This window comes from Plantibacter auratus (genome assembly GCF_050587365.1).
Lineage (GTDB): Bacteria > Actinomycetota > Actinomycetes > Actinomycetales > Microbacteriaceae > Plantibacter > Plantibacter auratus.
On sequence record NZ_JBOBFV010000006.1, the window covers coordinates 54,476 to 111,976 of the forward strand.

A 57,501-nucleotide genomic window follows, 5' to 3' on the forward strand; every position below is an offset into this window, starting at 1 on the left:
CGCGGGCGATGGCGATCAAGGCCCGGGCGATGGCACCCGACAGTTGGACCAGCGGGACCATCCACCCGTGCGCGCCGCCCCCGTCGTCGTGGCGTCCGAGCCAGCGGTCCGCTTCTACGATCTCGCCGCGCACCGCGTAGAGCAGGGCGAGCTTGCCGGAGGCGTCACCGCCGTTCCGGCCGTCCCACGACTCGTGTCGGAGCTCGTACGCCTCGCGGAGCACGAGGCTCGCCTCGTGGAGGTCACCTACGAGCAGTTTCGTGATCCCCACCTGCAACAGGGCGGTGGGGACGCGGGGCGCGAACTCGGTCGGGCGGTGCACGCGGGCCCGTCGCGCGAGCTCCTCGGTGATCCGCGCGTAGTGCAACGCGCGCTGGTGCCGACCGTGCACGCGGTAGGCGATCATGAACGCCGTCGATGCGCTCAGGCTGATGCGCGCGAGCTCGGTGCGAGCTCGGTCCCGGAGGTCGTCGGGATCGGTCGGGAGCTGGAACCGCCCCACCGACTGGTCGAGTGCGTCGGTCTCCCCACGGATGTTGAGCCGGATCTCCCGGACGGCGAAGACGATGGGGTGGTTCGAGAGCACGCGCGCCGGGAGCGCCTGCAGCGCACGGTCGAGCGTCGCGAGGTCGAGCGCCATGAGGATCCCCCACTCGTACTCGATCACCGAGACGACCGTGTCCCAGTCCTCCTCCTGGATGGCCGTGGTGAGGAGACGGGTGACCGGGGCGACGTCCGTGGGGTGGAGGAACCCCGCCCCGAGGGAGGGAAAGTACCTATTCCGACCGATGTGCACGGGTCAACCCTAGGTGACCCTCACCTGTCGGGGAACACCCGGGGCAGGATGCGGGGTGGTCTTTGGCCGATCCGCCCGGAACGCGTCGGGGTTGCCGCTCTACTGATCCTCGGCCCCTCAGCTGGGGCCAGGTTTTCGGCGGGCGCACCGCCGCTTCACGGGGAAGGCAACACACATGCAGCAGCACACGGGTCGAAGGAGTCACCGCGCACGGTGGCGGAACCGGTGGGGCGCACCGTCCGCCGCTCGCGCGACCATGGGGATCATCGGGGTGACCGTCCTGTCGGCGCTCTCGCTCGTCGGGGTCGGCTCGAGCGCGCAGGCGCTGCCCGGGACGCCGGGGACGCCGCAGTCGGGATCGATCGTCTACGCCGAGGACTTCGAGAACGGAGCGACGTCGCCGACGTACATCGAGGACTACGTCGGCGCCGACGGCACGCGCTACACCGCGGACGCCTCCTGGCGCGACCACGCCCAGTGCAACGGCAACGTGACGAGCTTCGCCTCGTCAGCGGAGCCGCAGTGTTTCGCGGAATCGGCGTCCGGTGAAGGACGCACGCGGCAGCTCGCCTGGGCCCTCGGCGCCGGCGACACGTCCAACCACTCCGTGAGCGCCTGGACGTCTCAGCAGAACCTCACCATGAACCCGCCGAACGCGGTCGAGTTCGCGACCGTCGACCCGATCGCGCTCACGAGCGCCGGCCGGTTCCTCACGACCTCGGTGGACCTCGCCGCGGTGTCCTGCAACGCGTCGCAGCAGCCCGTCCTCGAGTTCTTCCTCACCGACGACCAGGGCGATGCGCACTCCGTCGGTGCCGTCAACGGGTGCACCGCAGCCGGTTCCCGCTCCGTCACCGCGCCGGCGACCGGTGCGGCCGGGGCGGAGAACGTCCGCGTCGGCACCTACGTCTCGCCGGGAGCCGTCCTGCTCCCCGGGGCGACCGTCGGCATCGTCGCCCGCAACCTGACCGGCGGCGGCACGGCCGGCAACGACCACGCCTTCGACAACATCCAGGTGCTCGACGTCTCCCCGCAGCTGGACAAGTCGTTCAGCCCGGCGAGCGTCGTCGCCGGTGAGACGTCCACGCTGACCCTCACGATCACCAACACCGACGAGCTCGCGGCGAAGAACGGCTGGTCCTTCACGGACGCGCTGCCCGCCGGCCTGACGATCGCCGACGGCGACGCCTCGACCACCTGCCCGTCGGGTGTGGTCACCGCGCCCGAGGGCGGCTCGTCGATCGACGTCACCGGGAACCTCAGCCAGGGCATGACCTCCTGCGCCGTCACCGTCGAGGTCACGTCGCCCGTCGCCGGGACGTTCACGAACGGTCCCGACAACATCACGAGCGTGGGCCTCAACCCGCCGGCCGACGCCACGGTCGAGTTCGTGCCGCAGGCTCCCGCGATCACCGTCGTGAAGTCCGCGTCACCCGCTGCTGCGGAGTACGCCGTCGGCGACGAGATCACCTACTCCTTCCTCGTCACCAACACCGGCAACGTGCCGCTCACCGACGTCCAGGTCGACGAGGGCGCGTTCACCGGGACCGGTGACCTCTCCGACGTCGTCTGCCCGCCGGGAGCGGCGACGCTCGCCCCCGCGGCGGCCGTCACCTGCGAGGCCACCTACACGATGACGCAGGCCGACATCGATGCCGGCACCGTCTCGAACTCGGCCACCGCGACCGGGACACCGCCGCAGGGCCAGCCGCCGGTCTCACCGCCGTCCGAGGTCACCATCCCGGGCGTGGCCCAGGCCCCGGCCCTCACCGTCGCGAAGTCGGCGACGCCGACGACGGTCGCGAACGCCGGCGAGGACGTCACCTACTCGTTCCTCGTCACCAACACCGGCAACGTCACCCTCTCCGACGTCTCGATCATCGAGGGCGAGTTCACCGGCACCGGCGAGCTCTCCGACGTGGTGTGCCCGGCCGCAGCCGGCTCGCTCGCCCCGGCGGCGACCGTCACCTGCGAGGCGAGCTACACGGTCACGCAGGCCGATGTCGACGCCGGCTCGGTGACCAACTCGGCGACCGCGACCGGCACCCCGCCGGCAGGCGGCACTCCCCCGGTCTCACCGCCGTCGGAGACCACGGTCGAGTTCCCCGCAGCGCCCGCCATCACGGTGGCGAAGTCAGCGACGCCGACCACGGTCGCGAACGCCGGCGAGGACGTCACCTACTCGTTCCTCGTCACCAACACCGGCAACGTCACCCTCACCGACGTCCAGGTCGTCGAGGGCGACTTCACCGGCACCGGTGAGCTCTCCGACGTCGTCTGCCCGCCCGCGGCAGGTGCGCTCGCTCCCGCCGCGACCGTCACCTGCGAGGCCACCTACACGGTGACCCAGGCCGACGTCGACGCGGGATCCGTCACGAACACCGCGACCGCGACCGGCACCCCGCCGAACGGTGGCACTCCCCCGGTCTCGCCGCCGTCGGAGACCACCGTCGCGTTCCCGGCGACACCCGCCATCACGATCGTGAAGTCGGCCGATGCGGTGGCCCAGGACGGCCTCGCGGTCGGCCAGGTCGTCACCTACTCCTTCCTCCTCACCAACACCGGGAACGTCACGCTGACGAACCCGACGGTGGTGGAAGGGGAGTTCTCAGGCGCCGGCGAGCTGTCCGACGTCGTCTGCCCGGCCGAAGCCGCTTCGTTGGCACCGGGCGCGACGATCACCTGCGAGGCCACCTACACGGTCGTGCAGGCAGACGTCGACGCGGGGCTGATCACGAACTCCGCGACCGCGACGGCGACGCCGCCGAGCAGTGTGAACGGTGTGCCGCCGGTCTCGCCGCCATCGGAGGTCACGATCCCGTCGCCGCCCGTCCCCGGCCTCTCGGTGGTCAAGACGGCCGATGTCGAGCGGGCCACGACTGCGGGACAGGTCATCACCTACTCGTTCCAGGTGACGAACACCGGCAACGTCACCCTTCGTGACGTCGCGGTCCAGGAAGGTGACTTCACCGGCACGGGCACGCTGTCCGCGATCACCTGCCCGACGGGCACGGCGCTCCTCGCCCCCGGGCTCCAGGTCGTCTGCACCGCGACCTACACGGTCACCCAAGCGGACCTGAACGCGGGCTCGATCCGCAACACCGCGTTCGGGACCGGCACGACGCCGGGCGGCGAGTCGTTCACCTCCGACCCGTCCACGGCGACCGTGAGCACGCCGGGTCCGGTGCTCGCCTCGACCGGAACGACCGTCGCACCACTGGTGGTCGGGGCGGCGATCCTGCTGTTGCTCGGTACCGGGCTCGTCATCCGACGCCGCCTCGTCACCGGACGCTGACCCGGAACCGACCGATCGGGCGGGTCGAGCCTTCGGGCTCGGCCCGCCCGTCGTCCTTCCACCACCACTACCCTGTTGAGGCCATGAGAACCGCGACCACCACGACCCTGCTCCGCTGCGCGGCCTTCGGCGCCGTCGGTGCCGTCATCCTGTTCCTCGTCAGCCCGCTGACGTCGACCGCCGCGGTGCTCAACCCCGTGCTCTACGCCGCGATCGCCGCCGTCACGATGGTCATGCCGATGCTCGCCAGGCGTTGGACGGGCGTCCCCGGTGCGACGGTGCTCACCGCAGCCGTCACCGGGCTCCTCGCGCTGCCCGTCACGGCCCTCGGCCCGGCGATCATCGTCGCGCTCGTCGTCCCGGCAGCCGCGATCGACCTGGTGCTCGCCCGCCGACGGCACCCCGCCCGCACGACGACCTGGCTTGCGGCCGCGGCCGGTGGCGTCGCGATCTGGGCGCTGTCCTTCGCGGTGATCTCACCCGATCTCGTCTCACCGGTGCTCGTCATCGTGCTGCTCGCGGTCCGCGTCGTGAGCTACGTCCTCGCGATGGAGCTGGCCGGTCTCGTCGCCGGGCGCCTCCGCCGATCCGGCGTGCGATCAGGGCGTCGCCGGGACGTCCGCCGAGGATCCTCCGACGCCTGATCCGCGTCAGCCTGCAGCCGCAGCATTCCACCGGAGGCGGCCGGGGTCAGCGTCCCACTCCTCCAGCAGCGCTGCACCGGAGGCGACCGGGAAGGTCGTGATCAGGCGCTCGTCGATGCCGTACACGAGCGCGACGGCGTCGGTGTCCGTCGGTTCGCCGAGCCCCAGAACCATCCGACCGGACGGGCCGTCGGCCATCCGTACCGGTCGTGCGAGCAGGTCCTGCGCGGCCGCCGTCACCCGCGACAGCAGGGACGACGCACGGGCCCATGGGACGAACTCGTCGTCAGGGAGACCGAACGCGCGCGCGAGCGCTCCGTCCAGCCAGCGGTCGCGTTTCAACCCGTAGGGTGTCGGGACCGCCGAGAGCAGGTAGCCGTAGACGTGGAGGAGCCCGGCGTTCCCGACCGGCCAGACCACGGCGAGGCCGGCGCGCGCATGCAGCGCCTCGAACAGCGCACGTGGGATCACGGGCCCGCCCGTGTGCTCGTCGATGACGGTCGACGCACCCCACGAGGCGAACCGGCCTGCCACCGTGTCCTCGTCGATCGCCGCACCCAACCAGGAGTGCTCCTCGAGCACGGTCGAGGGTTCGGTCTCTGCTCGTCGCGCGAGCTCCGTCATCATCACAGCACCACAGCATAGGCGGCTCGTGCGTCGGTGAATTCACCCGCCGTTCACCCGCCATGGTGATTGCGTCCACACTCGCCGTCCATGATGGACGCAGCGTCCGCAGGAGCGGCCGTGTGAACGACACGCTCAGAAGGAGCGCCTGTGGCCCCCACCATCCTCTTCGATTTCGACGGCACCCTCGCCCTCGGCGACGGGCCGATCACGGCCTTCGCCCGCGCCATCGCCGAGCGCACCGGCGACACCGGATTCGCGATGCGCGCCGAGGCCGCCCTCGCCGCGTTCACGACCGGCGAGACCGACGCCCGCGACGGGTACGACGCCGTGACCCGGATCGCCCGCGAAGCCGGCGTCGGTGCCGACGTCATCGGCGCGTCCTACGACGACTCCCGCGCGCTGCTCGGCTCGAGCGAAGCGGCGGTCGACTCTCCCGAGAACCTGCCCGCGTTCCTCGAGACGCTGGGCACCCACGCCCGACTCGTCCTGGCGACGAACGCCCCCGGCGACGGCATCACGGCGCTCCTCCAGTCCTGGGGCGTCGCCGAGGCGTTCGACGCCGTGCACTTCACCGTCGGGAAGCCGGCAGGCCTCGTCCCGCTCATCCGTGACGCGCTCGCCGCCGGCCCCGTCCTCGCCGTCGGCGACATCGTCGAGAACGACCTCGCTCCCGCCGCCGAGCTGGGCGCCGACACCGCCCTCGTCGGCGCGACCTTCGAGCGCTCGACGGCCACCGCCACGATGCGTGGGCGCTCACTCGCCGACCTGTACGACCAGATCATCGCCTGGGCCGCAGCCGCATCGCGCCACACCGACGCCTCCCAGACCTCCACTCCCGCTCCGTCCGCCTCCTGATCACCCTCCACCCTCGAAAGGCATCCCGAACATGCGCAAGACCCTGCTCCTCACCGGCGTCGCGGCCGTCGCCGCCATCGCCCTCGCCGGCTGCAGCCCCGCCGCCTCCTCCCCGTCGGCCACGGGCACGGCGTCCTGGCCCGACTCCATCACCATCTCGCTCGTGCCGTCCGTGGAGGGCGAGGACCTCGCCGAAGCACTCGACCCACTCACCAGCTACCTGTCGGAGAACCTCGGCATCAAGGTCAACGGGGTCGTCGCGACCGACTACGCCGCGACCGTCGAGGCCCTCGGCAGCGACCAGGCACAGGTCATCATCACCGACGCCGGCTCGCTCTACAACGCGACCGAGCGCTACGACGCGAACCTCGTCCTGCGCGACGTCCGCTTCGGCGCGACCTCGTACGCGTCGGTCGCCTACACGAACAACCCCGACAAGTACTGCGCCGAAGCGCCGGTCATGGTCACCTACGCGGCGAGCGACACCCCGCTCTCGTACTGCAACGGCATCGAGCCCGGCGCAGACGCTGCGACCGGCGCAGGGCCGGCGGCGCTGAAGGCCCTCGACAAGATCTCGAAGGGCACTAAGGTCGCCCTGCAGGCCGCGACCTCGCCCGCCGGGTACCAGTACCCCGTGGTCGCGATGCGTGACGCCGGCATCGACACGGACGCCGACATCACCCAGGTCCCGGTGGAGGGCAACAACAACGCGGTCCTCTCCGTCTACAACGGCGACGCCGAGGTCTCGTTCGGCTACTGGGACGCGCGCACGACCGTCCTCAAGGAGGCGCCCGACGTCGCCGACAAGGTCGTCGCGTTCGCCTACACCGAGATGATCCCCAACGGCGGCGTCGCGGTCTCGAAGTCGCTCCCGGCCGACCTCACCAAGCAGCTCACCAAGCTCATGGCGGGCTATGCGGACTCCTCCGATGCGGCGAAGAAGGTCATGTTCGACCTCGTCGGCCTCTCCGGCTGGACCGACAAGACCGCACCGGACGAGATCACCCGCTACGGCGAGATCCTCGACCAGTTCTCGAACTGACCCGCTCCAACCGATCGACCCTCTCCAGGAATCCGGTGCATGAACACTGATCAGCATCGCGCGGAGGCCCGAGCCCAGCTCGCGGCCTCCGCGTCGTGGTCCATCCGTCTCGACGACGTCTCGGTCACCTACCCGAACGGCACGAAGGCGCTCCGCAACGTCTCCCTCGACATCGCCGCCGGGGAGATGGTCTCCGTCGTGGGGCTCTCCGGCTCCGGCAAGTCGACGCTCATCCGCACGATCAACGGCCTCGTGCCGGCGACGAGTGGGACCGTCGGCGTCGGGCCGCACACCGTCACCGGTCTGCGCGGCCGGCAGCTCCGTCGTCTGCGCGGGCACGTCGGCATGATCTTCCAGGGCTTCAACCTGGCCGACCGGACGAGCGTGTACCGCAACGTGCTCGTCGGCCGGTTCGCCAGCACCCCGACGTACCGGAACCTCCTCGGCCTGACCACCGCCGCCGACCGGGAGCTCGCCCTGCGTTCGCTCCAGTCGGTCGGCATGCTCGACAAGGTCTGGACCCGCGCGGCGCAGCTCTCCGGCGGACAGAAGCAGCGGGTCGCGATCGCCCGCGCCCTCACACAGCAGCCGAGCGTCATGCTCGCCGACGAACCCGTCGCGAGCCTCGACCCGCCGACCGCCCACACGGTGATGAACGACCTGCGCCGGGTGAACACCGAGACGGGTCTCACGGTGCTCGTGAACATCCACCTCATGGACCTCGCCCGCACCTACACGACCCGCATGATCGGGCTCCGCGACGGCGAACTCGTCTACGACGGCTCCGCATCCGACGCGACCGAGGCGGACTTCGAGCGGATCTACGGTCGCCCCATCCAGCCCGACGATCGGCTGGACCGATGACGGCGGCCAGGACCGACGCGAAGCCGCCGTCCGGGACCGACTGGCAGCTGCCGCCCAGGCCGAGCACCCGACTGCGGACCGCGCTCATCATCGGGGCCGTGGCCGCCTTCACGATCGCCACCTGCCTCCCGGCGATCGGCGGCGTGCAGCTCGACTTCGGCGCGCTCGTCTCCCACTGGGACAACGGTTCCGGTCTGCTCCTCCAGCTCTTCCAACCCGACTTCGCCTTCCTGCCGCGCACGGTGCAACCGATGCTCGAGACGCTGCAGATGGCGCTCGTGGGTGCGGTGGCGGCTGCGTTGCTGTCCGTTCCGCTGACGCTGTGGGCGGCGGCCCCGACGAACCCGAACGGCCTGTCGCGTCGCATCCTGCGCGCGATCGTCAACGTCATCCGAGCGGTGCCCGACCTCGTCTATGCGACCATCCTCGTCGCCATGGTCGGCGTCGGTGCGCTGCCCGGCCTCCTGACGCTCTTCCTCTTCGACCTCGGCATCATCGTCAAACTCGTCTCCGAGGCCATCGACTCCGCCGACCACCCGTACATCGAGGCCGGCAAGGCCGCCGGTGGGACGCAGACGCAGATCAACCGCGTCACCGTCCTCCCGCAGGTCTGGCCGCTGTTCGCGAACCAGTGGCTGTACACCCTGGAGCTCAACGTCCGTATCTCCGCGATCCTCGGCATCGTCGGCGCCGGCGGCATCGGTCGGTTGCTCGACGAACGGCGGGCGTTCTACGCCTACGACGACGTCTCGGTGATCGTCCTCGAGATCCTCGTCGTCGTCGTGCTCATCGAGGTCGCGTCCAACCTGCTGCGGAGGCGACTCGTATGACCGCGAACGATCCGAACACGTTGCTCCCCCGCCGTCCCTCGCGACTCGTCCCGACCCTCGCGGCCGTCGCCGTCGGGATCGTCGTCATCGCCGCGACCGCCGGCCTGCCGATCGACTGGCGCGACCTCGGCACCGTCCCGGCGCAGCTCGTGCACTTCGGCGGGCTCATGTTCGAGAGCCCGAACTGGGAGAAGCTGCCGCGGGCCCTCACCGAGATGTGGCGGTCGATCTCGATGGCCTGGATCGGCGCGATCCTCTGCGTCCTCGTGTCGATCCCGCTCGGCATGCTCGCCGCAGGGTCGGTCGGGCCGGTCTGGGTGCGGCTGCCGCTGCGCGGGGTGTTCGCCGTCATCCGCGCGGTCCCGGAGGTGATCATCGCGCTCATCCTGCTCACGATCACCGGGCTCACCCCGTTCACGGGCGCGCTGGCCCTCGGGATCGCCGGCATCGGCACCCAGGGGAAGTGGGTCTACGAGACGATCGAGTCCGTGCAGGAGGGTGCCTCGGAGGCCGTCCGCGCGGCCGGTGGCGGTACCGCCGAGGTGACGCGCTGGGCGCTCTGGCCCGCCGCCGCCCCTGCACTGCTGTCGCTCGCGCTCTACCGGTTCGAGATCAACATCCGCACCTCGGCGGTCCTCGGGCTCGTCGGCGCGGGCGGGATCGGCAGCATGCTGGCGAACTACACCAACTATCGCCAGTGGGATACAGTCGGGATGCTGCTGATCGTGGTGGTCGTCGTGACCATGACGATGGACGCGATCTCGGGTGCCATCCGACGCCGGATCACCCGGGGCCCCGGCATCGCCCGCACCACCCGTACCGCCCTTCCCGCCCGCACGACGAGGAGCCGCAATGTGGACAGGGTCCGCTGACGCCCCGCCGACGGCCAGGATCGCGATGCTCGCGCCGTCGCTCCAGCCGAGCGAACGCCGGGTGGCCGAGACGGTGGCCGAGGACATCGAGGCGAGCATCGAGCGCACCGCCCAAGAGGTCGCCGACCTCGCCGGCGTCGGCCGCGCCACCGTCATCCGCACCGCGCAATCGCTCGGGTACGAGGGCTACCCGCAGCTGCGGGTCGCCCTCACCCGCGAGGTCGCGCTCGGGACACCGACCGCCCGCGACGATGGCGACGACACGATGCTCGGCACCCTCCGCGGGGCCATCGACCACTTCGCCGGTCGCCTCGGCCAGACGACGTCGGCGATGACGGAGGAGACGCTCGAACAGTTCGTCCGCGTGCTCGACGAGGCACCGAGACTGCTCATCGCGGCGAACGGCCTGTCCTCACCGCTCGGATCCGATCTGGCGATGCGGCTCATCTCCGCAGGCCGGCCGGCCGAATACCTGCCCGACACCCTCGGGCAGCAGATCGCCGCCACGCACCTCGGTCCGGGCGCGGCGTGTCTGGTCCTCTCGGGTTCGGGTGCGAACCGGGCGTCCGTCGACGTGGCCGCGGCAGCTCGAGCGAGTGGCGCGACCGTCCTCGCGATCACCTCCTTCCCGCGCTCGGCCGTCGCCGAACTCGCCGATGTCGCGCTCGTGGTCGCTCCCATCGACGCGACCTTCCGGGACGAACTCGTGCACACCTCCCGGGCGGCCATCATGCTCGTGACGGAATCCGTGGTCGGTCTGCTTGTGGGCCGACGTGGCGATCGTGCGCAGCGCGCCCAGTCGGCGACGCTCGCGGTCATCAGCGGCTCGCTGTCGGACGACGCTTCGGACTGACCCGGCTCAGGCCGACCGGCTCAGACCGGTGCCGGGATCCGCGAGAATATTCTCCATGCCCCGTCACCGACTGCGTCGTCACCTGCTCAGCGCCGTGATCGCGGCCACCGGTTCCCTGCTCGTCCTCACCGGCTGCGCTGGCCCGGCGACGACGCCGACCGCGGACACCGACGCGACACTCCGCGTGGGCCTCGTCCTCGAGCCGTCGGACCTGGACATCCGGACGACCTCCGGCGTCGCACTCGAGCAGGTCCTCATCGACAACGTCTACCAGGGGCTGGTCTCGCGCACACCGGACAACGAGATCATCGACACCCTCGCCGAGCGCCATGAGGTCAGCGTCGACGGGCTCACCTACACCTTCGTCCTCCGCGACGGGGTGACCTTCCACGACGGCGCTCCGCTCACCGCGGCCGACGTGGTCGACTCGCTCACGCAGGTGCAGCAGAACGCGGCGTTCGTCGACCACCTCGACCTGGCGCAGCTCCAGACCGTCACGGCGGTCGACGACCGCACCGTCCGGTTGCAGCTCAGCTCCCCCGACTCCGACCTGCTGTGGGCGCTGACGGGTCGTGCGGGACTCGTCCTCCAGGCCGGGGCGGTCAACGACCTGTCGACGACGGCGAACGGCACCGGCCCGTTCACGCTCACGTCCTGGAAGCAGGGCGACAGCATCACCGTCGAGCGGAACGACGACTACTGGGGTGACGCGCCGAAGGTGAAGGAGGTCGTCTTCAGCTACATCCCCGATGCGTCCTCGGCCGTCAACGCGACCCTCGCGGGCGAGGTCGACGTGCAGATCGGTCTCGACGCGAACCTGCGGGACCAGGTCGAGCGTGTCGAGGGCCTGACGATCGTCGAGGGGAAGACGACCGACAAGTACACCCTCGCCTTCAACAACCAGCGCGCACCGCTCGACGACCCCCTCGTCCGGCAGGCGCTCCGCACGGCCATCGACCACGCTGCCATCGTCGAGGCGGTCGGCGGCGCCGCCGCCCTGCAGTACGGACCGATCCCGGAGCTCGACCCCGGCTACGAGGACCTCAGTGACGTCGTGAGCTACGACCCGGAAGCGGCGAAGGCGCTCCTCGCCCAGGCCGGCCAGGAAGACCTCGCACTCACGCTCACCGTCCCGAACCACTACGGCACCGCCGCCGCCAACGTCCTGGTGTCGCAGTTCAAGGCCATCGGCGTCACCCTCACGGTCGACAGCGTCGAGTTCCCCACGTGGTTGAACGACGTCTACACGAACCACGACTACGACCTCAGTCTCGTGAACCACGTCGAGGCACGCGACATCCAGCACTGGGCGGACCCGGACTACTACTTCGGCTACGACAACCCGACGGTGCAGTCGTTGGTCGCCGAGGCCAGGGCTGCGACCGACCCCGAGGTCGCGGACGAACGACTCCGCGAAGCCGCAGCGCTGGTCTCGAAGGACCACGCCGCAGACTGGCTCTACACCGGGATCTCCCTCACCGTCGTGCGCGACGGGGTCACCGGTTTCCCCACCGACTTCGTCAGCGAGCACCTCGACCTCCGGGACGTCGCCGTCACCGACTGATCGGCGGCGGGATGCTAGTCGCGCTCGGCGGCGCGCGTGGCGGAGGACACCAGGTCGTCCTTCGGCAGCGCCCTGCCGTCCGTGAGGGCCTGCGTCCAGGTGGCCGTCGTCGCGACCGCGGCGAAGTTCGAGTCGAGCAGCGCCATGAGGGTCGTGTGCACCGTCTTCGCGTCGACGGACCCGGCCGCGTTCTCGAGGTTGATCGCGCCGGTCGCGTCGGAGAGCACCTCGACGTCGATCCCGATCTCCTCGGCGCCCGCCGCGGACGCGATGACGCAGTTGTTCGTCATGTACCCGACAAGCGTCACGGTGTCCGCACCCTGATCGCGCAGCCACGCCTCGAGGTCCGTCCCGGCGAAGACCGAGCCGTACTCCTTCACGACCACCTTCCACGACGGCTGCGCGCGGCGGGCGACCTCGGGGTGGAGCTCGAACGCGCTCGTGTCCGGGTCGAAGACCGGAGCCCCGCTGCCCGATGAGTGCTGGACGACAGCGACCGGGATTCCTGCTGCCGTCGCCGCTTCGATGGCGGTCGCGATCCGCAGGATCGACTCCTCCCGCGGCGGGTACTGGATCGCGAGCGGACCGGCGAAGTACTCCTGCTGGACGTCGATCAGGATCAGGGCGCGACGGGTCGTGGTCACAGGGGAACTCCTCGGTTCGGTGATGGCATCGGCACGACGCCGGTTCCATCCTCCCTCGGAAGCGGACGACACGCGCCACCGATAGTCTCGGCGCATGGGGATCAGGGGTGCGGGGATGCGGTCGGTCGGGATCAGCGCGGGGCTCGCCGTGATGGTGGTGCTGTCAGCGTCGGCGTGCGGATCGTCCGCGACACCGAACGCGTCGCCGACCTCCGACGCACCGAGCACCCCGGCGTCGACCGACCTCCTCGCGTGCAGCGACCTCGCATCGCTCGACACCGTCGCCGGCGTCCTCGCCGCTGAACCGGCGGACGTCGTCGAGGCCGTGCAACCGTCCGATGCCGTGGATCTGGCCGTCCTGACGGCGGCCGGCGGGCTCGCCTGCTCCTGGCGGGTGGGCGCCGGACAGCAGATGATCGGCGACGGAGCGGGCGACTGGGCCTACCTCTCGATCGAGATCCTGCCGGGCGCTGCCGACGATTGGGCCCCGCCCTACGCCGGCGACACACCGTCCGAGGACACGAGGACGATCGCCGGTGTCGAGGCGACCACGTCGTCGGGCGAGACCGGGTGGCGCGTGTCGGCGCCCGTCGGCTCGGCCTGGGTCGAGCTGTCGATCACCGCCTCCGGACTGACCTCCACCGGCAGCCGGTTCGAAGGCACGCCGGCGGGCGAGGTCCTCGACAACCTCGCCACGGCGGCGGAGACCACCTTCACGACGGTGGAGCCCGCCTCCGAGGCGCAGCTCGCCTGGCCCGCGCTCGCGCCGCGCGAGGGCGACGCGACCTGCGACGGCGGGCTGGACGAGGCCGGGATCGTCTCCGCACTGCAATATGGCGAGGCCACCACCACCTACACCGTCATCGATCCGCGGGCACAGCCGATCGGCGATCTGGAGGATGCGGCGAGCGCCCGAGTCGGTGCGTTCAGCTGCGAACTCTTCGCCGAGGGCTTCGGGTACACCGACATCCTGGTCGTGCGCGACGGCGCGACGATCATCGACGAGCTGGCAGCCCAGCCCGACATGGCGGCGGCGCTCGAGCCGGTCACCCTCGAAGGCGCGGTCGACGGCGAGTCGGCACTCGTCGCGCGCCGCATGGACGGTCCGCGGTCGCCGCTCTACCTCACCGTCGGTGAGACGTTCTATGCCGTCAGCTCCGGCGACGGCGCGCAGACGGTCGCTGAGGCGATCATCGCCCAGACCCGGTAGCGGCGAGACCGACGCTCGCGATGAGCGGCGCGACCGTCACGACGAGGATGAACGCGCGTTCGGCCAAGCCGAAGGTGTGCGGACGAAGCGGCCGGACCAGGAGTGAGACCACGAGGGCGGCGAGCGCGACGGCGGCGATCGGATCGAGGACGCCCAGGACGGCGCCCGGCGCTCCACCGAGCAGGCGTCCGAGCGGGCTGATCGTCGAGTACCCGAGGGTGAACCAAGCGATGGCGAACAGGAGGTGCACCCTTCCGCCCGCTGTCGTCGAGGAACCCGTCCGATCGGTCGGCACGAACGGCATCGCCGCCAGCAGGCCCCCGAGCACGAGGAGCCAGCCGCCGACGCCGAGCCGACTGTCGCCGAGGGACACGTCGGTCAACACGCCTGCGCCCAGTGCCGCCCAGGCGGCAGCCGCACTCCAGGAGGACACGGTCGCGAGGGTCCGCGTGGTGCGCGAGTCGGCGACCGCGTAGTCGCTCACGGTGTCTCGGACGGGGTGGATCCCGCCGGGCACGACATGGAGGGCGATCAGCAGCAGCAGTCGACATCCGAACAGGACGGAGGCGAGGACGAAGATCGGTTGAGACATGATGACCCTTCAGGACGTTGTGGAACGGGCTTCCGTCCATGAGGCTAGAGATTCAAGTTACTTGAAGGTCAAGGAGGACTCCGATGAGGATCGGTGAGCTGGCGAGACGGACCGGTCTGGCGACGTCCGCGATCCGTTTCTACGAGCAGCGCGACATGTTCAGCCCAGGGCAGGTCGAACGGCGCGCGAACGGGTATCGCGACTACGGGCCGAGCGCCGTGCGGCGTCTGGAACTGATCCAGGCGGGTCGGGCGGCCGGCTTCTCGCTCGACGAGATGCGGGATCGCATGCGCGACTGGGACACCATGCCCGTCTCGCAGCGTGTGGACCTGTTGCGGGAGCAGCTCGAGGTCATCGAGGAGCGGATGCAGGAACTCTCTCGCGGGCGCGAGACGGTGCTGGCCGCGATCGCCGGGTTGTCCGAGTCGGATCGGAGCTCGGGGTGAGGGTCGCCGAGGCGATCGTCGCGCAGACGTGGTGACGGCCGCACCGTCGTCGGGCGGTGTCGTCCGTCGGGAGGAGGGCCGGCTCACTCGCCGGCGGTGTCGAATCCGCAGGTCTGGATGGTCCAGGCGATGAACGCCTGGTAGTCCGGGTCGGTCGCGGCGCTCTGCACGGCCTGCGACTCGGTGAACCTCGGGTCGAGCCCGACGTCGGAGACGAGGCTGTCGGCCGGGAACTCGGCGAGGATCGCGGCGGTCTCCTCAGCGGCGGTCGCGAAGACCTCGGCGCCGGCTGCGACCTCGGCGCTCACGCCGTCCAGCGGCAGGAGGTCGCGGATCGTCGTGACCTGCGCCTGCACGGCCTCGAGGTCCTCGCCGACGGTGCCCGACTTCGCGGTCGCCGCCGCGCGGTTGGCCGCGCAGAACGCCGTGTAGTCGGCGGGCCCGTCAGCAACGTCGGCGGTCGCCGTGGTTGTGGGCGTCGACGACGGTTCCATGGAGTCGCGGTCCCCGCTGGACGGTGCAGAGCATCCCGCGAGGAGGCCGGCGACGAGGAGGGCGGAGCCCCAGACGAGGGCGAGTCGGCTGGGGTGCGGTGCGGTCATGAACGAGGTCCCCTTCAACGGTCTGCGAGTCGGCGCCATCCATGTTGCCGCACCCGCGCGCGGTCCGGTAGGTCCGCGGCGCGGTCCGGAGCGTGATCTCGTATCGTTGATCGACGTGAGTACCTCCCTTCCCCCGACGTTCCCGCTGTCCACCGACCGACTCGTCCTCCGCCTGCACGAACCGTCGGACGTCTCCTGGTTGCTCACGGTCTACTCGCGCCCGGACGTCGCCACCTACCTCCTCGACGAACCGTGGACGGAGGAGGTCGCACGGACGAAGGGTGCCGAGCGGCTTCAGCGCACCGGCCTGGACAGCCCTGCGCGTGCGCTCGCACTCATCGTCGAGCACGAAGGTGCGCCGGTGGGCGAGGTCCTGCTCTGGTACACCGACCATGAGCGGGGCGTCGCCGAGATCGGCTGGGTCCTCGACCCGGCGCACGGCGGCAAGGGGTTCGCGAGCGAGGCCGTCGGTGCTGTACTCGACCTTGCGTTCAGCACCCCGGGGATGCACCGCGTCGCTGCACAGCTGGACGGACGGAACACGGCGTCGGCGCGACTCGCGGAGCGGGTCGGCATGCGGCACGAGGCCCACCTCCGGCAGAACTGGTGGAGCAAGGGCGAATGGACCGACACGGTCGTCTTCGGCCTGTTGGCGAGCGACCGCGGCTGAGGCGGTCGACTGGCTCACCCGATCGCGATCGCGGCCGGGCCCGTGAGCGTGCCGACCTGACGCCCCTCGCCACGCCTCAGCCGTCGGTCCTCGGTGCTCACGGCACACCGTGGCCTGGCCACCTCCGAACTGTTCACCCATCTCGACCAGGTACAGGTCGATGACACGTTCACCATCGAGGTCTTCGGTGAAGTCCTCACCTACCGGGTCGTCGACACCAGGGTCGTCGAGCCCACCGACACCGAGTCGCTGTTCCCGGTCGACGGGAAGGACCTCATCACCCTCGTGACCTGCACCCCCTCGGCGTCAACAGCCACCGCATCCTCGTGACCGGAGAGCGGGTCATCCCCACCCCGCAATCCGACCGGGACGCCGCAGGGGAACACCCGGATGGTCCGTCGTTCCCCTGGTGGTCGCTGATCGCCGGAGGGGTGCTCCTTGCCGCGACCACGTACGTGTGGCTGTCCGGACGACCGCCGAAGCGTCTTGCTGGCGTCGCGCAGATGGGCTGACCGATCGCCTTCCACCAGGAGCGATGACCGACGTCGCACTCGGCGGGCGATGGCGGAGCGTCACAGGCGGCGGCGACACCTGCCGAGCAGCGCAGTTGAGGCGCACCCTCGCAATGAGCGTGCGCCTCATAGGACCGCAAGGGAGGACGTTCACTGCGATCGTCGGAGGACCTCCGTCTCGTCCCGACCCGCTCGCCGAGTGCGGACGACGCCCACTGCCGCGCCTCCTGCAAGAAGCAAGAGCGCAAGCCCGAACGGGGCCGTGTCAGTGCCCGTGGTCGCCAGCGAACCGCCGCTCGCACCTCGGGGTGAAGGTGTCCCCAGCGAGGTCGACTGATCGATCGGTGCCAGCTCGACGGGAGCGGGCTCGTCCGGAACGCCCGGGTATTCGGGGCTGGGGTCGCCGGGGGCGATCGGAGCGACGGGCGTCACGACGTTGATGGCGAGGTCGATGTTGGCGCTCCGGAGTCCACCGGCCATTGCTGACGCGGAGAACGTGTGCAGACCATCGGGGATCGGGGTTGTGGGCTGGTAGGCCCACACACCATCCGGGGTGGTGATCGCTTCACCGAGGGTCTCGCTGTCGAGCTCGAGGACGACGACGGTGTCTGCCGGGGCAGTTCCAGTGACCACGGAATCCGGTGCCAAGATGCCGCCCTCAGGTGCGTCGATCGTGGGGGCGGAAGGGGTCAGCTCGAGGTTGAACGGAGTCGTCGAGACGACCCGGCCGGACTGGATGAACGCCATGGAGCCTCCGTCAAGCGTGCCGAACGGAGCGTTTGCATCGACGGCGAGATCCAAGGTCTGGGTGCCTTCCCAGATGCTGGTCTCGGAACCGCAGGTGGCGGTGGTCCCTGCTGTATCGATCGAACAGCCTTCCGCGCCGACTCCGAGAATCGTGGTCTGGTCCGGTGCCGTGTACTGCACAATGCCGGAGGTACCACCGTTGACGGGCACGCCGACAGTGACCGTCTCACCGGCGACGCCCTGAGCGACGTGGGGTGGGAGAACGTCCAAGGAAAGCGGAGTGGAGGACACGACCTGGCCGCCGACCTCGAAGGCGATCGAGCCACCTGCGATGGTTCCGATGGGGGCATCCGGATCGATGCGCATCGTGGCCATCAGATCGGATGTCCAGACCTTCGAGTCGGTGCCGCACCGAATCTGAGCTGCATACCGTGTGTCGCATCCGCTGGTGGTCACGAACCCAAGAGTGGCGTGGTCGGGTGCGGTGATCACGAGCGTGCCGGTCTCGCCGGTGGTGAATGAGACCACGAGACCTTCGCCGGCGCGGCCGTCGCCGAGGTACTTGACCACCGGTGCGGCGGTAGCGGCCTCTGGGATGCCGATAGCGAGCCCGGTCAGGACGGTCGTCGCGACGAGGGTCCAGGCGCCGCGACGCCGACGGCGTGCAGGGGAGGATGGGTGAGTAGTGGCGCGCACGATAGTGCTCCAATCTGGCGGTTCGGTCCGCCTGCGGTAGAGAAGCCGGGTTGATGATGCTCGGGTGGTGGAAAGCTGAGCGTGCTCCGATGTCCGACGGGTGGTGTCGACACCATTAATATATCACACGTTTGACTGATATCCCAGAGTGGGTGCATGAAAAGAAGCTGAGCTGTACGCCCAGGGCCTCCTCACTCCGGTTCGACCGCCCTTGCCCTCCGTCGCAGGATGAGGACGAAGCCGCCGAGTACCACGAGGACTCCCCCGCCAGCGAGGAGCAGTGTGATCCCGTTGATGCCGGTCGATGCGAGCTGCTCTGCGGAGATCGGGTTGAAAGTGCAGGTCTGCGGGTCGCCGTCTCTGGACGGCGATGTGCACTCGTCAGGGGCGGTGACGCCGATCTGGGTCAGCGTGTTGAGCAGTCGGTGGTCGCCTTGCTCCTCGAACGACTTCACGGTCACCGTGTATTGGACCGATGCCGTCGCTCCCGGTGCCAGGTCGCCGGTCACCTGGATGACTCCGTCGAGGATCGACGACTGCACCGACCCTGACGCATTGGGGCCATCGGTCACCGTGGCGTCGTCGAGGACGTCGGCCAGGTCGTCGCTGTAGGCGACGTCACCGGTGCCCGGCCCGGCGTTCTGGAAGGTGAGGGTGTAGCGGACCTGCTGGCCGGACTTCACGGTCGCTGCGTTGCTGACGTCGGCGGTCTTCTCTGCGGTGATGTCGGAGATGAGGGCCACCGTGTCAGCTGAGATGCGTTCCGCTTCGCCGGCATTGCCGACCGAGGCGGTGTTGTGGAGTGTCCGGTCGCCGGCTCCAGTGACCAGAACCGAGTAGGTGATGACGACGGATTCTCCGGCCGGTAGCGCGCCGGACCAGCGCAGCTCGGTGCCCTCGAGTCGCACGGCGGTGCCGTCCGACGAGGACGCGTCACCGATCCACGTCGCGTCATCGAGGACGTCGACCAGTTCGTCGAGCATCTCCGCCGGGGCCTCGGGTGTGAAGTCCGCGGTGCCGTCATTGGTGACCTCGACGGAGTAGGAGACGACGTCCCCTTCGGCGAGGTTCGCCGTCACGCTCGAGTTCTTCGTGACCGACGCGTGAGCGATCGTGTGTTCTGTGCACGATGCCTCGGTACCCTCAGCAGCTGGTTCACAACCCGCTCCAGGTTCGGAACTGTCCGCACCGTCGCTGAGGACATGGTTGACGATCCGGCTGTCGCCACGCTCCGCGAACGGGAGGACCCGCACCGAGTAGGTGACGACGACGGTTTCCCCGGGAGCGATGGCACCGGTGATGGCGAATCCCTCAGCGGTGATGGGGCTGAGGGCGAGCGAGTCAGCGGAGGTTGTCGGCTCGTCGATGATCTGTGCGTCGTCGAGCACGTCGCCGGTCGCGTCGCGTGCGTCGATGGCGCCTGGCGCTGCCCCGTCGTTGCGGAACTCGATCGCGTAGTTGATGACGTCGCCGGTGGACACCGAGCCGGACGTCGGATCTGCGGTCTTGTTGATGTGGATGTCCGAGAGCGGGGTGGTGACCGTGGCGACGATGGTCTCGTCACCGCGGTTGGGGGCGGAGGCGGTGTTCACGAGTGTGTGGTCGCCGCCGTTGTTCACCTCCACGGAGTAGGTGATCGTGGCCGAGGCTCCGGCTTCGAGTGGACCGCTCCACACGAGTTGCCCCTCGGTGATGGACACCACGCCTCGGGTGGCGGTGACGTCACCGCGGTAGCTGGCGTCGTCGATCACTCCGGTGAGGTCGTCGGTTGCGACAGCGGGGGTGTCGGCGGTGAACGGTGCTGCACCGTCATTGGTCACGGTCACGGTGTACTGCACGACGTCACCGGTCGTGGTCTCGCTTCCGGCGTCCGCAACCTTGGTCACGGACAGGTGTGACACCGGGTGGCTGGTGCAGGAACCGGATCCGGGCGCGCAGGTGCCGCTCTCGGGGACTGTTCCGACGAAGTTCGTCAGCTGGTGGTCTCCACCTTCGGCATAGGGCAGCACGCGCACGGTGTAGGTGATCGTGACGGTCTCCCCCTGCTCTACCGTGCCCGTGATCGGGTAGATACCGCCAACGCCGCTTCCGACGGTGACGCGCGGGTCGGATGAGACCGGTGCGGTGACGATCACTGCATCGTCGAGGACGCGACTGGCGTCGTCGACGGTGTCGAGGGAGCCGTCGGCCGTACCGAGGTTCTGGAAGGTCAGGGTGTACTCGATCTCATCACCGGCGGCGACGGTCGTCTCGGAAGCCGGATCGGCGGTCTTCCCGGCGACGATGAAGGCCGCGCCGACGGTGTTGGTGACGCAGGCGCTTCGGCCTGCGGTGACCTCGTCGCGCGGAACGCAGGCGATGTTCACGAGTTCATGATCACCGGAGCCCTGGTAGGTGACCGAGTACGTGATCGTGACCGAGCCACCGGCGGCGAGTTCGCCGGACCAGCGGAGCAGACCGTCGACGTAGCGAGGTGCCTCGCCGGTGGATGCGGACGCGTCGCCGTTGTAGGAGGCGTCGTCGAGGACGCCGGTGAGGTCATCGGTCATGGTCGCCGGTGCGTCCGTGCTGTAGTCGCTCAGCCCGTCGTTCGTCAGGGTGACCGTGTACGTCACGGAGTCTCCGATGGCGGGGACCGTCACGGGTTCGGCCGTCTTGGTGATCGACAGCTTCGGCAGCTCCGTTGTCACGGTCGCGCACGCGTTCTCTCCCGCTGCGGCTTGCAGCTCGGGGATGCAGGCCGTGTTGGTGACGTGCCCGTCGCCGTTCGCGATGACGGTGACGGAGTAGCGGATGGTGACGGAGTCGCCGGCTGCCAGGTCACCGGACCAGGTCAGCGTGGGTGTGTTGAACACCGGATCCGCTCCGGCGGACGCTGTCGCGTCATCGTTGAATGAGGCGTCGTCGAGTGCCCCGGACAGGTCGTCCGTCATGGTTGCTGGCGCGTCGGCCGAGTAGTCGGCGGTGCCGTCGTTCGTGACGACCACCGTGTAGGAGATCGTGTCGCCCACCCGCGGGTGGGCCGGAGCATCCGCGGTCTTGGTGAGGGTGAGGTGCGCGACGGTGTTCACGTCCGTGTCGGTTCCGGTGAGCTCGCTCGCAGCGTCTGAGGGATCCGGTGCTGCGATGTCGGCGGTGTTCCTGATGGTGTCGGCGTTGTTCCTGAGCACTCGCACGGTGACGGAGACTTCCGTTGTGGAGCCTTCGCCTCCGTCAGCCTGATCGCCGCCGGCGCTCGGGTCCCCGCTCGGGGCGAGTGATGCGAGGTTCCAGGTGACGACCTGACCCTCGGCAGTACCTCCAGCGGTCGCTGAGACGAACTCGACCTCCGCGGGGAGGACATCGGTGACGATGCCGCCGTCCACCGTTTCGCCCACGAGACCGTTGGCGACCGTGATCGTGTAGGTCAGGAGATCTCCGGCCTTGGCGCTGTCCACGCCGTCGGACTTGTCCAGGATCAGTCCGGTACCCGTCGGGGTGACCGTCGAGCAGGCCAGAGCGTCGTTGTTGGACAGCACCGGGTCGTTGAAGGGGCCCGACACGGACGCGCCGACGCACACCTGCGCTGTCACTCCGGACGGTCGTACAGCCAGATCGAGGGCAAGCGGGCTGTCGAGAGCGATCGTGGATGGCGCACCGTCCGCGTCGACAGGCTGGCACTCGAGCGTGACGGGACCGTCAACCGGGGCAGTACTCCCACCGGCAGCCGAGCAGGTCCAGCCTGCAGGGGTGAGGGACGTCACGGTGAGCCCCGCCGGTACGTCGAGTGTGACGGTGGCGGGAGCAGACTGTGAGCCGCCGAGGTTGCTAATGACGAACGGCACTGTGCCGTCGCGGCCGTCCTGCAACGGCAGGTGATCGGGCACCGAGACGGTGAGGTCGGCTTCCTTGGTGCTCGCGCAGACCGCGCGGGGCTCCGCGGGGAGCGTCTTGTCGGTGTCGACGGCGACGGAGTTGCAGGCGACCGCGTCGGCGGGCGAATCGCTCGCGACGTTCGCACGGTATTCGAAGCTGACGGTTTCGCCCGGTGCAAGCGTGCCGTCGACGCGTGCACGGATGGCCTGTTTGCCGACTGGTTCAGAGGACCAGTCGTCGATGGCGCCAGGAGCGTCTGGGTAGACCTCGTCTCGGACCGGGTTGGTCGAGGCGGAGAAGTCGAGGGTCATGTTGGGTGAGACGTTCTCGACAGAGCCGAGGGTTTCGGCGAAGGTCGACCCTCGCGGGCTGGTGGAGGCGCCCTGGCTGGTGCCGACGTCGTTCAGGTAGGGCAGCACGTCGTAGGCGACGATGTCGCCGATCCGGGTGTTGCCGGTGTTCTGCACGATGATGCGGTAGCGGATGTCGGTTGCGGTCGTGGAGACCGGCACCTCGACATCGGGGTCGGAGATCCAGTCACAACCATCGGCCGCGCTGGAGTCGACTCGGCAGATCTGCTTGGTGACGGTGACGCCGTCCGCCGCTGACACGAGGATGTTCTCGGTGGCGGTTGAGAACACCTGGTCGGTGTTGCCGTCGCCGGCGACGTCGTCAGTGTTGATGACGGGTGCGACGAATGATGCGTTGTCGGCGTTGTAGCGGTGACCGGACTCGCCGATCCAAGCGGAGGCGGTGCTGGTGGTGCCCGCGACAACCGCGTAGGTGGGCTGCGCGACGACGCTCATGACGGGGAGTGTGGTGTTGATACCGAAGGAGACAGTGTCGGACCATGACGCGACGACGACCTGGCGTTCCTCGCCGGCGATCGTGCGGGTGGCTTCGGTGAAGGTGACGCCGTCGGGTACTGAACCGGCCGGGAACGATGCCGAGCCCGGTGTGATCACCCAGCCGGTGGGTGCGATGAACACGTATTGAGGGGTGATGGCGGCGTCGGCGGGGAGGTTGGCCGTGGATCCGCTGACGGTGAAGGTGACGTTCCGGCCGGGGGTTGCGTTTCCGCCGCCTTCAACCGTCGCGCGCGTCGGGATCTGCGCGGTGAAACGGGGTTGGGGGACGATGACCGATGGGGCCTTGAAGATGATGGTCCGCGATGCTGGTGGCGTAACAATGGGGGCGAGTTCGGGGTTGTCCGGGTAGGAGACCGTGGTCGTTGCCGTGTTCGTCCGTGTCTCTCCGACGGGGGCGCCGCTCGCGATCGAGTAGCGGAAGTCCACCACCACGGAGGCGTTGCGGTTGTCGCTGGGGCGGACGTTCACGGGCTGGATGACGCCGGTTGTCACCGTCGCAGCAGTGATCCAGGTACCAGCGGGGGCCGCGAAGGGCGTGGCTGCCGTGCCGGTTTCACCGGTGTTCAAGGTGTAGTCGATGCTCCCGGCGCCGGCCGACAGTGTGACGCGGTCGACCTTGGTGTCGGCCTGGCCGAGCGAGGTGTCCTCGATGACGGCGACTGCTGGGACGTTGCCGCCGTTGGATGCGGTGACCCTCCAGGAGTACACGGTCGCGGGCTGTCCCTCGTCTGGAACGATCACGACGCGGCGTCCTGCATCCGTGCCGTTGTTGGTGGAGTCTTTCAGGGAGCTGGCTCGGGCGAATGGGTCGTAGCAGCTCACCAGGTGCGAGCTGGAGGCGCGGGTGGCTTGCTTTCGGGTTCGAGGTTCGTCGAGGTAGCCGACTTCGGCGTCGACGAAGTTTGTGACGGTCGCTTCGAAGTTGCAACCGTTCGCGTCCGCGCCGGCGAAGGCGGAGGCCGGGTACGTGACGGTAACGGATCGCGGGTGGTACGGGCCGCGGGGCGTCCAGTAGGCGCCGGTCTGTTTGCCGAATCCGCCAGCGGCGTTGTATGCCGGAGAATCTTCGGAGCCGAGCGCCCACGTGACGGTGTGGGCGTCGGCGTCGTAGATGCCTCCGTCGGAGCTTGATACGTATTCGGCTTCGGGCGCGAGGGTCTCGGTGACGATGTAGTCACCCGCTGCGCCGAACTGTGATGTCCCGGCGATGGATCCGGCATCCCGCTGGGTCATGGCTCCAGAGCTCATGTACACCTGGTAGCTGACAGGGGTGTCTGGCCGGACCGTTGCGGGAGTGCTGTGGCCGAGGCTCGGGGAAGGCAGCTCGCTGGTCCAGGTGACGGCGGCAGCCTCACGTGTGACCGTCTCTTGGGCGGTGGCAGCGTCGATGGTTGCGCTGTTGAGGATTTGGAACCCGGAGGGGTAGAACTGCATCGGTCGGATCGCGGTGTACCCGCCGGTCGGGGGCATCGAGTACACGACCAGGAAGCTTCCCGAGGTGCCGGCGGGCACGGTGCCCAGTCGGGCGATCTTCCCGGTGGCGTCGGTGCCTTCGATGGTGGCACCGGCGATCCCGGCCGGGGCGGTCCAGCTCTCGAAGGTGAGCAGCGACTTCTCAGCGACGTAGCTCGGCGCTTGGGCAGCCAGACCGTATGGGTCAGGCTGCGACGGCGACAGTTGCACGGTCAGGTCGACACAAGTCTCGACCGCGCACGAGAAACTCACCCGGTAGGCGAGCCGGTTGCCATGAGCTCCGAAGGATGCATCGAGCTGCGTGTCCCCGGTCGCGTAGTCCACCGGGGTGATCTCGGTGTCGACGACAGCGGAACCGCCCCCCGCCGCGACCGCCGCCTGAGGAGCAAGCAACCCCGCGACCACGGCAATGATCGCCGCGGCAACCGTTCCAGCTCGGAACCGTCGCCGCCGTGAGCGGACGGGGTGGGACGAGAGGGTCGAAATCACAATGGGCTGCTTTCGGGAGGAGGCTGCTCAGCATCAGCCGGGTGATGCAGGGCTGACTCAGTCAGAGGGTGGTGTCGATACGGGCAAGACTCAGGTACTCGCTGACCCGACTGAAGGACACGTGTTCAATATATCAGACGAACACATGTAGAGAAATACCGGGTGAATGAGGAGAGGGCGGGGTGAGCTTGTGCTCGACCCCGCCCTCGTTGTGTTCCGGTTAGGCGGCGAGTTGCCTGCGACGCATCAGCAGCACGAGGCCGCCGATGAGGGCGAGGCCGGCGCCGCCGAACAGGAGGATGCCGCCGTTGTCGAGGCCCGTGTGTGCCAGGTGCGGCGGGACGAGCTTGTCGATGTCGGTGGTGGTGCAGGGGCCGCCGATGCAGCCCTGGTCGGTCATGACGGTGGCGTTGTTCACCACGGTCCCGGGCACGGCCGCGTTCTGCTTGACCGTGACGGTGACCTGCACGGTCTTGCTGGTGTTCCCGGCGAGTTCGCCGAGGTTCCAGGTGACGGTGCGGGTGTCTGCGTCGTAGCGTCCGTTGTCGGACGCGGAGACGTAGTCGACGTTGCCGGGGAGTTCATCCGTGACGATGACGCCGGTGGTGGCCCAGTCGGAACGGTTGCTGACGGTGACGTCGTAAGTGAGTTCGTCACCGACGGCGACGAGCTCGCGGTGGTCGTCCTTCACGATCGTGATGTCGGGCGTGTGGTCGATGTCGACGGCTTCGCAGTCGGCGTCAACGCATCCCTGGTCGGTGTCGACCCGGGCGCCGTTCGTGATCGTGTCGCCCGCGGGCGTCGCCAGAGCAACGATCGCGGTGACCTGGACGGTCCGCTCAGCACCCATCGGCAGCTCGCCGAGGTCCCAGGTGACCGTGTGGCTGTTCTCGTCATAGATGCCGCCGTCGCTTGCCGAGTCGAACTCGAGCTGCTCGGGCAGGGTGTCCGTGACGATGACGCCGGTCGCGTCGTTCTTGTCGGACAGGTTCTTCACGAGGAGGTCATAGGTGAGGGCTTCACCGAGACCCACGACCGTCTTGTGGTCGTCCTTCTCGATCGTGACCTTCGGCGGCGTGTTGTCGACGTCGGTCGCTTCGCAGTCCTCATCGCAGGGCCCGGAGACCGTCGCGATGTTCACGATCTCGGTGTCGGCCGGGACGGTGTCCTTGATCTTCGCGGTGATGGTGACCGAGACACTTCCTCCGGGGGCGATGGTGCCAAGATCCCACGTGACCGTCTGAGCGTCCTTGTCGAACACCCCACCGTTGGATGCGGAAACGAACTCCAGCTCCTCCGGCAGCGCGTCGGTGACGATGACGTCCTGAGCCGCTGCGGAAGCGGACGAGTTGGTGACGGTGATCGTGTAGGTGGTCTCCTCGCCCGGAGTGACGATGGTCTTGCCGTCGTCCTTCGTGATCGTCACGCTGGCCTTGACGAGGCCGGCGTCGAGGTCGAGGTTGACGTTCGCGCCTGCGCCGCCTCGGATCGGATCGGTGATCGTCACCGTGTGGGTGGGGACACCCGGTGCGGTGGCGTCGGAGTCCGATGCGTCATCGTCGCCGACCTGGGGCGTCGTGAACTCGTACTCTGCGGGCAGGTCGACGAACGCGACACTCCACTCCCCCAGCGGAACGGTGAAGGAGTACTCGCCGTTCTCGTCGGTGGTGGTGCGGATCGGGTTGCCGTCCGCGTCGAGGACCGGGTTGCCGGCAGCGTCACGGAGTTCGACCGTGATGCCCTCGACACCGTCCTCGCCCTCGTTCTGGAGGCCGTCGCGGTTGCTGTCGAGCCAGACCCGGTCACCGACCGTGCCGGCGGCGCGGCGGACGCTGACCAGGGGTGCCTCTGCGGCGGGAAGGGACTCGGTGCCTCCGGCGGCGGTCGTGCGGTACGAGTGCCAGGCGACGTTGTTGTTCGCGACGTACTCCGGGTTCGTGACCGCGAGGTCCTTCGCGCCCGTGAGCTTGGGTGCCTGCATGCGGAACTCGATGAACACCGGCTCCACACTGGGTGCGACAACCGGCACGGTCACCTTGATAGCGGTGACGCTGGAAGCATCGGCCGGGACGGTCGCGCTCCAGTCGTCTTCGCAACCCGCAGGCAGGTCAGCACCGTTGGCGCCGTCGAAGAGTTCCGGGCGGCACGGGTTCTCGGCGGTCGAGTACTCCACCGATGCGCCGGCCGGCAGCGAGGTGATCGACGTGAAGGTCGGGTCCCACTGAGACCCTCGCTCCTCACCGGCCAGCTGTTCGCCGATCGCGGTGTCACCCGTCACCGGCAGTACGTCGTAGACGACGAGGTCGGTGAGGTTGGTGTTGTTCGGGTTCGTGATGCCGAGGCGGTAGTCGATCTGAGAGTCGCTGCCGTCGAAGGTGGCGTTGGTGAGGCCGTCCTTCGTCCAGTCCGCGTCAAGTGCGCCCTTGACCCACTTCTCGATGCTCGCACCGGCGGTCGGGATGACGGTCCAACCGTTGCTGTCCTGTGCGATTCGCTCGTCGGTGTTTCCGTCGCCGTCGAGGTCCCAGATGTCGGTCGCGTTGCCGATGTTGGGGTTGGTGGAGTTGACGTTGTCGTCGAGGAGCCCTGCAAGCTGTGCGTCCTCGCCGGTGTGGGCACCTTCGGTTGCCGCGATGGTGACGGTGGTGTTGAACCGCACGGTCGGGCGGGGGTCTCCGAAGCGGAGTTCGCTGCCGGCAGGCCACGTCCAGGTGAGCTTGGTGCGTTCCTTGCCACCGATCGTGACCGTGGTGATCTCGAGCGTCGGCTCGCGGAGGTCGCCGAGGTTCAACCAGCCGATCGAGGACTCATCGAGCTCCAGCCCGACGGGCAGGATGTCGACGAGCTTCGGGCGCATGGGGATGTTGCCGTTGGCGCCGTTGGTCAGCTGCAGCTGCCAGCGGGTGGTCTCACCCGGGGTGAGTGCGTTCTGGTTCCCGGTGATGTTGGTTTTCCGCAGCTGCGGGTCAGTCTGTTCCGGGAAGAACGTCGCGAGTGCGGCATGCTCGTACGTGGTGGGCGTTCCGGTGGGCAGCGGCTGGCCTGGTGCGTACTCGTCGACGCTGTAGTTGACGGTGAGTGTGTTCGTCATGTCGATGAGTCCGGTGGCAGCGAAGGCTGGAGTGCTGACGCCGCGGTAGCGGATGTACTCACCCATCCCGCCACCGGCAGGGAGGTCCTTGCCGACGATGCGGAAGTCAGTGACGATCTCACCGGCCGGGAGGTCGAGGCTCGCGTCGACGGCTGCGTTGTAGCCCGGCAGGCCGGCACGCGTGTAGAGGAAGCCGGCGAAATTGGTCGGAGGCGTCCAGGTGTAGCTGCGGGAGGTGGATCCGTCCCAAGTGACCAGGTCGATCTGGTCGAGGAAGGTCAGCAACCGTGCGGTGGTGTTGATGCGCTGCAGGTCGAATGCTGGGTTGGTGCACTGATCAGCGGGCACGCCAAGGCTGCCGGGGTAGGAGCCAAGGCTACTGTCGGCGGGCACCGTCGGTGAGACTGCTCTGCCATCGACGAGGCAGGAAAGCCGGTCGATGATCGACCACGTCCTCAGCCGGTTCGTGTCGGCGACACCACCGTTTGCGGTGTCCTGCCAGCCGACGAGCGTGTTCCACTGGTACGGGGTGGTCGTGTTCGAGGTGGCGACGGTCGGTCCGTCGAAGCCTTTTTGCGCGTAGGGGACGATGTTCGCGTTGCCCGACGTCAGCGGGGGGCCGATGAGGGCATGCTCTCGCTCGTCATGGGCGTTCAGCTGGGTGCCGTCGATGGCCGTTGCGGACGCATCGAGCTGGTTGACGAAGTTGTTCACCGCCTGCGGGTCGGCCGGGGCTGGCACGAAGGTTTCGGCGGGATACCGGACCGTGAGCTCGAAGAACTGCTCCGGCGCTGCGGCGTTGTTCCGCGCCGGCGCCGGCACAGACCAGGTGACGGTCTCCGCAGCGGCGTCGTAGACGCCGCCGCCGGTCGCGGAGACGAACTGCGTCCCTGCCGGCAGAGTGTCGACGAGGGTGAGGTTCGTGTAGTCGAGTGCGCCGAGCGAGCCGCCGCGGTTCGAGGCGTAGACCCGGTACGTCGTCTCAGCATCAGCAGTGACGTCCGCCGAGGTCGTCGGGGTCACCATCTGCTTGACGGCGGTCAGGTTGCTTTCCGCCGTGGTGCTGATCGGAATCGGGGTCAGCGCCGAACCACCGTTAGTGGGTGCACCGGTGGAAGGGTCCGTGAACGTGAGGTCGGCCGTCGCGGGGAACGTGGTGCCCGGCAGGGTGGTGAAGTTCGGGACCGTCCAGGCGATCGAGAACTCACCGGTCGTGCCCGGGGCGAGGTCCTTGAGGAGGACCGACACCGGCGCACCGGCCGCGGAAACGAGGTCGACGTTGCCGTTCACCGTCGGTTCGGTGGTGATGGGCACGGAGCTTCCGTCTGGCGCGGTGCCGACGGGGGCAGGGATCGAGAAGGTCGGCGCCACGCAGTTGTCGAGCGTGATGTTCGAGCACTGATAGGCGACCCGGTAGACGAGGTTGCCGCCTGACTGGACGGTGTCGGTGACTGGGGTGATGTCGACGGACATCTTGGGCTGGGCCGCGACGGCCGCCCCGGAAAGGCCGCCGACCATGAGCGCCGCAAGCGCAACGGTCGAGGTGGCAGCCAGCCCCCAAGCACGTCGAGAGCGTGCTGGTGAGTGAATGAGCATGAGGGGATTCTCCTAATTGGCGGCGCGTGAGCCGAGAACACTTCAAAACACCGCGCGTTTGATATATCTCATGGTAACACAATCAATTCCTGTTTAGATGAGCAGCACCCGCGGAGGGCGGGGTGAGCTCGTGCTCGACCCCGCCCTCGTTGTGTGCCGGTGAGGCGGTGAGTTGAGGCGGGCGACTCAGACACGGCCGAATGGGACAAGAGCGAGGCCGCTGACCTGGGTGTGCCAGGGCAACGGCCGGTGATGCTGGTGGAGCCGCCCAAGGTGTCTGGTTTCAGGACATAGGGAACACCTGTCTCAAGACATAGGAAACCCTCGACGATGTTCGGAGGGTGTTGAAAGCGCGCCTGATCATCACCGCCATCACCATCGAGCACTGCACTCAAGCAGAGGCAGCACGACGCTACGGCGTCTCGCCCGGCTGGGTCTCGAAACTCATGGCCCGATATGTCGCCGAGGGTGAATCCGCTCTCGAGCCACGCTCACGCGCTCCGAAACACAGCCCCACCCGCATCAGCGCGACCACGATCGCCCTGATCGTGCAGCTGCGCACCCAGCTCCTCGAACGAGGCCTCGATGCCGGCGCCCACACCATCGCCTGGCACCTGACCCACCACCACAACATCACCGTCGCGCCCGCCACGATCTGGTGACATCTCCGCACCGCAGGACTCATCGAACCCCAACCGCAGAAACGTCCCCGCTCCTCCTATATCCGCTTCGAAGCGGCCCTCCCCAACGAAACCTGGCAAGCCGACTTCACCCACTGGCACCTCTCCAACGGCACCGACACCGAGATCCTCAGCTTCATCGACGACCACTACCGATACGCACTCAGCGTCACCGCACACCACCGCGTCACCGGCCCAATCGTCCGCACCGCCTTCGCGCAAACCACCGCAGAACACGGGATCCCAGCCTCAATACTCACCGACAACGGCATGGTCTTCACGACCCGGCCCTCCGGCGGACGCGGCCAGAACGGCTTTGAACACGACCTCGCCCGCCTCGGGATCCAGCAGAAGAACGGCCACCCCTTCCACCCACAAACCCAAGGCAAAGTCGAACGCTTCCGACAAACAATGAAGAAGTGGTCCACCCACCGCCCACGCCCCCACGACCTCCTCGAACTGCAACTCCTCCTCGACGAATACAACCACCGCAGACCCCACCGCGCGCTCGAACGCACCACCCCAGCGGCGGCCTACACAGCCCGCCTCAAAGCCACACCCAACCGCTCAGAATCTGAGCAACGCGCACGCCTCCGAACCGACACCATCGACAACCACGGCCGCATCACCCTCCGCCATGCCGGACGACTCCACCACATCGGCCTCGGCCGAACCCTCGCCCGAACCCGCGTCATCGTCCTCATCGACGGCCTCGAGATCCGCGTCGTCCACCACAGCACCGGGGAACTCATCCGAGAGCTCACCCTCGACACCACCCGCGACTACCAACCACAACAACCAAAAACCCCCGGACCTGAGGGTCCGGGGGTTTCTCATGTCTTGCGACAAGACAGTAGAGCCGCCCAAGGGAATCGAACCCTTGACCTTCTCATTACGAGTGAGATGCTCTGCCGACTGAGCTAGGGCGGCGCGTGCGCTGGTCGCCCGGCGCACGAGTATCCATGTTAGCGCAGCTTTTGGACCGTCGTGTACAGCTCGGCGAAAGAACGGCGGATCCGCTCGGCGAGCGACCCGGGGGTCGGCGCATCGGCCCAGCAGCGCCAAGCATGACGCAGGCCGGCGAAGCCCACCATCGTCACCATCCAGCAGCGGTCGAACAGTGCCTCGGCGTCCTCCGCGAGCGTGGGATCGTCGTTCAGCACCCGACGCTCGACGACCTTGTAGAGGCCCTCCTCGAAACCACGCATGCTCGCGATCCGCGCTCCCAGCAGGTGCGGGTGGTCGCGCAGGACGTCCTTGCGGAGATGGTGGATCTCGACGTCCTCGTCGGCGTCACCGACGGTGCGGGCCAGGAGCTCCCCCAGATCGGTGAGTACGTCGGTGGCGGGCCCCGCGGTGAGGAAGGCGTGCAGGGCGTCGCCGTCGGGGATCAGCGGGATGTCGCCGATCAGCGCCTCCTCCTTCGTCCCGAAGTAGTTGAAGAAGGTCCGCGGCGAGACCTCCGCCCGACGGCTCACCTCCTCGACCGTCACGTTCTCGAGCCCCTGCTCACTCGCGAGCGTCAACACCGCGTGCTGGATCGCCCGACGCGTCGCGAGCCGCTTCCGCTCGCGGAGCCCGAGTTCAGCCGGCGCCGTCATGGTCATCAGGATCCCGCCGTCAACTGCACATCGGGTCCTTCGACGGCACCGTGCCGTCGATGAGGTACTGGTCGACCGCCTGGTTCACGCAGTCGCTGCCCTTGTTGTAGCCCGTGTGGCCCTCACCCTTGTAGGTGATCAGCTGACCCTTGTCGAGCTGCTCCGCGAGGTTCTGCGCCCAGACGTACGGGGTGGCCGGGTCGTTCGTCGTCCCGACGACGAGGATCGGCGCAGCACCCTTTGCGTGGATCTCCCCACGCTCGGTCCGCGTCTGGTACGGCCAGTTGGCGCAGAACGTGTCGCCGTAGGCCATGTACTCGCCGATCACGGGAGCCGCCTCCTCCAGCTGCTTCGCCTCGTCGGCCATCTTCGTCTTGTCGTCGTCGTAGCTGTAGTCGAGGCAGTTGATCGCGTTGAAGGCCTCGGTCTGGTTGTCGGCGTACTTGCCGGACTCGTTGCGACCGTTGTAACCGTCGGCGAACTGGAACGCGATGTCGGTCCCACCCTGCATGACCTCGGCGAACATCTTGCTGAGGTACGGCCACGCATCGGCCTGGTACAGCGGGTAGATGATCGCCGTCAGCAGGGTGTTGCCGCCCAGCTCACGTCCGTCGTCGCCGGGGATCGGGTTCGCGTCGACCTCGTCGAGGAGCGTCTTGATCTCGGTCATCGCGCTGTCGACGGAACCCTTGAACGGGCAGTCCTTGCCCGTCATGCAGTCCTCGAGGTAGGCACGCAGAGCACTTTCGAAGCCCTTGGCCTGCTCCTTGACGACCTCGAAGTTCGACGTCGACGGGTCGATCGCGCCGTCGAGCACGAGGCGCCCGACGTTCTTCGGGAAGAGCTCCGCGTACGTCGCGCCGAGGAAGGTGCCGTACGAGTACCCGAGGTAGTAGAGCTGCTTGTCGCCGACGGCGGCGCGCAGCATGTCGAGGTCCTTCGCGGCGCTCTGCGTGTCGACGAACTCGAGCATCTTGCCCGTCTCCTCCGCACACGCGTCGCCGAAGTCCTTCGCGGCCTTCTCGTTCGCGGCGATCCACTCGTCGGAGCCGCGCTTGCCCGGCGTCACGTCGTACAGGTACGCGTCCATCTCCGAGTCGGTCAGGCAGGTCACCGGCGTCGACTTGCCGACACCGCGGGGGTCGAAGCCGACGACGTCGAAGTTCTCCTGGAGGTCCTTGTCGACGGCGAAGTCGAGGCTGTCGGCGACGAGGCTGTAACCGGAACCACCCGGACCGCCGGGGTTCATGAAGAGCGAGCCGATCGGCTTGCCGTTCGTCGCCTGGTGCCGCACGAGCGCCAAGGAGAGTTCGCCGTCCGCGGGGTTGTCCCAGTCGATGGGCGCCTTCGCCGTGGCGCACTCGAAGCCGTCGGCACAGCCGCTGGTCTTCCAGTCGAGCTTCTGCTCGTAGAAGGGCTTCAGCTCGGCGTCGACGTCGCTTGTCGCCGGCGAGGAGGACGACGTCGTCGGCTCAGCGGCCTTCGGCGGCAGGAAGGCCGTCACGCACCCGCTCAGGGTGAGCGCCGCGACCGCGAGACCGGCCACCAGGGCGACCCGCGCCGTACGGCGCGCACCGGGACCCCTGCGACGGGGTGCACCGGTCGATCCCGTCGAGTCCGACGGCTGCTGCCTGGGCGAAGTCACAGAGGCTCCCTACCGGACCGCCGACACGAGCATGGCCTCCAAGGCCAGCGCCGGGGCGACGTTCCCTTCGATTCGTGTGCGGGCGACGGAGATCGCCTCCAAGGTTTCGATCGTAACCGCAGGCGTCGTCCGGCGAGCGGCTTCCTCGAGTTCCGGACGCAATTCACGGTTGATGATCGTGGCGTCGTGCCCCAGTTGCAGGAGCACGATGTCGCGGTACAGCGAGAGCAGGTCGACCATGATCCGGTCGAGCCCGTCGCGCAGGCTTCGGGTGGCGCGCCGCTTCTGGTCCTCCTCCATCGCCCGGACCTGCGAGCGGAGGGCCGGCGGGACCGACTGACCGGGCTCGACGCCGAGTGAGCGCAGCGTGCTCTCCCGCTCGGCCTCGTCGCGCAACGAGGTGTACGCCTTCGCGTCGTCACCCGCGAGCTCGAGGAGCCGACCCGCGGTGACGACCGCCTGCCCGGCACTCCGGATGTCGAGCACGGCACGGAGCGTGGACTCACGGCGCTGCCGCGCGCCGGGGTCCGTCGCGAGGCGGTGGGCCATGCCGACGTGGCTCTGCGCCTCGCGGGCGGCGCGTTCAGCGAGTTCAGGTGCAACACCGTCGCGCCGTTCCAGCAGCTCGGCGACGTCGTCGATGGTGGGGACGCCGAGGCGGACCGAGCGGACGCGCGACCGGATGGTGGGCAACAGGTCGGCCTCGCTCGGCGCGCACAGCACCCAGATCGTGCTGCTCGGCGGTTCCTCGAGCGACTTCAGCAGCAGGTTGGACGTGCGCTCGGTCATGCGGTCGGCGTCCTCGACGACCATGACGCGGAAGCGACCGACAGACGGCGCGCGGTAGGCGTTCCGGACGAGGTCGCGGACCTCGTCGATCGTGATGATGACGCGGTCGGTGCTCAAGGCGGAGAGGTCGGGGTGGGTGCGCGCCTCCACCTGACGACGGGTGATGTCGTCGCCCCCGGGCTCGCGGCTGAGGAGCGCGGCGGCGAACGCATAGGCGAGGGTCGACCGGCCGGAACCGGGCGGCCCGGTGATGAGCCAGGCGTGGGTGAGGCCCTTGGGCGTGACCAGGTCCGACGCCGACTGGAGGAGCTCGATCGCGTCGCGTTGACCCGTCAAGTCGGTCCAGGAAGCCATGCGTCCAGGATACCGGGCGGCACCGACCTGAGCCGGCGGGGCCGGGACGGTGTGCACTCAGGGGTCGGAACGGTGTGCGCTCAGGGACCGGGAGGATGTGCCCTTCGACAGGCTCAGGGACCGGAAGGGTGTGGGCTCAGGGAACGGGAGAGTGTGCGCTCAGAGGAGCGGCGCGATGCGGGCCCGGATGTCGGCGGCCAGTTGCTCGGGTGGGAGCGCGGCGTCGACGACGAGGAACCGCTCGGGTTCCGCGGCCGCGAGGGCGAGGAACGACTCCCGCACCCGGATGTGGAAGTCCTGCGCCTCCGCCTCGAGCCGGTCGAAGCGTTTGTTGGCGTTGTCGAGACGACCGCGGGCGACCGCGACGTCCAGGTCGAGGAGCACGGTCACGTCGGGCAGGAGGTCCTCGGCGGCCCAGAGGGAGATGCCGCGGATCTGCTCGGCGTCGAGTACGCGTCCGCTGCCCTGATAGGCGACCGACGAGTCGAGGTACCGGTCCTGTAGGACGACCTCGCCCCTCGCGAGAGCCGGGCGCACCACGGTGGCGATGTGATGTGCGCGGTCCGCCGCGTAGAGCAAGGCCTCGGCACGCGGGCTGATGTCGCCTCGGTGATGCAACACGATCTCGCGGATCTCGACACCGAGCTCACTGCCGCCCGGCTCACGGGTCCGGACGACCGTCCGCCCCTGCTGCTCGAACCAGTCGCTCAGGAGTCGCGCCTGCGTCGACTTCCCGACACCGTCGCCACCCTCGAGGGTGATGAACAGGCCCCGGGGGCGTCCTCCCTCGCTCACGTGACGGCGTCGGCCTTCGCCGCAGCCGCCTTGTTCGCAGCACGGGTCGCGGCAGCCTTCTTCGCCGCTTCCGAACGGGCGGTCGACGTGGCCGAAGCGGACTTCGTGGCCGCCGTCTTGGCGGTCCCCGTCTTCGCCGCGGCGGTCTTCTTGGCCGGAGCCTTCTTCGCAGGTGCCTTCTTCGCGGGAGCCTTGCGACCGGCCTTCGGCTTCGCCGGGCCCTTCGCGCGCTTGTCCGCGAGGAGCTGGACCGCTCGCTCGAAGTCGACGTCGTCGACCTCCTCGCCACGAGGGATCGTCGCGTTGGTCACGCCGTCGGTCACGTAGGCGCCGAAGCGTCCGTCCTTGATCTTGATCGGCTTCCCGCTCTCTGGGTCGGCCTCGAACTCCTTGAGGGCGCTCGACGCCTTCCGGGCTCCGTACTTGGGCTGGGCGAACAGCTCGACGGCACCGGCGAGGTCGACCGCGAAGATGTCGTCCTCGGAGGTGAGCGACCGGGTGTCGGTGCCCTTCTTCAGGTACGGACCGTAGCGACCGTTCTGCGCGAGGATCTCCTCGCCGGACTCAGGATCGGCACCGACGACGCGAGGCAGGTCGAGGAGCTTGAGCGCGGTCTCGAGGTCGATGGTCGCGAGGTCCATCGATTTGAAGAGCGATGCGGTGCGCGGCTTCTCGGCCGCCGCCTTCTTCTTGGCGGGGGCCTTCTTCTTGGCACCCGCTGCCGGCTCGGTCACCTCGCCGGTCGCCGTGTCGACGGAGAGCTCCGCCTCGGGCTCTGGGTCGACCTCGGTGATGTACGGGCCGAAGCGTCCGTCCTTCGCGACGATCTCCTTGCCGGTCGTCGGGTTCACGCCGATGACGCGATCGCCGACGACGGGTGCGTCGATGAGCTCGTGCGCCTTCGCGGGCGTCAGCTCGTCGGGCGCGAGGTCCTCGGGGAGGTTGACCCGACGCGGCGTCGGGGCTTCCTCTCCTTCGGCCGGCGGCGGACCGTCGGGCGTGACCTCGAGGTACGGGCCGTACTTGCCGATGCGGAGCGTGACCCCGTCGTCGATGACGATCGAGTTGATGCGGCGGGCGTCGATGTCGCCGAGGTTGTCGATGACCTGACGCAGGCCGCGACCCGAATCGTCGCCGAAGTAGAAGCCCTTGAGCCAGTCGACGCGGTCGACCGAGCCACCGGCGATCCGGTCGAGGTCGTTCTCCATCTCAGCGGTGAAGTCGTACTCGACGAGCTCCTCGAAGTACTCCTCCAGGAGACGGACGACACTGAACGCCACCCAGCTGGGGATGAGCGCCTGGCCGCGCTGCGTCACATAGCCACGATCGATGATCGTGGAGATGATCGATGCGAACGTGGACGGTCGGCCGATGCCGAGCTCCTCGAGCCGCTTCACGAGGCTAGCTTCGGTGTAGCGCGGGGGCGGCGAGGTCTCGTGCCCCTTCGCCTCCGGGTCCTCGATGCCGAGCTGCTGGCCTTCGGTGAGGGGCGGCAACTTCGCCTCGGACGCGTCGTCCTGGGAGTTGCGGTCCTCGTCCTGGCCCTCTTCGTAGGCGGCGAGGAAGCCACGGAAGGTGATGACGGTGCCGGACGCGGTGAACTCGGCGCGGCCGACGTCGGTCTTCGACTCGAGCGTGATCGTCGCCGTGGAGCCCTTCGCGTCGGCCATCTGGCTTGCGACGGTGCGCTTCCAGATCAGGTCGTACAGCTTGAAGTCGTTGCCGCGGAGCGTGGAGGAGAGCGAGGACGGCGTGCGGAAGGTGTCGCCCGAGGGACGGATCGCCTCGTGCGCCTCCTGCGCGTTCTTGCTCTTGCCGCTGTACAGGCGCGGCTTGTCGGGCACCGTCTCGGCACCGTAGAGGGCAGCAGCCTGCTTCCGCGCCGCGTCGATCGCCTGCTTGCTCAGCGACGGCGAGTCGGTACGCATGTACGTGATGTAACCGTTCTCGTACAGCGACTGCGCGACACTCATCGTCTGGCGAGCGGAGAAGCGGAGCTTGCGACCGGCCTCCTGCTGGAGCGTGGAGGTCGTGAAGGGAGCCGCCGGCCGGCGGGAGTACGGCTTGGACTCGACGGAGAGGACGGTCGCCTTCGACTGCTCGAGTGCTGCGGCGAGCGCCGTGGCCCGCTGCTCGTCGAGCGGGACGGCACTGCCCTTGAGCTGTCCGAGGTCGTCGAAGTCGCGGCCGGTGGCGACGCGGTCGCCGTCGAGCCGGACGAGACGTGCGGTGAAGGGCGCTCCGGTGGCGTCGGCTTCGGTGAGGAAGCGGGCGATGACGTCCCAGTAGGAGGCGGCGCGGAAGGCGAGGCGCTCCCGCTCCCGGTCGACGACGAGTCGGGTGGCGGCGGACTGCACGCGTCCGGCGCTCAGCCCGGGGCCGACCTTGCGCCAAAGCACGGGCGAGATCTCGTACCCGTAGAGACGGTCGAGGATGCGGCGGGTCTCCTGGGCGTCGACAAGGTCGGTGTCGAGGGGCCGCGTCTTGTCCTTCGCGGCGAGGATGGCGTCCTTGGTGATCTCGTGGAAGACCATGCGGCTGACGGGGACCTTGGGCTGCAGGACCTGCAGGAGGTGCCACGCGATGGCTTCGCCTTCGCGGTCCTCATCAGTCGCGAGGAGGAGTTCGTCGGCGTTCTTGAGTGCGCGCTTGAGGTCCGCGACGGTCTTCTTCTTCGCGTCGGAGACGACGTAGTACGGCTCGAAGCCGTTGTCGACGTCGACCGAGAACTTGCCGAGCGAGCCCTTCTTGAGCTCGGCGGGAAGGTTCTTCGGCTCGATGAGGTCGCGGATGTGACCGACCGAGGACAGCACCTCGTAGTCGTCACCGAGATATCCGGCGATCGACTTCATCTTGGTCGGTGACTCTACGATCACGAGTTTCTTGCCTGCCACGAGGCTCCTTCCATCAGGCACACCATACACACGTGCACAGCACGCTTGTCCAATCGTGGGGCGGCCACGCGCGTGTCCATCCCCTTGCGTTCTGCGGCGTTCGGAGCAGAATGTCTGCCATGAGTACCCAGACGAGTTACACCGTGAAGTTGACAGACGGTCCACTGGAGGGCAAGACGATCAGCGCCCGACTCAGCGACCACGGATCACCGACGCCCACCGTCGACGTGCCGAGCGGCACCGCCGGCAAGGTCTACCGGTACGCCCGGACCACCGGCGAGGAGTACGACGACTCCGGCGCCCCGAGCGCCGTCGACTACCGCTTCCTGGAGGCGGTCTTCACGACCGACTCCGGTCAGGGCTGACCGATCGCACCGCTACCTCTTAATAGGTGGCGGTCGCGGGCACCCCGATGACGGCGCCGGACGCCTCCGGAGGAGGTCCGGCTCTCGCGGCGACCGTGATGGCGCCGAAGGCCGTGTCGACAGTGGCGTCGACGAGGACGGTGACGCCCTCCACACTGCAGGTGCCGAGCGACGCCGCATTGCGCGCCGCGACCATGCGAGCAGTTTCGCAGGGGAAGCCTGGGAGACGACCGGACGCGGTGTCGGCTGCCGCCAACGCGGCTGCGTCAGCCGCGTTGGCCGCTCGCTGATGAGCGGCGAACAACGTCACGACGGGCAGCGTCGCCAGGAGGACGGCGACCAGCGCCCCGAGGATGCCTGCCGCCAGAACCGACCCTGCTCCGGTCTCGTCGCGCAGGTCTCGCGCCGCGCGGAGGACCAGGCGGCGCCACCTCACGCTCATCGGCCGCCGCCCATGGCGCATGAGGATGCCGACACCGGGACGACGCCGGCCAGGCCGGACCCGCCGACGGCGTCGACGCGCACGCAGACGAGGTCGCCCTCCACGCCACTCGTCATGGTGGCCCCCGGCAGGACGCGCGCGACCCGACCCGCCGCGGTCCCGGCGTCGTCGCCTCGCCCCAGGCTCCGGGCGGCGTCGGCCGCTGCGTCGGTCGCACGGAGCTGGGTCAGCCCCACCTGCACCGCGGAGAGTCCCATGGCCAGCACGAGGACGACGGCCGGGACGACGACAGCGAACTCCGTCGTCACCGCGCCTTCCTCCGAACGGCACGTCGGTACCTTCAGCCGCACGGCTCAACCGTTCGCCGTCAGGGCTCGTCGGATGAGGTCGGTGAGGATGCCCCGCACCTCGTCTCCGCGGAGGATGGCGACGAGGAGCCCGGCGAACCCGACGGCCGCCATCGTGGCCACCGCGTACTCCGCCGTGGCGGACCCCCGTTCGTCCCGCAGGACGCGCCGCACCTCGCGCGTGACACGCTGCTCGACTCGACGACCGATCGTGATCATGATGTTCCTTCCCCGCACCGAAGTGCTGCGCTCGTGGCACGAACACCTCCATGTTCGGCGACCGCGTCCAACGACGCGCGAGCGGGGTCGACGTCGGCGACGGGCCGCGTCGACCGGCCGGTTGTGGAGCGAACTCGCCTTGCACCCAGTAGCTATTCATGCTTGAGTAATAGTCATGGATGAACAGTTGCCGGCGCGCGACTCGCAACTCCTCCGAGGCGTGTTGCCGATGCTCATCCTGTCCACCGTGCACCGCGGCGAGACCTACGGATACGAGCTCGTCGAGCGGCTCCGAGCTCTCGGCCTGGCCGATCTGGCGACCGGCGTCGTGTACCCGGTCCTCAGCCGGTTCGAACGCGACGGACTGGTGACCGCGCGTCGGGTCGCCTCCTCGGGCGGCCCAGCACGGAAGTACTACGCGATCACCGAACGAGGAGACACGGCGAGGCTCGACGCCATCGCCCGCTGGAGGGCGATGACCGACATCGCCGAACGAGGAATCGACCCTGAAGGAGCATCAGCATGATCGACCAGAAGCGCCCCACAGCGGACGACCTGCTCGCCGAGCGCGCTGCACGCGGACTGAGCGTCGCGGACCGCTGGCGACGAGACTCGTACCTGCAGCGCCTCGACTGGCACCTCGAAGCCGTGGTCACGGGCCGGGAACGCCGTTCGATCATCCGTTCACTCCGGGACGAGCTCTCGGTCGATCAGCGACCGATGACGATCGCCGTGGCCGACCTCGGCTCACCACGCGCTCTGGCCGCCCGCTACGCCGACGACCCGGCCCGCTTACGACCGACCTGGTCGATCGGGGTCATCTGGGGCGGCGTCGCGATCCTCGCCTACTGGTTCTCGTTCGCCCTGTTCACCCTCGGGATGCTCGCCGTGGTCGAGCAGTCGACGCTCGATGAAGCGCACGCACGGTTCTTCTTCGTCGACGTGCTCGCCTTCGCCAACGAGGATGGCATCGGCGTCGGCTGGTCCGGTGACGTCGCGTGGATCCTCGTGCCGATCGTGATCATCGCCGTCGCCGTGCTCATCGGTGCACGCTGCTGGCGCGCACTCCCACGCTCCCGCGGCTGAAGCAGTCTCGCGATCGGAGCAAGGCAGGTCCGCGTCGACCGGATCGTCAGAACCCGAGCGTCGTCGACGTGACCACGCTGAGGAGGAGCGGAGCCACACCGACGAGGAGGAAGGCCGGCAGGATGCAGACCCCGAGCGGGATCATGAGGCGGGTCGCGAGGATGGCTGCAGCCCGCTCGCCGTCGGACCGCGCCTGATCACGCTGCTGCTCCGCCTCGCTGCGGAGCAGCTCACCGGCGGGGATCCCGGCCCTGGCAGAGAGCGCGAGGACGCTCGTGATCGTGGCACCGTCGTAGGGGACGGTGAACCGCTCGCACGCCTCCTCGACCATCGACCGGGCCGCCGGCGCCGCTCCCCCACCCGCCATCGCCACCGCGACGAGGTCGAGCGACAACCCCGGTGCGGGGTCGCGCCTCGCCGCCCGTGCGCTGAGCGCCGAACTCCAGCGCGCACCGACGATGAGGAACGCCACACCGGCCGCGAGACAACAGAGCCCAGGAGGCGTCGCGAAGAGCGTCCGCAGTGTGTCGAAGCCGAGGGCCATCCCGAGGAGGACGGCGACGAGCGGCAACCAGAGCACCAGCCTCGCCGTCGCGGACGGTCCGGCGAGCGCCGTGCCGACGTCCCGACCGATGCGGTCCAACTCGCGCAGCGACCCGGCGAGGTCGCGCAGACAGACGCCGAGCGGTGCGCCGCTGATCGCAGCGACCTGCCAAGCGGCGGCCAACCCCGCCCAGGCTGTGCGTGCGCCAGCACCCGTCTCCTGATCAGCGATGGCGGCGATCGCCGCCGGCAGGTCGCCGCCGTGCGCTGCAGCATCGGCCACCGCGGACAGCACCGTCGCGTCGGCCCGATGATCGCTCGTCGTACCGCCTTCGTCGTCCGGTTCATCCGTCGCGAGGCCGACGGACACCGTGGCTGACCGCGTTCGCGCATCGGCGTCCGCCTCCAGAGCGAGATGCCTCCAGGCACTGCCGGGTGCGACGCCGGCACCCAGGAGCACGGCCAGACGACGGGTGGTGCGCGCCACGCGGGCGGGACCGTCGTCATCGGGCGGAGCCGCGCCGGGAAGCGCCGCGAGCACCCGCCGCAGGACCCGTGGCGGCATCACGGCAACTCCTCGACGGAGAGGCGGTCGTGTTCGTCGATCAGGAGACGGCCGACCGCGACCACCTGCCGGCCGACCGGGAGCCGTGCCAGATGCACGATGAGTCCGATCGCGCTCGTCGCCTGACGGGCGACGGCCTCCTGACTCATGCCGGCGAGCGCACCGAGCGCCTCCAAGCGGGCGGGCACGTCGGTCACGGAGTTCGCATGGAGGGTGCCGGCACCACCGTCGTGCCCGGTGTTGAGCGCCGACAGCAGCTCGCGCACCTCGGGCCCCCGGCACTCGCCGAGGACGAGCCGGTCCGGACGCATGCGGAGGGCCTCGCGCAGGAGGCGTTCGAGGTCGATGCCGCCGGCCCCCTCCAGGTTGGCCTGGCGCGACTGGAGGGCGACGACATGCGGGTGGAGGATCCGCAACTCCGCGACGTCCTCGATCACGACGAGCCGCTCGACGGGCGAGGCTAGGCCGAGCAGGGCGCCGAGGAGCGTCGTCTTCCCGGAGCCACCCGCACCGGTGATGAGGATGTTCGTCCGAGCGGCGACGGCCTCGCGCAGCAGCTCGGCGACCGTCGCCGGGAACATCCCGGCGGCCTGCAACGCATCGAACCCGAGCGCCTCGTCACGCGGCACCCGAATGGACAGCAACGTCCCCCGGGTCGACACCGGCGGGAGGACCACATGGACCCGCACCCCGTCCTGCAGACGCACGTCGACGCACGGGGTCGCCTCGTCGACGTGCCTCCCACCCCTCGCCACCAGGCGCACCGCGAGCGCTCGGATGGTCGCCTCATCGGAGCGCCACCCCGCCTCGCGGACGAGCCCGGCACCGTGGTCGAGCCAGAGGCCGGACGAACCGTTCACGAAGAGATCGGTGACCCCCGGATCGGCGAGGTAGGGAGCAAGAGCTCCGAAGTCGGCGAGCGCCGTGACCCCGCGCGACTCGGCTGCACCAGCGGGTTCGGCGTCGACCGTCGCTTCCGGAGAATCAGGAGAGGCGGCATCGGGTGGGACGGAGACGACGAAGCGATCGGACATGCGGCGAGCGTAGAAGCCCTGGCTCGAACCCCGAGGCGCGGAGGCGCGGACCTCGCAAGCTCACGCGACCGACGTCGCTTGTGGAGCGTCGTCGGCGAACCTCCGTGCGCCTCAGCGACCGATCGTCGAGGCGCGGATGACGAGGTCCGCACCGATCACCGGGGCGGGTGCCACCGTCCGGCCCTCGATCCGGGCGAGGAGTTGCTCGGCGCCCGCCCGACCGAGCGCCTCGCCGGGCAATCGCACGCTCGTCAACGGCGGGTCGCTCACCACCGACGACGCCAGGTCGTCGAACCCGACCACCGCGAGCTCCCCCGGCACCGGCATGCCCATCGCCCGCGCCGACTGCAGCACCCCGTACGCGTGCGTGTCGGTCGCGCAGACCAGCGCGGTCACGCCGGCGTCGCGCCACCGCGGCCAGCTGTCGACGAACGCCGCGGCCGCCGCTTCGAGGTCGATGATGCTCTCCGCGCGATCATCCGCGTGCACCCGCATCCCGCGCACGGCGGCCTCGCGCTCGAGCAGCAGTCGACGCAGGAGGAACGTGTCCGTCGCCGTGCGACCGCCGAGGTACCCGAGTTGCCGGTGCCCCAGGACGTGGAGGTGGTCGAGGAGCGCTCGGACACCGCCGAGGAGGTCGAAGTCGACGGAGACGGCGCGTCGGTCGGCGGCGACTGCACCGGACGCGGCCTCCGCCGTGGTCCTCGGAAGGCGGGGTGCGTCGAGCAACACGAGCGCGGTGTCGAGCCGGAGCTCGTCCAGGAAGGCCTCGCTCGGCGCGTCGACCACGACCCCGGCCGGTCGGAGGGCCGCGAGTCGGCCGAGCGCCGCCGCCGTCGGCACGTCGCCCTCCCCGGTCACCGACACGAGCAGCTGGTACGCGTCGCCGAGGCCAGCCCTGAGCCCCCGGATCACCGCACCGAAGTAGGGGTTCGACGCATCCGGCGTCACGAAGACGACCAGGTTGCTGGACCCGCTCGCGAGCGCCCGCGCGGCGTGGTCGGCGACGTAGCCGAGCTCCGCGATCGCCTGGCGCACCCGTTCGGCGTTCTGTGCCGAGACGTGCCCGGCATCCTTGCCGTTGGCGACGAGCGACACGGTCGCGACCGACGTCCCGGCTCGCTCCGCCACCATCGCCGCAGTCACGCGACGGGCGGCGCGTGGCTGGGGATCGTTCGGTTCGAGGGGCACCCGTCGATCGTATCGGGGCCGCGGAACCCTGGGCCGAACGACCCGGTTTGGCGAACCTAAAGCGCTTGACGTAGGCTGCTCCCGGCGGACCTGAAGCGCTTTACGTGCCGTGTCACCCGCTTCCCCCAGCACCCCAACGATGTGGAGAACCATGCCCCGCAAGATCATCCTCGACTGCGACCCAGGCCACGACGACGCCATCGCGATCCTCCTGGCACACGGCAACCCCGAGATCGAGCTGCTCGCCGTCACGACCGTCGTCGGCAACCAGACGCTGCCGAAGGTCACCCGGAACGCCCTCGCCGTCGCCCGCATCGCCGGGATCACCGACGTGCCGTTCGCCGCCGGTGCCGACCGCCCGCTCGTGCGCCCGCTCGAGAACGCGCCGGACATCCACGGCGAATCGGGCATGGACGGCCCCGCCCTCCCCGAACCCGCGATCGCCCTCGACGACCGGCACGCGATCGACCTCATCATCGACCTCGTCATGTCGCACGAGCCGGGCGAGATCACCCTCGTCCCGACCGGCGGCCTGACGAACATCGCCCTCGCAGCCCGCAAGGAGCCGCGCATCGTGGAGCGCGTCAAGGAGGTCGTCCTCATGGGCGGCGGGTACCACGTCGGCAACTGGTCGGCGGTGGCCGAGTTCAACATCAAGATCGACCCCGAGGCCGCGCACATCGTCTTCAACGAGAGCTGGCCCGTCGTCATGGTCGGCCTCGACCTCACGCACCAGGCCCTCGCCACCCCGGAGGTCGTCGAGCGGATCGCTGCGATCGGCACCGGCCCGGCACGCTTCGTCGAGGAGCTGCTCGAGTACTTCGGCACCACCTACAAGGACGCGCAGGGCTTCGACAGTCCGCCCGTGCACGACCCGTGCGCGGTCGCCTACGTGATCGACCCGACGATCGTGCGGACCGTCAAAGTGCCGATCGACATCGAACTCACGGGCACGCTCACCCTCGGCATGACGGTCGCCGACTTCCGCAGCCCGGCTCCGGACGACTGCAGCACCTGGGCCGCGACCGAACTCGACCACGCACGCTTCTGGGGCCTCGTCACCGACGCCCTCGAGAACATCGGGGAGATCGAGCTGTGAGCGACCTCCTGAACTCCACGAAGCCCGCCGTCCGCATCGGCGCCCTCATGACGGCGTTGCTCGCCGCCTGCGTCGCCTTCCAGTTGAACGCCAGCATGCTGAGCCCCGCGCTCGTGAGCATGGCGCGTGAGCTGCAGACCGACGACGCCACCATCGGCCTCTCGCAGACGATGTTCTTCACCACCGCCGCACTGTTCTCCGTCTTCCTCCCCCGCCTCAGCGACATCATCGGCCGGAAGAGTGTCCTGGCCGGGATGCTCGTCATCATGCTCGTCGGCACCGTCGTCGCAGCCCTCGCCGTGAACGTCGAGATGCTGTTCGTCGGCCGCATCATCCAGGGCGTGTCCGGGCCGGTCGTGCCCATCACCCTGCTCATGCTGCGCGCCGAGGTCACCGACCCGAAGCGGTACGGCGCCATGATGGGCCTCATCACCGCGGTCAACGGCGGCATCGCCGGGATCGACGCCCTCGCCGGCGGCTGGCTCGTCACGAACCACGGCTTCCGGTCCGTCTTCTGGACCATGGCCGTCGTCGCAGCCGTCGCGATCGTCTTCGTCGTCCTGTGGGCCGCGAACTCGCAGCCCTCGAAGGGCACGAGGATGGACTGGTGGGGCGTGCTCCCGCTCGTCGTGTCGATCGCCGCCCTGCTCACCGCGTTCAACGAGGCCGGCAAGCTCGCAGCGGCGAACTGGCTGCTCGTCGGCGGGTTCATCGTCCTCGCCCTCGTCGCGTTCGCGATCTTCTGGACCGTCGAGAACCGCGTCGCCGAACCGCTGGTCGCCACGAAGTACCTCCGCCAGCGGAGCACCTGGGCACTCCTGCTCACGACGCTGCTCACGATGACCGGTGTCTTCGCCGTCGCCAACGGCCTCGTCACCTCGATCGCCCAGAACGCCGACGCGGGATTCAGCATGGAGGCCGACCTCGCCTCCCTCGCGTTCCTGACGCCGTACGCCCTCGTCGGCTGGCTCGTCGGCCCGTTCGCCGGTCGTCTCGCGCCAACGCTCGGCTACCTGAACGTGCTCCGCATCGGCCTCATCGGCAGCATCGTCTCGATCGTCATCATGGCGCTCGTCGGTGTGCACTCGCTCCCCGTGCTCATCGCGACGACCGTCCTCATCGGTGCGACCTACGCGGGCATCGGCAACATCATGCTCAACGGGCTGGGCATCGTCCTGTCGCCGAAGGAGAACCCGGGCTTCCTGCCCGGACTGAACGCGGGCGCCTTCAACCTGGGCGCCGGCCTCAGCTTCGTCGTCCTCCCCGCCGTCCAGATCGCCGTCGCACCTGCCGGAGGGACGTCGACGGCCGGGTACACGAGTGCCATGCTGGTCGGCGCGGGCATCACCGCGGTCGCCCTGCTGGTGTCGTTCCTCATCCCGAAGCCCGCGGGCGCCGAGGTCCGCCCGTCCGAGACCGCCTCGGCAGCCTAGGAAGGTCACCATGCAGAGTCCACGCATCGTCGTCGTCGGATCCTTGAACGCGGACCTCGTCGTCCGCACAGCACGCTTCCCGCAGCCCGGGGAGACGCTCACGGGATCCGAACTCGCCGTCATCCCCGGCGGCAAGGGCGCCAACCAGGCCGTCGCCGCGGGCAGACTCGGCGGCGACGTCACCATGGTCGGCGCGGTCGGCGACGACGCGCACGGATCCCTCCTGCTCGAGTCGCTCTCGAGCTCCGGAGTGGACGTCTCCCGAATCGCCCGACGTGACGACGTCGCGACGGGCACCGCGGTCATCACCGTCGACGACGCCGGGGAGAACACGATCATCGTGTCGCCCGGGGCGAACGGCACCCTCACGCCGGATCGGATCAGCGAGGCGTGGACGGCGCTCGACGGTGCCGGCGTCGTCTGCCTGTGCCTCGAGGTGCCGATCGACACCGTGGTCGAGACGGCCCGGCGGGGTGCTGCGGCCGGCGCGCTCGTGCTCCTCAACCTCTCCCCCTACGGTCCGGTGCCGGAGGAGCTCCTCCAGGCGACCGGTGTCCTCCTCGTGAACGAGCACGAGGCGGCCGACCTCGCTGGGGTCGACCCGGAGGAGGCCGGGTGGGAGGCGACCGCCACGGCACTGCGCAGCCACGGCATCCGACGAGCCGTCGTCACGACCGGGGCCGCGGGCAGTGTCGTGATCGACGGCGAGGCCGACCCGGCGTCGGTTCCGTCGCCGACGGTGGACGCCGTCGACACCACCGGCTGCGGCGACGCGTTCATGGGCGCCCTCGCGCTGCGACTCGCTGCCGGTGACGAACTCGTCGACGCGGCTCGATTCGCATCGACCGTCGGCAGCTACGCGGCGACCGGGGCCGGCGCCCAGGCGTCGTACCCCGATCAGGAGCAGCTCGCGGCGTTCCTCGAGCAGCGATGAGACACGGGGTCCCGCGTGAACCGACGCGGGACCCCGTGGCGCCTCACCCGGCCGCGATCACCCAGAGGTAGAGCACCGCGGCAGCGGCGATCGCCCAGCTCGTGAAGCTGCCGACGAGGAACTCCTCCGCCTTGCCGCCGACCCCGCGATCCTCGGATATCTCCGGGAAGCGCACGATGCCCTTGGCCGCGACGAGGGCGGCGATCACCATGCCGGTGCCGCTCAGCGCGAGGACGACGATGAAGACCCGTTCGAGCGGGCCGATGAGGCGCCCACCGAGCAGCTGCGTCGTCGGACGCAGCGGCGTGCCGCCCTGCTCGACGCTCCCCAACTCTCGACCGCGGATCCTGACCGTCCAGGCGGAGGCGGGCGTCACGGTCGGTTGCGGCTCATCGTCCTCACGGGCGCGGCGCAGCGACGCCCGCACGATGAGGTTGCTGCTCCGCATGAGGAAGACGAGCGTCGACCCGCCTGCGACGGCGAGGGCAAGGGGCACCTCCTGCAGCACGCCGAGGTGGAAGCCCGCGTAGACCTGTGCAGCGGGGCTGTCGGCCGTCCCTCCCGCCCCGAACACGAGTGTGGCGGAGACGACGAGGAGACCGAGCAGCAGCACGGGCCAGAGCCCGCGTGGTCGCGAGGTGTCCGAGGACGGCATGGTCACCATCCACCCGAGGGCGACGAGGCCGGTCAGTGTCGGCCACCACCAGTCGAGCCCGAGCCCCAACACGGCGAACAGCCAGACGACCACCAGCCCGATCGCCGGCGACCAGCGCGGGCCCGGGATCAGTCCACGACAGATGTCGGCGACCCCGATCATGAGCAGCAGGACGGCCGTGATCATCGAATCGGCGCTCCGGCGAGCAGGTCGAGGGCCGAGACGAGCGCGGCGCCGCCTGATCGTTGCAGGTTCTGCGACACCGCGGACTGCGAGATGCCGACGTCGGCCGCCATCGACTCCTGCGACCGGCCGAGGAGTGCACCCGCGGCGAGCTGTCGCTGTCGGGGGTTCCGCATCTGATCGATCGTGTGGTCGCGCAGGGTGAGGAGTGCGTTCACGATGGCGTCTCCGTCCTGGGGCGATTCGCCCTCGAACCACGATCGCAGGTACGGCTGACGTTTGTCCTCCCGCCGATGCGCCTCGTCGATGGCGGCTCGGGCCCGCCACCAGGCGGAACCGTCCTGGATGATGGCGTCCTGGCCGGCGTCGATGTCCGTGACCTCGCCCCAGCCGAGGCCGAACCGGCAGTCGACCTCCGCAGGGAACAGGAGTCGCGCGAGGGTGGTGGCCCGCAGTGCGGTCGCGACGTCCGCGTACACGACCTGGAACTCGTCGCCGACCGTGGGACGCAGCGGCTGCTCGGCGGGCCAGGTGGCCTCCACCTGGAGGAAGACGTCCTGGATCGCACGCTGAGCGCGGGTGCGATCGTCGAGACGGCGGGAACCGACGATGTCGACGACGACGGCCAGGAGGAGATCGGTCATCCCAGAAGCATAGAGCTGATAGTGGCCGAACTATAAGCAATATTCGAATACACACCAGCGGCCGGCTGCAGCCGGCGCCTGAGACAGAAGAAGGCGGCACCCATTGGGGGGAATGGGTGCCGCCTCTACAGTGCCGGATTGGGGGGAATCGCTGGCACTGCATGCACGAATGTGTATTCGGCCGGGTCCAAGTGTACGCCAGTGAACGGGGAACACAAGCACTCAGACGACCCCAGATCGAGTGGTTTCCCTACCATGCCCAGATCATTCACAGACTGGGCCCGTGAATTTGTTCGGATGAGTGACAAACCCGCAACCGAGAACGCGCTACGCTCGTGCATGGCACGGACTCGACCCGCCTCGGCAGGTCGAGTCAGGAACGCGGATTCGCAAGGGAGCGAGACACACACGATGAGCACTCAGATCGACAGCCTGCTGCACGAAGACCGACGATTCCCACCGTCGGAGGAGTTCGCCGCGCAGGCGATCGCCAGCGCCGAGCTCTACGAGCGGGCGTCGAGTGACCGGCTCGCCTTCTGGGCCGAGCAGTCCCGCGAACTGCTCACGTGGAGCAAGCCGTTCACGAAGACCCTCGACTGGTCGAACCCACCCTTCGCGACCTGGTTCGACGACGGCGAGCTGAACGTCGCCTACAACTGCCTCGACCGGCACGTCGAGGCCGGCAACGGCGACCGCGTCGCCCTCCACTGGGAGGGCGAGCGCGGCGACAGCCGCACGATCACCTACGCCGAGCTCACGGCAGAGGTCAAGCGCGCGGCCAACCTGTTCACCAGCCTCGGCGTCGAAGCCGGCGACCGGGTCGCCATCTACCTGCCGATGATCCCGGAGGCGATCGTCTCGATGCTCGCCGTCGCGCGCATCGGAGCGGTCCACTCGGTCGTCTTCGGCGGGTTCAGCGCGGACAGCCTGCGCTCCCGCATCGACGACGCGGAGGCCAAGCTCGTCATCACCGCCGACGGCGGCTACCGCAAGGGCAAGGTCTCCGCACTCAAGCCCGCCGTCGACGCGGCGCTCGCGAGCCGCGGCGAGCTGCCCGAGCAGGCGACCGTGGACCACGTGCTCGTCGTCCGTCGCGGCGAGAACGAGGTCGACTGGACGGCCGGACGCGACCTCTGGTGGCACGAGGCCATCGCCGACGCCGAACCCGAGCACGACGCGCAGCCGTTCCCCGCCGAGCAGCCGCTCTTCATCCTCTACACCTCCGGCACCACCGGGAAGCCGAAGGGCATCCTGCACACCTCGGGTGGCTACCTGACGCAGACGGCGTTCACCCACAAGAACGTCTTCGACCTGCACCCCGAGACCGACGTGTACTGGTGCACGGCCGACATCGGCTGGATCACCGGTCACAGCTACGTCACCTACGGACCCCTCGCGAACGGCGCGACGCAGGTGCTCTACGAGGGCACGCCGGACGCCCCGCACCCGGGACGCTGGTGGGAGATCATCGAGAAGTACGGCGTGAGCATCTTCTACACGGCCCCGACGGCGATCCGCTCCTTCATGAAGCTCGGGCGGAAGATCCCGAAGCAGTTCGACCTGTCGTCACTCCGCCTGCTCGGCTCGGTGGGTGAGCCCATCAACCCCGAGGCGTGGATGTGGTACCGCAAGATCATCGGCAACAAGGTCGCGCCGATCGTCGACACCTGGTGGCAGACGGAGACCGGGGCGATCATGGTGTCGGCCCTTCCCGGTGTGACGTCGACGAAGCCCGGTAGCGCGCAGGTCCCGATCCCGGGCATCGCCATCGACGTCGTCGACGACGCCGGTGACGCGGTCGGCGCCGGCGGCGGCGGACTCCTCGTCGTGACCGAGCCCTGGCCGTCGATGCTCCGCGGCATCTGGGGCGACCCCGAGCGGTTCAAGGAGACCTACTGGGAGAAGTTCTGGGACGTCGAGGGCGGCCCGTTCTACTTCGCCGGCGACGGCGCCCGACTCGACTCGGACCGCGACGTCTGGCTGCTCGGCCGCGTCGACGACGTCATGAACGTCTCCGGGCACCGACTCTCGACCGCTGAGATCGAGTCGGCGCTCGTCGCCAACGAGATGGTGGCCGAGTCCGCCGTGGTCGGTGCGGCCGACGAGACCACCGGGCAGGCGGTCGTCGCCTTCGTCATCATCAAGGAGTCACACCTCGAGCAGGCGTCCGGACTCGCGGACATCACCGGGGCACTCCGCAGCTGGGTCGGCGAACAGATCGGTCCGATCGCCCGCCCACGCGAGGTCTACCTCGTGAACGAACTGCCGAAGACGCGCTCCGGCAAGATCATGCGCCGTCTCCTGCGCGACGTGGCCGAGGGCCGCGAGGTGGGCGACACCACGACGCTCGCCGACACCACGGTCATGCAGATCATCACCGACAAGATGGTGAAGAGCACGTAGGTCCTCGCTGCTCCGCAGCAGGAGATCCGCTCCACAGCAGGAGAACGTAGTCACGTTGGTCCTGCTGCGGGGCGTATCTCCTGTGCTCCACAGGGCAGACTCGCGGGCACCTCGTCCCCAGCACGCCTGAGTGGAGCATGTGGCCGCGCCCGGCCCGCGAAGCTGAGGTGATGGACCTCACCCCGTGGATCGACCGGCGCGACGGGATCGTGCATCGGCTCGACGCGCTCGATGCCGGAGCGACCAAGCACGGCATCGAACGAGCAAAGCAATCAGGCTCGGTCCGAGTTGTGAGACGTAACTGGCTCGTGACCGAGGCGTGTGATCCTCAACTCCTCTTCGCGGCGACGCGCGGAGGACGATTGACGTGTCTGACGATCGCCGGTCGTCGCGGCTGGTGGAACCTGGCTGACGGCTTCGTCCATCTCTCGGTGGCCTCGACGTCTACGGCGACGACTGAAGCAGGGCTGCGGCTCCATTGGAGCGCGACACCGGCACCAGTGTCCACCCGCACACTGGTGCAGCCACCGGTGAATGCGCTCGTCCACATCGCCGAGTGCCAACCGTTCGAACGCGCGCTCGCGGTCTTCGAATCGGCTGTCCGCGTCGGCGATGCCGACCTCGACCGACTCAGGCTCATGCCGATCCGTTCCCGACGGTTCAGAAGAGTGATCGACCGTGTCAGCCACCTCTCCGACTCAGGCATCGAGTCGATACCGCGCATCCGTCTCGCGCGGATCGGCATCCACATGAGCCAGCAGGTCGTGGTCGACGGTCACCGGGTCGACGGACTCATCGGCGAACGCCTCATCTTGCAGTTCGATGGACACGCCCCTCATCAGGATGCGTCACAACGGAGCCGCGATCTCGCGCAGGATCGCCGTCTCGCGCTGTCCGGCCACACCGTCCTACGGTTCAGTTACCAGCAGGTCATGCACGAGTGGACACTCGTCGAGCGCGAGATCTCAGACGCGATCGCGCAAGGCAGGCATCAGTGGTGAACGCAGGAGATCCGCTCGGCAGCAGGATGAACGTGGCTACGTTCTCCTACTGCGGAGCGGATCTCCTGTTGTGACGCCGCGCGCTATGCGAACTCGACGATGAGCTCCACCTCGACGGGCGAGTCGAGCGGGAGCACGGCGACGCCGACGGCGGATCTGGCGTGCACGCCGAGGTCGCCGAAGATCTCGCCGAGGACCTCTGACGCACCGTTGATGACGCCGGGCTGGCCGGTGAACGCCGGGTCGGAGGCGACGAAGCCGACGACCTTCACGATGCGGGTGACGCGGTCGAGCGAACCGATCTGGCTCTCCACCGCGGCGAGCGCGTTGAGGGCGCACGTCCGGGCGTAGGTCTTGGCGTCCGCAGGCGAGACGAGTCCGTCGCCCTCACCCACCTTGCCGGTGGCGGGGAGCTTGCCGTCGGTCATGGGCAGCTGGCCCGAGGTGAAGACGTGCTCGCCGGAGACCACCGCGGGGATGTAGGCGGCGACGGGCGGGACGACGGTTGGCAGGGTGATACCGAGCTCGGCGAGTCGGTCGGCGATCTGGGACATGGGGGTTCCTCCGGGACGTCGGGTCAGTCGGCGATGGGGCGCTTGAGGTAGGCGACGAGCCCACCCTCCGGACCGGTGACGACCTGGACGAGCTCCCAACCCTCCCCGCCCCAGTTGTTCAGGATGGCAGCCGTGTTGTGGATCATCAACGGCGTGGTGAGGTACTCCCAGCGGGTCATGTCTCTCCTCGATCGGGCGCTCCGCACGGAGAGGCGGAGGCGCAGGGGATCTTCATGGCGAGCCCCAAGTGAAGCTCGCTCACAGTTTCCCCGCTTACCTTCGATCCTATGCCTGAACCACGTACCCCCGCGAAGACGGTCGCGCAGAGCGTCCTCGGCTTCGTCGGCTTGAGCGTCGCCGCCGGTGTGCTCGCCACCGCCGCGGTCACCCCTGCCATCGCGATGACCGGTCTCGCCACCTCCACGGGCATCTCCGTCTTCGACGGCCTCCCCGACTACCTCCAGCTCGACTCGCTCGCCCAGAAGTCGAGCATCTACGCCAAGGACTCCGCCGGCAACCCGGTGCTCCTCGCCTCCTTCTACGACCAGAACCGGATCGAGGACAGCTGGGACCAGATCTCCCAGTTCGCGAAGGACGCCGCGGTCTCGGCCGAGGACCCCCGCTTCTTCGACCACGGTGGCATCGACCTCGCGGGCACCGTCCGAGCGGTCGTCAACAACGCCGCCGGCGGCTCGACGCAGGGTGGCTCCTCCATCACACAGCAGTACGTGAAGAACGTCCTGGTGCAGAAGGCCGAGGCGATCCCCGACAAGGCGGAGAGCGATGCGGCCTATGAGGAGGCGACCGCGACGACCCCTGAGCGCAAGCTCAAGGAGATGCGACTCGCGATCGGTCTCGAGAAGACCTACGGCAAGGAGGACATCCTCCGCGGGTACCTCAACATCTCCGGCTTCGGCGGACGCGTCTACGGGATCGAGGCGGCGTCCAACTACTACTTCAACACCACGGCGGCGAACCTCACGCTGGAGCAGGCGGCGACGCTGCTGGCGATCGTCAACAACCCCGAGAACCTCAGGATCGACAAGCCCGACAGCGCCGACAACGGCGCGGCCAACGGCTACGCCCTGACGAAGACGCGACGGGACTACGTCCTCGACCAGATGCTCAAGGAGCAGAAGATCTCCAAGGAGCAGCACGACACCGCCGTGGCGATCCCGATCACGCCGACGATCGTGCCTCCCGTCACCGGCTGTTCCGCGGCCGGGTCGTCCGCCTACTTCTGTGATTACGTGACGAACGTGCTGCAGAACAACGAGATCTTCGGCGCCACACAGGACGAACGGTGGACGAACTTCAAGCGCGGCGGGTACAGCGTCTTCACGACCCTCGACCTCGACCTCCAGAGCGCCTCGCAGGCGGCCATCGACGAATACGTCCCGAAGACGACCACTGAACTCGACCTCGGTGCCGTCTCGGTGAGCGTGCAGCCAGGGAGCGGGCGGATCCTCGCCATGGCCCAGAACAAGGACTACTCGCAGGATCCCGACGTCCTCGCGACGGGCTCCAACTACAGCGCCATCAACTACAACACCGATCAGGCGTACGGCGGCTCGGCCGGCTTCCAGCCCGGTTCGACGTACAAGATCTTCACGCTCACGGACTGGCTGAAGTCGGGCAAGGGCGTCAACGAGTCGATCAACGCGAACCGCAGATCCGACTGGGGCACCTTCACCAACAGTTGCGTCCCGGGTGGGACGGAGCAGGCGGAGGCCGGATGGAGTCCGCGGAACGACGAGGGCGAATCGGGGTCCTACACCGTGAGACGGGCCACGCAGCAGTCGATCAACACCGCGTTCATCGCGATGGCGCAGGAGCTCGACCTCTGCGACATCAGCAAGACCGCTGAGTCGATGGGCGTGCACCGTGCCGACGGCGCGCCCCTGAACAACTCCCCCGCGACCGTGCTCGGCACCAACGAGGTCGCTCCGCTGAGCATGGCGACCGCCTTCGCGACGCTCGCCGCCGGCGGCAAGACGTGCGACCCGATCGCGATCGACTCGATCACGAAGCCCGACGGTTCCACCGCCGAGGTCCCCTCGGCGAACTGCCGTCAATCCGTCGATGCGAAGGTGGCGGCCGCGGCCGACGACGTCCTCCAGGGCGTCGTCTCCAACGGCACCGCGTCCGCCTCGGGTGCCCGCACCGACGGCGTCGGTGAGCTGATCGGCAAGACCGGGACCACGGACGACGCCGAGGCGACCTGGATGAGCGGCGCGAGCACGACGGTCGCGACGGTCGTCGGCACCTTCAACGTCAGCGGACACGTCAACCTCCGCGACACCTACATCGGCGGCACCCAGGTGGCCTCCATGCGGCACTACATCTGGCCGGCGGTCATGTCCGCCGCGCTCGCCAAGTACCCGGGCGGTGACTTCCCCGAGGCGGATCGCGCCACGCTGCAGGGCGACGGTTCCGGCAGCAGCGGCGAGGACTCGACACCGACCCCGACGCCCACGGCCGACCCCACGCAGGCACCGAGCGAGGCGCCGACACCGGCTCCGGGTGACGGCGGGGACACCGATGGGACCGGCGAGGACGGCGGGCCTGCGGCGCCGGGGAACGGCAACGGGAACGGCGGCGGCGCCGGGAACGGGAACGGGAACGGCGCACCCGGATGATCGTCCGCGGCTGTCGGTCGAACGCAGACCGGCAGCCGCCCCGGGTCGCCCGGCGGCAACGATCGGGTTTCAACGCGTCGCTGAGCGGGCCTTTTTCAGGATTGTCGCTTAGCATCGATCCATGCCTCAACAACATCGCACGGCCACCGGTGTGCTCGGCGGCTTCCTCGGCTTTCTCGGGCTGAGCGTCGCAGCGGGTGTCCTCGTCACCGCCACGGTCACGCCGGCACTCGCCGTCACCGGGATCGCGACCAACAGCACGATCAACGTGTTCGACGGTCTGCCCGACTACCTGGCCCTCGACGAATTGGCGCAGAAGTCGAGCATCTACGCGACCGACAGCGCAGGCAACCCGCAGCTGCTCGCGTCCTTCTACCAGCAGAACCGCATCGAGGTCGGCTGGGACCAGATCAACCAGTTCGTCAAGGACGCGGCGATCTCGGCTGAGGACCCGCGCTTCTACGAGCACGGCGGTGTCGACCTCACCGGTACCATCCGCGCCGTCGCGATCAGCGCGACGGGACGCGACCTGCAGGGTGGTTCGTCGATCACCCAGCAGTATGTGAAGAACGTGCTCGTGCAGAAGGCCGAGGCCATCACCGACGAGGCCAAGATGAAGGCCGCGTACGAAGAGGCGACGAAGGCGACCCCGGAGCGCAAGCTCAAGGAGATGCGCATGGCCATCGGCCTCGAGAAGCGCTACGGCAAGCAGGACATCCTGCGCGGCTACCTCAACATCGCCGGGTTCGGCGGTCGCACCTACGGCATCGAGGCCGCAGCCAACTACTACTTCGCGACGACTGCCGCCAACCTGAACCTCGAGCAGGCCGCCGCGCTGATGGCGATCGTGAACAACCCGGAGACGCTGCGCCTCGACCGGCCCGACAGCGAGACGAACGGCGCGGCCAACGGGTACGCCCTCACACTCGAACGGCGGAACTACGTCCTCGATCAGATGATCAAGGAGGGCAAGATCACCGAGGAGCAGTACTTCTGGGCGTACCGCCAGCCGATCACGCCGACCATCAACCCGGCGAGCACGGGCTGCCAGACGGCCGTCAACGTCAGCCCGGGAGCCGGTTACTTCTGCGACTACGTCACCCGGGTGTTCCAGAACAACCCGATCTTCGGCGCCACGGAGGACGAACGCTGGGCCGCGTTCAACCGCGGTGGCTACAGCGTGTTCACGACGCTCGATCTCGACGTCCAGGGTGCCGCACAGGCGGCGATCGACGAGCTCATCCCGCGGGTGAGCGACCAGCTCGACATCGGTGCTGTGTCCGTCACCGTGCAGCCCGGAACGGGCCGCATCCTCGCGATGGCCCAGAACAAGGACTACTCGAACGACCCAGACGTCCTGGCCACCGGTGCGAACTACTCCGCGGTCAACTACAACACCGACGTCGATTACGGCGGGTCCACGGGCTTCCAACCCGGATCGACGTACAAGACCTTCACGCTCGCCGAATGGCTCAAAGAGGGGCACGGCCTGAACGAGGGCGTCGACGGCCGGAAACGGTCCCCGTGGGGCACGTTCAAGGACTCGTGCGCCGACGGCGGCACGGTCTACGCCGGTTCCGACTGGAACCCCGGCAACGACGAGGGTGGCAACGGTGGCCAGTACACCGCGCTCCAGTCGACGAAGCAGTCCATCAACACCGGCTTCATCGCG

47 protein-coding genes, 1 tRNA gene and 1 pseudogene (2 of these 49 only partly in view) are annotated in these 57,501 nt (G+C 68.8%); 25 read left to right on the forward strand and 24 right to left on the reverse strand.

Annotation, left to right across the window (positions count from 1 at the left end):
* Window positions 1-796, reverse strand: partial view of a helix-turn-helix transcriptional regulator gene (locus ACQ3HE_RS18890; protein ID WP_124769800.1) — the 5' portion only. It extends 836 nt beyond the left edge of the window; the window shows 796 of its 1,632 coding nt (coding positions 1-796); its start codon is at window positions 794-796; its stop codon lies beyond the left edge, outside the window.
* 175 nt (window positions 797-971) lie between these two features.
* Here ACQ3HE_RS18890 and ACQ3HE_RS18895 point away from each other — a divergent pair, with 175 nt between their 5' ends.
* Both ACQ3HE_RS18895 and ACQ3HE_RS18900 read left to right on the forward strand, forming a co-directional pair.
* The gene (locus ACQ3HE_RS18895) at window positions 972-4,091 is read left to right on the forward strand and encodes a DUF7507 domain-containing protein (protein WP_430893896.1); all 3,120 of its coding nucleotides are present in this window, start codon (window positions 972-974) and stop codon (window positions 4,089-4,091) included.
* An 83-nt stretch (window positions 4,092-4,174) separates the two neighbouring features.
* Entirely contained in the window at window positions 4,175-4,735 is a 561-nt protein-coding gene (locus ACQ3HE_RS18900) for a hypothetical protein (RefSeq protein ID WP_159879589.1), read from the forward strand.
* Between the two features lie 6 nt (window positions 4,736-4,741).
* Here the strand turns inward: ACQ3HE_RS18900 and ACQ3HE_RS18905 are convergent, their stop codons facing one another.
* Entirely contained in the window at window positions 4,742-5,359 is a 618-nt protein-coding gene (locus ACQ3HE_RS18905; protein WP_430893898.1) for an amino acid deaminase, read from the reverse strand.
* Between the two features lie 150 nt (window positions 5,360-5,509).
* Here ACQ3HE_RS18905 and ACQ3HE_RS18910 point away from each other — a divergent pair, with 150 nt between their 5' ends.
* From ACQ3HE_RS18910 to ACQ3HE_RS18940, 7 genes are read left to right on the forward strand one after another with little or no spacing between them, the layout of a single operon-like run.
* Complete coding sequence (locus ACQ3HE_RS18910; RefSeq protein WP_430893900.1) at window positions 5,510-6,217, forward strand: HAD family hydrolase; 708 nt, start codon at window positions 5,510-5,512, stop codon at window positions 6,215-6,217.
* Window positions 6,218-6,248: 31 nt separating this feature from the next.
* A complete protein-coding gene (phnD, locus tag ACQ3HE_RS18915; protein WP_430893902.1) occupies window positions 6,249-7,259 on the forward strand; it encodes a phosphate/phosphite/phosphonate ABC transporter substrate-binding protein in 1,011 nt (336 codons plus the stop codon).
* A 39-nt stretch (window positions 7,260-7,298) separates the two neighbouring features.
* The gene (phnC, locus tag ACQ3HE_RS18920; RefSeq protein WP_430893904.1) at window positions 7,299-8,123 is read left to right on the forward strand and encodes a phosphonate ABC transporter ATP-binding protein; all 825 of its coding nucleotides are present in this window, start codon (window positions 7,299-7,301) and stop codon (window positions 8,121-8,123) included.
* Window positions 8,120-8,953 (forward strand): phosphonate ABC transporter, permease protein PhnE, encoded by an 834-nt coding sequence (phnE, locus tag ACQ3HE_RS18925; protein ID WP_430893906.1) that lies wholly within the window; start codon window positions 8,120-8,122, stop codon window positions 8,951-8,953. The genes phnC and phnE (ACQ3HE_RS18925) overlap by 4 nt, the downstream gene beginning before the upstream one ends.
* Complete coding sequence (gene phnE / locus ACQ3HE_RS18930; RefSeq protein WP_430893908.1) at window positions 8,950-9,825, forward strand: phosphonate ABC transporter, permease protein PhnE; 876 nt, start codon at window positions 8,950-8,952, stop codon at window positions 9,823-9,825. Before phnE (ACQ3HE_RS18925) ends, phnE (ACQ3HE_RS18930) begins: the two co-directional genes overlap by 4 nt.
* Window positions 9,806-10,678 (forward strand): MurR/RpiR family transcriptional regulator, encoded by an 873-nt coding sequence (locus tag ACQ3HE_RS18935; RefSeq protein WP_079002967.1) that lies wholly within the window; start codon window positions 9,806-9,808, stop codon window positions 10,676-10,678. Before phnE (ACQ3HE_RS18930) ends, ACQ3HE_RS18935 begins: the two co-directional genes overlap by 20 nt.
* 55 nt (window positions 10,679-10,733) lie before the next feature.
* Window positions 10,734-12,242, forward strand: coding sequence for an ABC transporter substrate-binding protein (locus tag ACQ3HE_RS18940; protein ID WP_430893910.1), 1,509 nt, complete (start codon window positions 10,734-10,736; stop codon window positions 12,240-12,242).
* A gap of 14 nt (window positions 12,243-12,256) precedes the next feature.
* Here ACQ3HE_RS18940 and ACQ3HE_RS18945 read toward each other — a convergent pair whose 3' ends face one another.
* Complete coding sequence (locus ACQ3HE_RS18945) at window positions 12,257-12,886, reverse strand: isochorismatase family protein (RefSeq protein WP_430893912.1); 630 nt, start codon at window positions 12,884-12,886, stop codon at window positions 12,257-12,259.
* Between the two features lie 94 nt (window positions 12,887-12,980).
* Between ACQ3HE_RS18945 and ACQ3HE_RS18950 the strand changes: the two genes are divergently transcribed.
* Window positions 12,981-14,096, forward strand: coding sequence for a hypothetical protein (locus tag ACQ3HE_RS18950; protein ID WP_430893914.1), 1,116 nt, complete (start codon window positions 12,981-12,983; stop codon window positions 14,094-14,096).
* Here ACQ3HE_RS18950 and ACQ3HE_RS18955 read toward each other — a convergent pair.
* Complete coding sequence (locus ACQ3HE_RS18955) at window positions 14,077-14,688, reverse strand: DUF998 domain-containing protein (RefSeq protein ID WP_159879605.1); 612 nt, start codon at window positions 14,686-14,688, stop codon at window positions 14,077-14,079. The two genes, ACQ3HE_RS18950 and ACQ3HE_RS18955, sit on opposite strands and share 20 nt — an antisense overlap.
* Before the next feature lie 83 nt (window positions 14,689-14,771).
* On the opposite strand from ACQ3HE_RS18955, the gene ACQ3HE_RS18960 reads away from it, so the two are divergent.
* Window positions 14,772-15,134, forward strand: coding sequence for a MerR family transcriptional regulator (locus ACQ3HE_RS18960; RefSeq protein WP_430893916.1), 363 nt, complete (start codon window positions 14,772-14,774; stop codon window positions 15,132-15,134).
* An 83-nt stretch (window positions 15,135-15,217) separates the two neighbouring features.
* Here the strand turns inward: ACQ3HE_RS18960 and ACQ3HE_RS18965 are convergent, their stop codons facing one another.
* Window positions 15,218-15,736, reverse strand: a complete 519-nt coding sequence (locus ACQ3HE_RS18965) for a hypothetical protein (protein ID WP_430893918.1) — start codon at window positions 15,734-15,736, stop codon at window positions 15,218-15,220.
* Between the two features lie 115 nt (window positions 15,737-15,851).
* On the opposite strand from ACQ3HE_RS18965, the gene ACQ3HE_RS18970 reads away from it, so the two are divergent.
* The 3 genes from ACQ3HE_RS18970 (at window position 15,852) to ACQ3HE_RS18980 (ending at window position 16,918) form a co-directional block, all read left to right on the forward strand.
* Window positions 15,852-16,406, forward strand: a complete 555-nt coding sequence (locus tag ACQ3HE_RS18970; RefSeq protein ID WP_430893920.1) for a GNAT family N-acetyltransferase — start codon at window positions 15,852-15,854, stop codon at window positions 16,404-16,406.
* A gap of 93 nt (window positions 16,407-16,499) precedes the next feature.
* A complete protein-coding gene (locus ACQ3HE_RS18975) occupies window positions 16,500-16,736 on the forward strand; it encodes a sortase (protein WP_430893922.1) in 237 nt (78 codons plus the stop codon).
* Window positions 16,733-16,918 (forward strand): hypothetical protein, encoded by a 186-nt coding sequence (locus ACQ3HE_RS18980; RefSeq protein ID WP_430893924.1) that lies wholly within the window; start codon window positions 16,733-16,735, stop codon window positions 16,916-16,918. Before ACQ3HE_RS18975 ends, ACQ3HE_RS18980 begins: the two co-directional genes overlap by 4 nt.
* A gap of 150 nt (window positions 16,919-17,068) precedes the next feature.
* Here ACQ3HE_RS18980 and ACQ3HE_RS18985 read toward each other — a convergent pair whose 3' ends face one another.
* From ACQ3HE_RS18985 to ACQ3HE_RS18995, 3 genes are all read right to left on the reverse strand, one after another.
* Window positions 17,069-18,361, reverse strand: coding sequence for a hypothetical protein (locus ACQ3HE_RS18985; protein WP_430893926.1), 1,293 nt, complete (start codon window positions 18,359-18,361; stop codon window positions 17,069-17,071).
* Between the two features lie 191 nt (window positions 18,362-18,552).
* Complete coding sequence (locus tag ACQ3HE_RS18990) at window positions 18,553-24,963, reverse strand: DUF7927 domain-containing protein (RefSeq protein WP_430893928.1); 6,411 nt, start codon at window positions 24,961-24,963, stop codon at window positions 18,553-18,555.
* A 304-nt stretch (window positions 24,964-25,267) separates the two neighbouring features.
* Window positions 25,268-29,734, reverse strand: coding sequence for an isopeptide-forming domain-containing fimbrial protein (locus ACQ3HE_RS18995; RefSeq protein ID WP_430893930.1), 4,467 nt, complete (start codon window positions 29,732-29,734; stop codon window positions 25,268-25,270).
* Between the two features lie 341 nt (window positions 29,735-30,075).
* Here ACQ3HE_RS18995 and ACQ3HE_RS19000 point away from each other — a divergent pair.
* A pseudogene (locus tag ACQ3HE_RS19000) lies at window positions 30,076-31,230 on the forward strand (integrase core domain-containing protein); the annotation flags it as partial.
* A gap of 41 nt (window positions 31,231-31,271) precedes the next feature.
* On the opposite strand, the gene ACQ3HE_RS19005 reads toward ACQ3HE_RS19000, so the two are convergent.
* From ACQ3HE_RS19005 to topA, 6 genes are all read right to left on the reverse strand, one after another.
* Window positions 31,272-31,344, reverse strand: a tRNA-Thr gene (locus ACQ3HE_RS19005).
* Between the two features lie 35 nt (window positions 31,345-31,379).
* Window positions 31,380-32,015: a TetR/AcrR family transcriptional regulator gene (locus tag ACQ3HE_RS19010; protein WP_175117477.1), complete on the reverse strand. Its 636-nt coding sequence runs from the start codon at window positions 32,013-32,015 to the stop codon at window positions 31,380-31,382.
* Window positions 32,016-32,034: 19 nt separating this feature from the next.
* Window positions 32,035-33,660 (reverse strand): alpha/beta hydrolase, encoded by a 1,626-nt coding sequence (locus ACQ3HE_RS19015; RefSeq protein WP_430893932.1) that lies wholly within the window; start codon window positions 33,658-33,660, stop codon window positions 32,035-32,037.
* A 9-nt stretch (window positions 33,661-33,669) separates the two neighbouring features.
* Window positions 33,670-34,803 (reverse strand): DNA polymerase III subunit delta', encoded by a 1,134-nt coding sequence (locus ACQ3HE_RS19020; protein ID WP_430893934.1) that lies wholly within the window; start codon window positions 34,801-34,803, stop codon window positions 33,670-33,672.
* 159 nt (window positions 34,804-34,962) lie between these two features.
* On the reverse strand, window positions 34,963-35,598 hold the full coding sequence (gene tmk, locus ACQ3HE_RS19025) for a dTMP kinase (RefSeq protein ID WP_430893936.1): 636 nt from the start codon (window positions 35,596-35,598) through the stop codon (window positions 34,963-34,965).
* Window positions 35,595-38,450, reverse strand: coding sequence for a type I DNA topoisomerase (topA, locus tag ACQ3HE_RS19030; RefSeq protein ID WP_430893971.1), 2,856 nt, complete (start codon window positions 38,448-38,450; stop codon window positions 35,595-35,597). The genes tmk and topA overlap by 4 nt, the downstream gene beginning before the upstream one ends.
* Window positions 38,451-38,611: 161 nt before the next feature.
* Here topA and ACQ3HE_RS19035 point away from each other — a divergent pair, with 161 nt between their 5' ends.
* Entirely contained in the window at window positions 38,612-38,857 is a 246-nt protein-coding gene (locus tag ACQ3HE_RS19035) for a hypothetical protein (protein ID WP_064294660.1), read from the forward strand.
* Window positions 38,858-38,876: 19 nt separating this feature from the next.
* Here the strand turns inward: ACQ3HE_RS19035 and ACQ3HE_RS19040 are convergent, their stop codons facing one another.
* From ACQ3HE_RS19040 to ACQ3HE_RS19050, 3 genes are read right to left on the reverse strand one after another with little or no spacing between them, the layout of a single operon-like run.
* On the reverse strand, window positions 38,877-39,299 hold the full coding sequence (locus ACQ3HE_RS19040) for an Rv3654c family TadE-like protein (RefSeq protein ID WP_430893938.1): 423 nt from the start codon (window positions 39,297-39,299) through the stop codon (window positions 38,877-38,879).
* Entirely contained in the window at window positions 39,296-39,607 is a 312-nt protein-coding gene (locus ACQ3HE_RS19045; protein ID WP_430893940.1) for a TadE family type IV pilus minor pilin, read from the reverse strand. The genes ACQ3HE_RS19040 and ACQ3HE_RS19045 overlap by 4 nt, the downstream gene beginning before the upstream one ends.
* 45 nt (window positions 39,608-39,652) lie before the next feature.
* Window positions 39,653-39,865: a DUF4244 domain-containing protein gene (locus tag ACQ3HE_RS19050; protein ID WP_079706885.1), complete on the reverse strand. Its 213-nt coding sequence runs from the start codon at window positions 39,863-39,865 to the stop codon at window positions 39,653-39,655.
* 175 nt (window positions 39,866-40,040) lie between these two features.
* Between ACQ3HE_RS19050 and ACQ3HE_RS19055 the strand changes: the two genes are divergently transcribed.
* Together ACQ3HE_RS19055 and ACQ3HE_RS19060 are read left to right on the forward strand one after the other, a co-directional pair.
* The gene (locus ACQ3HE_RS19055) at window positions 40,041-40,391 is read left to right on the forward strand and encodes a PadR family transcriptional regulator (RefSeq protein ID WP_430893942.1); all 351 of its coding nucleotides are present in this window, start codon (window positions 40,041-40,043) and stop codon (window positions 40,389-40,391) included.
* Window positions 40,388-40,951 carry a hypothetical protein gene (locus ACQ3HE_RS19060; protein ID WP_430893944.1) on the forward strand — a complete coding sequence of 188 codons (564 nt, stop codon included), beginning with the start codon at window positions 40,388-40,390 and terminating at the stop codon, window positions 40,949-40,951. The genes ACQ3HE_RS19055 and ACQ3HE_RS19060 overlap by 4 nt, the downstream gene beginning before the upstream one ends.
* A 46-nt stretch (window positions 40,952-40,997) precedes the next feature.
* Here the strand turns inward: ACQ3HE_RS19060 and ACQ3HE_RS19065 are convergent, their stop codons facing one another.
* From ACQ3HE_RS19065 to ACQ3HE_RS19075, 3 genes are all read right to left on the reverse strand, one after another.
* On the reverse strand, window positions 40,998-42,059 hold the full coding sequence (locus tag ACQ3HE_RS19065) for a type II secretion system F family protein (protein WP_430893945.1): 1,062 nt from the start codon (window positions 42,057-42,059) through the stop codon (window positions 40,998-41,000).
* Window positions 42,059-43,093 (reverse strand): TadA family conjugal transfer-associated ATPase, encoded by a 1,035-nt coding sequence (locus tag ACQ3HE_RS19070; protein WP_430893947.1) that lies wholly within the window; start codon window positions 43,091-43,093, stop codon window positions 42,059-42,061. Before ACQ3HE_RS19070 ends, ACQ3HE_RS19065 begins: the two co-directional genes overlap by 1 nt.
* A 111-nt stretch (window positions 43,094-43,204) precedes the next feature.
* Entirely contained in the window at window positions 43,205-44,284 is a 1,080-nt protein-coding gene (locus ACQ3HE_RS19075; RefSeq protein ID WP_430893949.1) for a LacI family DNA-binding transcriptional regulator, read from the reverse strand.
* A gap of 151 nt (window positions 44,285-44,435) precedes the next feature.
* Between ACQ3HE_RS19075 and uriH the strand changes: the two genes are divergently transcribed.
* Genes uriH through ACQ3HE_RS19090 form a run of 3 tightly spaced genes read left to right on the forward strand, consistent with a single transcriptional unit; the run spans window position 44,436 to window position 47,750 of the window.
* Complete coding sequence (gene uriH / locus ACQ3HE_RS19080) at window positions 44,436-45,383, forward strand: uridine-preferring nucleoside hydrolase UriH (RefSeq protein WP_430893951.1); 948 nt, start codon at window positions 44,436-44,438, stop codon at window positions 45,381-45,383.
* Window positions 45,380-46,816: a uridine transporter UriT gene (gene uriT / locus ACQ3HE_RS19085; RefSeq protein WP_430893953.1), complete on the forward strand. Its 1,437-nt coding sequence runs from the start codon at window positions 45,380-45,382 to the stop codon at window positions 46,814-46,816. The genes uriH and uriT overlap by 4 nt, the downstream gene beginning before the upstream one ends.
* Before the next feature lie 10 nt (window positions 46,817-46,826).
* On the forward strand, window positions 46,827-47,750 hold the full coding sequence (locus ACQ3HE_RS19090) for a ribokinase (RefSeq protein ID WP_430893955.1): 924 nt from the start codon (window positions 46,827-46,829) through the stop codon (window positions 47,748-47,750).
* A gap of 43 nt (window positions 47,751-47,793) precedes the next feature.
* Here ACQ3HE_RS19090 and ACQ3HE_RS19095 read toward each other — a convergent pair whose 3' ends face one another.
* A complete protein-coding gene (locus ACQ3HE_RS19095) occupies window positions 47,794-48,591 on the reverse strand; it encodes a hypothetical protein (RefSeq protein ID WP_430893957.1) in 798 nt (265 codons plus the stop codon).
* Window positions 48,588-49,232, reverse strand: coding sequence for a SatD family protein (locus ACQ3HE_RS19100; protein ID WP_430893959.1), 645 nt, complete (start codon window positions 49,230-49,232; stop codon window positions 48,588-48,590). Before ACQ3HE_RS19100 ends, ACQ3HE_RS19095 begins: the two co-directional genes overlap by 4 nt.
* A gap of 411 nt (window positions 49,233-49,643) precedes the next feature.
* Here ACQ3HE_RS19100 and acs point away from each other — a divergent pair, with 411 nt between their 5' ends.
* Window positions 49,644-51,635: an acetate--CoA ligase gene (acs, locus tag ACQ3HE_RS19105; RefSeq protein WP_430893961.1), complete on the forward strand. Its 1,992-nt coding sequence runs from the start codon at window positions 49,644-49,646 to the stop codon at window positions 51,633-51,635.
* Between the two features lie 170 nt (window positions 51,636-51,805).
* Window positions 51,806-52,636, forward strand: a complete 831-nt coding sequence (locus tag ACQ3HE_RS19110) for an endonuclease domain-containing protein (protein WP_430893963.1) — start codon at window positions 51,806-51,808, stop codon at window positions 52,634-52,636.
* A gap of 83 nt (window positions 52,637-52,719) precedes the next feature.
* On the opposite strand, the gene ACQ3HE_RS19115 is transcribed toward ACQ3HE_RS19110, so the two are convergent.
* Both ACQ3HE_RS19115 and sp36 read right to left on the reverse strand, forming a co-directional pair.
* A complete protein-coding gene (locus tag ACQ3HE_RS19115; protein WP_079706877.1) occupies window positions 52,720-53,190 on the reverse strand; it encodes a RidA family protein in 471 nt (156 codons plus the stop codon).
* Window positions 53,191-53,213: 23 nt separating this feature from the next.
* Window positions 53,214-53,369, reverse strand: coding sequence for a Sp36 family protein (sp36, locus tag ACQ3HE_RS19120; RefSeq protein ID WP_162852301.1), 156 nt, complete (start codon window positions 53,367-53,369; stop codon window positions 53,214-53,216).
* A gap of 108 nt (window positions 53,370-53,477) precedes the next feature.
* Here sp36 and ACQ3HE_RS19125 point away from each other — a divergent pair, with 108 nt between their 5' ends.
* Both ACQ3HE_RS19125 and ACQ3HE_RS19130 read left to right on the forward strand, forming a co-directional pair.
* Complete coding sequence (locus ACQ3HE_RS19125) at window positions 53,478-55,829, forward strand: transglycosylase domain-containing protein (protein WP_430893965.1); 2,352 nt, start codon at window positions 53,478-53,480, stop codon at window positions 55,827-55,829.
* Between the two features lie 121 nt (window positions 55,830-55,950).
* Window positions 55,951-57,501, forward strand: partial view of a transglycosylase domain-containing protein gene (locus ACQ3HE_RS19130; protein WP_430893967.1) — the 5' portion only. The gene runs 1,002 nt beyond the window's last position; 1,551 of the gene's 2,553 nt are visible here — the first part of the coding sequence; the start codon lies at window positions 55,951-55,953; the stop codon falls past the right edge of the window.

What these genes read in the sequence shown, in the direction of transcription:
- ACQ3HE_RS18895 (WP_430893896.1), top strand. Translation starts at nt 972, where the DNA reads ATGCAGCAGCACACGGGTCGAAGGAGTCACCGCGCACGGTGGCGGAAC.
- ACQ3HE_RS18900 (WP_159879589.1), top strand. Translation starts at nt 4,175, where the DNA reads ATGAGAACCGCGACCACCACGACCCTGCTCCGCTGCGCGGCCTTCGGC.
- ACQ3HE_RS18905 (WP_430893898.1), bottom strand. Translation starts at nt 5,359, where the DNA reads ATGACGGAGCTCGCGCGACGAGCAGAGACCGAACCCTCGACCGTGCTC.
- phnD (WP_430893902.1), top strand. Translation starts at nt 6,249, where the DNA reads ATGCGCAAGACCCTGCTCCTCACCGGCGTCGCGGCCGTCGCCGCCATC.
- phnC (WP_430893904.1), top strand. Translation starts at nt 7,299, where the DNA reads ATGAACACTGATCAGCATCGCGCGGAGGCCCGAGCCCAGCTCGCGGCC.
- phnE (WP_430893906.1), top strand. Translation starts at nt 8,120, where the DNA reads ATGACGGCGGCCAGGACCGACGCGAAGCCGCCGTCCGGGACCGACTGG.
- phnE (WP_430893908.1), top strand. Translation starts at nt 8,950, where the DNA reads ATGACCGCGAACGATCCGAACACGTTGCTCCCCCGCCGTCCCTCGCGA.
- ACQ3HE_RS18935 (WP_079002967.1), top strand. Translation starts at nt 9,806, where the DNA reads ATGTGGACAGGGTCCGCTGACGCCCCGCCGACGGCCAGGATCGCGATG.
- ACQ3HE_RS18940 (WP_430893910.1), top strand. Translation starts at nt 10,734, where the DNA reads ATGCCCCGTCACCGACTGCGTCGTCACCTGCTCAGCGCCGTGATCGCG.
- ACQ3HE_RS18950 (WP_430893914.1), top strand. Translation starts at nt 12,981, where the DNA reads ATGGGGATCAGGGGTGCGGGGATGCGGTCGGTCGGGATCAGCGCGGGG.
- ACQ3HE_RS18955 (WP_159879605.1), bottom strand. Translation starts at nt 14,688, where the DNA reads ATGTCTCAACCGATCTTCGTCCTCGCCTCCGTCCTGTTCGGATGTCGA.
- ACQ3HE_RS18960 (WP_430893916.1), top strand. Translation starts at nt 14,772, where the DNA reads ATGAGGATCGGTGAGCTGGCGAGACGGACCGGTCTGGCGACGTCCGCG.
- ACQ3HE_RS18965 (WP_430893918.1), bottom strand. Translation starts at nt 15,736, where the DNA reads ATGACCGCACCGCACCCCAGCCGACTCGCCCTCGTCTGGGGCTCCGCC.
- ACQ3HE_RS18995 (WP_430893930.1), bottom strand. Translation starts at nt 29,734, where the DNA reads ATGCTCATTCACTCACCAGCACGCTCTCGACGTGCTTGGGGGCTGGCT.
- ACQ3HE_RS19010 (WP_175117477.1), bottom strand. Translation starts at nt 32,015, where the DNA reads ATGACGGCGCCGGCTGAACTCGGGCTCCGCGAGCGGAAGCGGCTCGCG.
- ACQ3HE_RS19020 (WP_430893934.1), bottom strand. Translation starts at nt 34,803, where the DNA reads ATGGCTTCCTGGACCGACTTGACGGGTCAACGCGACGCGATCGAGCTC.
- topA (WP_430893971.1), bottom strand. Translation starts at nt 38,450, where the DNA reads ATGAAGTCGATCGCCGGATATCTCGGTGACGACTACGAGGTGCTGTCC.
- ACQ3HE_RS19035 (WP_064294660.1), top strand. Translation starts at nt 38,612, where the DNA reads ATGAGTACCCAGACGAGTTACACCGTGAAGTTGACAGACGGTCCACTG.
- ACQ3HE_RS19040 (WP_430893938.1), bottom strand. Translation starts at nt 39,299, where the DNA reads ATGAGCGTGAGGTGGCGCCGCCTGGTCCTCCGCGCGGCGCGAGACCTG.
- ACQ3HE_RS19050 (WP_079706885.1), bottom strand. Translation starts at nt 39,865, where the DNA reads ATGATCACGATCGGTCGTCGAGTCGAGCAGCGTGTCACGCGCGAGGTG.
- ACQ3HE_RS19055 (WP_430893942.1), top strand. Translation starts at nt 40,041, where the DNA reads ATGGATGAACAGTTGCCGGCGCGCGACTCGCAACTCCTCCGAGGCGTG.
- ACQ3HE_RS19060 (WP_430893944.1), top strand. Translation starts at nt 40,388, where the DNA reads ATGATCGACCAGAAGCGCCCCACAGCGGACGACCTGCTCGCCGAGCGC.
- ACQ3HE_RS19065 (WP_430893945.1), bottom strand. Translation starts at nt 42,059, where the DNA reads ATGCCGCCACGGGTCCTGCGGCGGGTGCTCGCGGCGCTTCCCGGCGCG.
- ACQ3HE_RS19070 (WP_430893947.1), bottom strand. Translation starts at nt 43,093, where the DNA reads ATGTCCGATCGCTTCGTCGTCTCCGTCCCACCCGATGCCGCCTCTCCT.
- uriH (WP_430893951.1), top strand. Translation starts at nt 44,436, where the DNA reads ATGCCCCGCAAGATCATCCTCGACTGCGACCCAGGCCACGACGACGCC.
- ACQ3HE_RS19090 (WP_430893955.1), top strand. Translation starts at nt 46,827, where the DNA reads ATGCAGAGTCCACGCATCGTCGTCGTCGGATCCTTGAACGCGGACCTC.
- ACQ3HE_RS19095 (WP_430893957.1), bottom strand. Translation starts at nt 48,591, where the DNA reads ATGATCACGGCCGTCCTGCTGCTCATGATCGGGGTCGCCGACATCTGT.
- ACQ3HE_RS19100 (WP_430893959.1), bottom strand. Translation starts at nt 49,232, where the DNA reads ATGACCGATCTCCTCCTGGCCGTCGTCGTCGACATCGTCGGTTCCCGC.
- acs (WP_430893961.1), top strand. Translation starts at nt 49,644, where the DNA reads ATGAGCACTCAGATCGACAGCCTGCTGCACGAAGACCGACGATTCCCA.
- ACQ3HE_RS19110 (WP_430893963.1), top strand. Translation starts at nt 51,806, where the DNA reads ATGGACCTCACCCCGTGGATCGACCGGCGCGACGGGATCGTGCATCGG.
- ACQ3HE_RS19115 (WP_079706877.1), bottom strand. Translation starts at nt 53,190, where the DNA reads ATGTCCCAGATCGCCGACCGACTCGCCGAGCTCGGTATCACCCTGCCA.
- sp36 (WP_162852301.1), bottom strand. Translation starts at nt 53,369, where the DNA reads ATGACCCGCTGGGAGTACCTCACCACGCCGTTGATGATCCACAACACG.
- ACQ3HE_RS19125 (WP_430893965.1), top strand. Translation starts at nt 53,478, where the DNA reads ATGCCTGAACCACGTACCCCCGCGAAGACGGTCGCGCAGAGCGTCCTC.